Origin of the sequence: Aggregatilinea sp. (assembly GCF_036822615.1) — a bacterium.
In the GTDB taxonomy this organism is placed as follows: Bacteria; Chloroflexota; Anaerolineae; order Aggregatilineales; family Aggregatilineaceae; genus Aggregatilinea.
On record NZ_DAISHJ010000025.1, the window covers coordinates 1 to 56,344 of the forward strand.

At 62.2% G+C, this 56,344-nt stretch carries 44 protein-coding genes and 2 pseudogenes; 27 read left to right on the forward strand and 19 right to left on the reverse strand.

Going from position 1 to position 56,344, the window contains the following annotated elements:
• The 4 genes and pseudogenes from V7116_RS10050 to V7116_RS10065 form a co-directional block, all read left to right on the forward strand.
• A pseudogene (locus V7116_RS10050) lies at nt 1–795 on the forward strand (N-acetylglucosamine/diacetylchitobiose ABC transporter substrate-binding protein); the annotation flags it as partial.
• Nucleotides 796–983: 188 nt separating this feature from the next.
• Nucleotides 984–1,871: a carbohydrate ABC transporter permease gene (locus V7116_RS10055; RefSeq protein ID WP_324391785.1), complete on the forward strand. Its 888-nt coding sequence runs from the start codon at nt 984–986 to the stop codon at nt 1,869–1,871.
• 37 nt (nt 1,872–1,908) lie between these two features.
• The gene (locus tag V7116_RS10060; protein ID WP_324391786.1) at nt 1,909–2,814 is read left to right on the forward strand and encodes a carbohydrate ABC transporter permease; all 906 of its coding nucleotides are present in this window, start codon (nt 1,909–1,911) and stop codon (nt 2,812–2,814) included.
• Between the two features lie 5 nt (nt 2,815–2,819).
• Entirely contained in the window at nt 2,820–4,247 is a 1,428-nt protein-coding gene (locus V7116_RS10065; protein WP_324391787.1) for an alpha-L-fucosidase, read from the forward strand.
• Between the two features lie 39 nt (nt 4,248–4,286).
• On the opposite strand, the gene V7116_RS10070 is transcribed toward V7116_RS10065, so the two are convergent.
• From V7116_RS10070 to V7116_RS10100, 7 genes are all read right to left on the reverse strand, one after another.
• On the reverse strand, nt 4,287–6,389 hold the full coding sequence (locus V7116_RS10070) for an ADP-ribosylglycohydrolase family protein (protein ID WP_324391788.1): 2,103 nt from the start codon (nt 6,387–6,389) through the stop codon (nt 4,287–4,289).
• 23 nt (nt 6,390–6,412) lie between these two features.
• Nucleotides 6,413–8,530 carry an ADP-ribosylglycohydrolase family protein gene (locus V7116_RS10075; RefSeq protein WP_324391789.1) on the reverse strand — a complete coding sequence of 706 codons (2,118 nt, stop codon included), beginning with the start codon at nt 8,528–8,530 and terminating at the stop codon, nt 6,413–6,415.
• A 10-nt stretch (nt 8,531–8,540) separates the two neighbouring features.
• Nucleotides 8,541–9,377, reverse strand: a complete 837-nt coding sequence (locus V7116_RS10080) for a carbohydrate ABC transporter permease (RefSeq protein WP_324391790.1) — start codon at nt 9,375–9,377, stop codon at nt 8,541–8,543.
• Nucleotides 9,374–10,234, reverse strand: a complete 861-nt coding sequence (locus tag V7116_RS10085; protein ID WP_324391791.1) for a carbohydrate ABC transporter permease — start codon at nt 10,232–10,234, stop codon at nt 9,374–9,376. The genes V7116_RS10080 and V7116_RS10085 overlap by 4 nt, the downstream gene beginning before the upstream one ends.
• Nucleotides 10,235–10,357: 123 nt before the next feature.
• Nucleotides 10,358–11,701, reverse strand: a complete 1,344-nt coding sequence (locus tag V7116_RS10090; RefSeq protein ID WP_324391792.1) for an ABC transporter substrate-binding protein — start codon at nt 11,699–11,701, stop codon at nt 10,358–10,360.
• Between the two features lie 127 nt (nt 11,702–11,828).
• Nucleotides 11,829–12,776, reverse strand: coding sequence for a nucleoside hydrolase (locus tag V7116_RS10095; protein ID WP_324391793.1), 948 nt, complete (start codon nt 12,774–12,776; stop codon nt 11,829–11,831).
• Between the two features lie 26 nt (nt 12,777–12,802).
• Entirely contained in the window at nt 12,803–13,624 is an 822-nt protein-coding gene (locus V7116_RS10100) for a GntR family transcriptional regulator (RefSeq protein WP_324391794.1), read from the reverse strand.
• A 136-nt stretch (nt 13,625–13,760) separates the two neighbouring features.
• Here V7116_RS10100 and V7116_RS10105 point away from each other — a divergent pair, with 136 nt between their 5' ends.
• Genes V7116_RS10105 through V7116_RS10120 form a run of 4 tightly spaced genes read left to right on the forward strand, consistent with a single transcriptional unit; the run spans nt 13,761 to nt 17,240 of the window.
• Complete coding sequence (locus V7116_RS10105) at nt 13,761–14,699, forward strand: carbohydrate kinase family protein (protein ID WP_324391795.1); 939 nt, start codon at nt 13,761–13,763, stop codon at nt 14,697–14,699.
• Nucleotides 14,700–14,729: 30 nt separating this feature from the next.
• Nucleotides 14,730–15,860 carry an SIS domain-containing protein gene (locus V7116_RS10110; protein WP_324391796.1) on the forward strand — a complete coding sequence of 377 codons (1,131 nt, stop codon included), beginning with the start codon at nt 14,730–14,732 and terminating at the stop codon, nt 15,858–15,860.
• 49 nt (nt 15,861–15,909) lie between these two features.
• Nucleotides 15,910–16,338, forward strand: a complete 429-nt coding sequence (locus tag V7116_RS10115; RefSeq protein ID WP_324391797.1) for a secondary thiamine-phosphate synthase enzyme YjbQ — start codon at nt 15,910–15,912, stop codon at nt 16,336–16,338.
• Nucleotides 16,335–17,240 (forward strand): nucleoside phosphorylase, encoded by a 906-nt coding sequence (locus V7116_RS10120; RefSeq protein WP_324391798.1) that lies wholly within the window; start codon nt 16,335–16,337, stop codon nt 17,238–17,240. Before V7116_RS10115 ends, V7116_RS10120 begins: the two co-directional genes overlap by 4 nt.
• Before the next feature lie 135 nt (nt 17,241–17,375).
• Here V7116_RS10120 and V7116_RS10125 read toward each other — a convergent pair whose 3' ends face one another.
• From V7116_RS10125 to V7116_RS10140, 4 genes are all read right to left on the reverse strand, one after another.
• A complete protein-coding gene (locus V7116_RS10125) occupies nt 17,376–18,209 on the reverse strand; it encodes a carbohydrate ABC transporter permease (RefSeq protein WP_324391799.1) in 834 nt (277 codons plus the stop codon).
• Nucleotides 18,210–19,037, reverse strand: coding sequence for a carbohydrate ABC transporter permease (locus V7116_RS10130; RefSeq protein ID WP_324391800.1), 828 nt, complete (start codon nt 19,035–19,037; stop codon nt 18,210–18,212). It lies immediately after the preceding gene.
• 147 nt (nt 19,038–19,184) lie between these two features.
• Nucleotides 19,185–20,489 carry an ABC transporter substrate-binding protein gene (locus tag V7116_RS10135; RefSeq protein ID WP_324391801.1) on the reverse strand — a complete coding sequence of 435 codons (1,305 nt, stop codon included), beginning with the start codon at nt 20,487–20,489 and terminating at the stop codon, nt 19,185–19,187.
• Between the two features lie 207 nt (nt 20,490–20,696).
• Nucleotides 20,697–21,620: a dihydrodipicolinate synthase family protein gene (locus V7116_RS10140; RefSeq protein WP_324391802.1), complete on the reverse strand. Its 924-nt coding sequence runs from the start codon at nt 21,618–21,620 to the stop codon at nt 20,697–20,699.
• A 324-nt stretch (nt 21,621–21,944) separates the two neighbouring features.
• On the opposite strand from V7116_RS10140, the gene V7116_RS10145 reads away from it, so the two are divergent.
• Nucleotides 21,945–22,610, forward strand: coding sequence for a GntR family transcriptional regulator (locus V7116_RS10145; RefSeq protein ID WP_324391803.1), 666 nt, complete (start codon nt 21,945–21,947; stop codon nt 22,608–22,610).
• A 131-nt stretch (nt 22,611–22,741) separates the two neighbouring features.
• On the opposite strand, the gene V7116_RS10150 is transcribed toward V7116_RS10145, so the two are convergent.
• The 3 genes from V7116_RS10150 to V7116_RS10160 are packed head-to-tail and all read right to left on the reverse strand — an operon-like array spanning nt 22,742 to nt 25,149.
• On the reverse strand, nt 22,742–23,401 hold the full coding sequence (locus tag V7116_RS10150) for a DAK2 domain-containing protein (RefSeq protein WP_324391804.1): 660 nt from the start codon (nt 23,399–23,401) through the stop codon (nt 22,742–22,744).
• Nucleotides 23,401–24,417, reverse strand: coding sequence for a dihydroxyacetone kinase subunit DhaK (locus tag V7116_RS10155; RefSeq protein WP_324391805.1), 1,017 nt, complete (start codon nt 24,415–24,417; stop codon nt 23,401–23,403). The genes V7116_RS10150 and V7116_RS10155 overlap by 1 nt, the downstream gene beginning before the upstream one ends.
• Before the next feature lie 48 nt (nt 24,418–24,465).
• Nucleotides 24,466–25,149 carry a GntR family transcriptional regulator gene (locus V7116_RS10160; RefSeq protein ID WP_324391806.1) on the reverse strand — a complete coding sequence of 228 codons (684 nt, stop codon included), beginning with the start codon at nt 25,147–25,149 and terminating at the stop codon, nt 24,466–24,468.
• 292 nt (nt 25,150–25,441) lie between these two features.
• Between V7116_RS10160 and V7116_RS10165 the strand changes: the two genes are divergently transcribed.
• Nucleotides 25,442–26,725, forward strand: coding sequence for a uroporphyrinogen decarboxylase family protein (locus V7116_RS10165; RefSeq protein ID WP_324391807.1), 1,284 nt, complete (start codon nt 25,442–25,444; stop codon nt 26,723–26,725).
• A gap of 83 nt (nt 26,726–26,808) precedes the next feature.
• On the opposite strand, the gene V7116_RS10170 is transcribed toward V7116_RS10165, so the two are convergent.
• The 3 genes from V7116_RS10170 to V7116_RS10180 all read right to left on the reverse strand — a co-directional run bounded on the left by V7116_RS10170 (nt 26,809) and on the right by V7116_RS10180 (nt 29,305).
• Complete coding sequence (locus tag V7116_RS10170) at nt 26,809–27,900, reverse strand: WD40/YVTN/BNR-like repeat-containing protein (protein ID WP_324391808.1); 1,092 nt, start codon at nt 27,898–27,900, stop codon at nt 26,809–26,811.
• A gap of 15 nt (nt 27,901–27,915) precedes the next feature.
• Entirely contained in the window at nt 27,916–28,188 is a 273-nt protein-coding gene (locus tag V7116_RS10175; protein ID WP_324391809.1) for a MoaD/ThiS family protein, read from the reverse strand.
• A gap of 79 nt (nt 28,189–28,267) precedes the next feature.
• On the reverse strand, nt 28,268–29,305 hold the full coding sequence (locus V7116_RS10180; protein ID WP_324391810.1) for a hypothetical protein: 1,038 nt from the start codon (nt 29,303–29,305) through the stop codon (nt 28,268–28,270).
• A gap of 86 nt (nt 29,306–29,391) precedes the next feature.
• Between V7116_RS10180 and V7116_RS10185 the strand changes: the two genes are divergently transcribed.
• From V7116_RS10185 to V7116_RS10200, 4 genes are read left to right on the forward strand one after another with little or no spacing between them, the layout of a single operon-like run.
• Nucleotides 29,392–29,910 carry an MBL fold metallo-hydrolase gene (locus V7116_RS10185; protein ID WP_324391811.1) on the forward strand — a complete coding sequence of 173 codons (519 nt, stop codon included), beginning with the start codon at nt 29,392–29,394 and terminating at the stop codon, nt 29,908–29,910.
• The gene (locus V7116_RS10190; RefSeq protein ID WP_324391812.1) at nt 29,907–30,254 is read left to right on the forward strand and encodes an MBL fold metallo-hydrolase; all 348 of its coding nucleotides are present in this window, start codon (nt 29,907–29,909) and stop codon (nt 30,252–30,254) included. Before V7116_RS10185 ends, V7116_RS10190 begins: the two co-directional genes overlap by 4 nt.
• Nucleotides 30,255–30,285: 31 nt before the next feature.
• Nucleotides 30,286–31,059: an SIS domain-containing protein gene (locus tag V7116_RS10195; RefSeq protein ID WP_324391813.1), complete on the forward strand. Its 774-nt coding sequence runs from the start codon at nt 30,286–30,288 to the stop codon at nt 31,057–31,059.
• A gap of 4 nt (nt 31,060–31,063) precedes the next feature.
• On the forward strand, nt 31,064–32,026 hold the full coding sequence (locus V7116_RS10200) for a shikimate dehydrogenase family protein (protein WP_324391814.1): 963 nt from the start codon (nt 31,064–31,066) through the stop codon (nt 32,024–32,026).
• Nucleotides 32,027–32,033: 7 nt separating this feature from the next.
• Here V7116_RS10200 and deoC read toward each other — a convergent pair whose 3' ends face one another.
• On the reverse strand, nt 32,034–32,717 hold the full coding sequence (deoC, locus tag V7116_RS10205) for a deoxyribose-phosphate aldolase (RefSeq protein ID WP_324391815.1): 684 nt from the start codon (nt 32,715–32,717) through the stop codon (nt 32,034–32,036).
• 405 nt (nt 32,718–33,122) lie between these two features.
• On the opposite strand from deoC, the gene V7116_RS10210 reads away from it, so the two are divergent.
• From V7116_RS10210 to V7116_RS10245, 8 genes are all read left to right on the forward strand, one after another.
• Entirely contained in the window at nt 33,123–34,073 is a 951-nt protein-coding gene (locus V7116_RS10210) for a sugar ABC transporter substrate-binding protein (protein ID WP_324391816.1), read from the forward strand.
• A 118-nt stretch (nt 34,074–34,191) separates the two neighbouring features.
• Complete coding sequence (locus V7116_RS10215; RefSeq protein WP_324391817.1) at nt 34,192–35,202, forward strand: ABC transporter permease; 1,011 nt, start codon at nt 34,192–34,194, stop codon at nt 35,200–35,202.
• 4 nt (nt 35,203–35,206) lie between these two features.
• Nucleotides 35,207–35,977, forward strand: coding sequence for an ATP-binding cassette domain-containing protein (locus V7116_RS10220; protein ID WP_324391818.1), 771 nt, complete (start codon nt 35,207–35,209; stop codon nt 35,975–35,977).
• A gap of 678 nt (nt 35,978–36,655) precedes the next feature.
• On the forward strand, nt 36,656–38,023 hold the full coding sequence (locus V7116_RS10225; RefSeq protein ID WP_324391819.1) for an ABC transporter substrate-binding protein: 1,368 nt from the start codon (nt 36,656–36,658) through the stop codon (nt 38,021–38,023).
• 259 nt (nt 38,024–38,282) lie between these two features.
• Complete coding sequence (locus V7116_RS10230) at nt 38,283–39,158, forward strand: carbohydrate ABC transporter permease (RefSeq protein ID WP_324391820.1); 876 nt, start codon at nt 38,283–38,285, stop codon at nt 39,156–39,158.
• An 11-nt stretch (nt 39,159–39,169) separates the two neighbouring features.
• Nucleotides 39,170–40,018, forward strand: coding sequence for a carbohydrate ABC transporter permease (locus V7116_RS10235; RefSeq protein ID WP_324391821.1), 849 nt, complete (start codon nt 39,170–39,172; stop codon nt 40,016–40,018).
• Nucleotides 40,019–40,186: 168 nt separating this feature from the next.
• Nucleotides 40,187–41,704 carry an arabinosylfuranosidase ArfA gene (gene arfA, locus V7116_RS10240; RefSeq protein WP_324391822.1) on the forward strand — a complete coding sequence of 506 codons (1,518 nt, stop codon included), beginning with the start codon at nt 40,187–40,189 and terminating at the stop codon, nt 41,702–41,704.
• The gene (locus V7116_RS10245; protein WP_324391823.1) at nt 41,701–43,245 is read left to right on the forward strand and encodes a family 43 glycosylhydrolase; all 1,545 of its coding nucleotides are present in this window, start codon (nt 41,701–41,703) and stop codon (nt 43,243–43,245) included. Before arfA ends, V7116_RS10245 begins: the two co-directional genes overlap by 4 nt.
• Here the strand turns inward: V7116_RS10245 and V7116_RS10250 are convergent.
• Nucleotides 43,242–44,297 (reverse strand): arabinan endo-1,5-alpha-L-arabinosidase, encoded by a 1,056-nt coding sequence (locus V7116_RS10250; RefSeq protein WP_324391824.1) that lies wholly within the window; start codon nt 44,295–44,297, stop codon nt 43,242–43,244. The genes V7116_RS10245 and V7116_RS10250 overlap by 4 nt on opposite strands.
• A gap of 210 nt (nt 44,298–44,507) precedes the next feature.
• Here V7116_RS10250 and V7116_RS10255 point away from each other — a divergent pair, with 210 nt between their 5' ends.
• From V7116_RS10255 to V7116_RS10275, 5 genes and pseudogenes are all read left to right on the forward strand, one after another.
• Nucleotides 44,508–45,545, forward strand: coding sequence for a LacI family DNA-binding transcriptional regulator (locus tag V7116_RS10255; protein ID WP_324391825.1), 1,038 nt, complete (start codon nt 44,508–44,510; stop codon nt 45,543–45,545).
• Between the two features lie 435 nt (nt 45,546–45,980).
• A complete protein-coding gene (locus V7116_RS10260) occupies nt 45,981–48,617 on the forward strand; it encodes a hypothetical protein (protein ID WP_324391826.1) in 2,637 nt (878 codons plus the stop codon).
• A gap of 6 nt (nt 48,618–48,623) precedes the next feature.
• On the forward strand, nt 48,624–51,998 hold the full coding sequence (locus V7116_RS10265; RefSeq protein WP_324391827.1) for a DUF6603 domain-containing protein: 3,375 nt from the start codon (nt 48,624–48,626) through the stop codon (nt 51,996–51,998).
• A gap of 35 nt (nt 51,999–52,033) precedes the next feature.
• The gene (locus tag V7116_RS10270; RefSeq protein ID WP_324391828.1) at nt 52,034–55,690 is read left to right on the forward strand and encodes a hypothetical protein; all 3,657 of its coding nucleotides are present in this window, start codon (nt 52,034–52,036) and stop codon (nt 55,688–55,690) included.
• A 12-nt stretch (nt 55,691–55,702) separates the two neighbouring features.
• Nucleotides 55,703–56,344, forward strand: a pseudogene (locus V7116_RS10275) (hypothetical protein); the annotation flags it as partial.

A 56,344-nucleotide genomic window follows, 5' to 3' on the forward strand; every position in this document is an offset into this window, starting at 1 on the left:
CTGTGCGACACCATCAAGGAAGAAGACGGCATCGCGCCGTGGACCTACCAGGGCATTTACCCCGGCTACCTGTGGGAAGAAATCCTGGTCCCGCTGATCTACCGTGCAGGCGGCAATGACGCGTTGAAGGCCATCGACAACCTGGAGCCGAATGCGTGGATGACGCCGGAAGTCAAGCGCGCGGTCGAGTCGCTGTACATGATCTACGATCGCGGTTGGCTGCTGAAGGGCACCGTCGGCCTGGATCACACGCAGTCCCAGACCGAATTCTACAAGGGCAGCGCGGCGTTCATCCCGTGCGGAACGTGGCTCGAATCGGAAATGTCCACCATCCTGCCGCCCGACTTCGTGACGCTGGTCGCCAACGTGCCAGGGTACGCCGACAAGCCGGAATACCTCAACGGCGTCGGCACCACGGCGGGCGAGCCGTACTACGTCCCGGCGGGCGCCGAGAATCCCGAGCACGGCATGGAATTCATCCGCATCCTGATGTCGGTGGCGTCGGCGCAGCAGTTCGCGGCCAGCGGCAAGGGTACGATGGCTGTGGCCGGTGGCACGGACGGCGTGGAAATGTCGCCCTTCCTGAATCGCGGCGTCGAGCTGGGTCAGGCTGCCGATGCAGCGATCGACTTCCGCCTGTCTCAGTGGTACAAGCCGGTCGGCAGCGCGCTCGACAGCGCCATCACCGCGCTGATGAGCGGCGACACCGATCCTGACGGCTTCGTCGAGCAGGTCCAGAAGGCCGCCGACGACGTGGCGCAGGACCCGGACATCGCCAAGTTCACCCACGAGTAAGCACACATCTTGGGATACAAGGTCAGAGGATAGCGTTCACCATCTGGGCAAAGAGGTTTGTCGCTATCCTCTGCCTTTCCATAGGCCTATTATAATCGCATCGCACTATTTGACTGCCAGCGGAGCAGAACTGCTGCTCTGTGCGATGGTGCACGCCTTCCCGCTGGCCCAGCCAAGACGTAGATACCATGAAACAAGGACAGAACCGTTTTATCATTTCGTTCCTGATCGTGCCGCTCTTGCTGTACGGAACTTTCGTCCTCGCGCCCTTCGCCGGTGCGTTTGCGATGTCGTTCACCAGGTGGCGCGGACTGTCCCGCAACGTCAGCTTTGCCGGGTTGTACAACTACGACAAGCTGCTCCACGACGACGTGTTCTGGACGATCCTGGGCAACAACGCCAAGATCCTGCTCACCTTCCCCATCATCACGATGGCGATCGCCCTGTTTTTCGCGGCGCTGTTCCACCAGGAAGCGATTCGCGGCGCGACCTTTTTCCGCATCGTGTTCTTTTTCCCGCAGGTCATTTCGGTCTCGATCATCGCCATCCTGTGGAGCTACGTCTACCACCCGACGGTCGGCATCCTGAACGGCTTTTTCGAGCTGATTCATTATGAGCCGCTCCAGCGTTTTCCGTGGCTGGGCGATCCTGACACCATCCTGCCCTGCATCATCGTGATCGCCATCTGGCAGGCGGTCGGCTTTTACATGGTGCTGCTCATCGCCGGGATGCAAAGCATTCCGGGCGAACTGTACGAGGCGGCGCGCATTGACGGAGCGAACTCGTGGAAGCTGTTCTGGCGCATCACCGTGCCGCTGACCTGGGAAACGATCCGCACATCGATCATCTTCATGGCGATCGGCTCGATGGACATGTTCGCCTACGTCCAGATCCTGACGAAAGAGGGCGGCCCCTCGCACAGCGGCGACGTGCTGGCCCGTTACTTATATGACCAGGCGATTTTGCAGAGCAACTTCAGTTATGGCGCGACCATTGGCGTGGTGCTGTTGGTCATCGTGATGTCGCTGTCCGTGATTTCGATGCACCTCACACGGCGCGATCCCTTGTGGAACTGACCCGGACCGGTCTCCTCCAACCTAAAGAGTAAACCTCATGCAGCTTACCAAGACCTCCAACGCCAAGTCCGCCGTCGCCGCGCCAAAACTCAAGCTGGCGGGCAGGCGCACCCTGTTCATGACGCTGATTTACCTCCTGCTGGCGGCGTGGACGGTGGCCGTCGTGTTCCCGATGATCTGGTCAGTAGTGAACTCGTTTAAAACGGACCGCGCGATCTTCTTCGATCCGTGGGCGCTGCCGGACCAGATCCGGTTCGACAACTGGGAACGCGCCTGGACCTCGGCGCGCATCGGGGAGTTTTTCGCCAATACGCTGATCGTCGTCGTGCCTGCGCTGACGCTGACCCTGCTGTTCGCGTCGATGGTCGCCTACGTGATCGCCTGCTTTGAATTTCGCGGGCGCGGGATCGTCTTCTCGGTGTTCGTGGCGGGCATGATGTTCCCCATCTTCCTGGGGCTGGTCCCGCTGTACCTGATCACGCAGGATCTGCACCTGCGCAATTCGTTCATCGGGCTGATCCTCGTCTACATCGCGTATTCGCTGCCATTTACGGTCTTTTTCATGACCGGATTTTTCAGGGGCATCCCGCGCGACTTTCTGGAAGTGTCGGCAGTAGACGGTGCGAACCACTACCAGACGTTCTTCCGCATTATGCTGCCGATGGCGCGGCCCGGACTGGTGTCGGTGGGCATTTTCAACTTCATCAGCATGTGGAACCAGTACATCCTGCCGACGATCATGATCGACAGCGCGATGGAAGGCGAGCGGACCAAGTACGTGTTGGCACAGGGATTGTATTACCTTCAGGCCAAGCAGCAGTTTGCGAACGACTGGAGCGGCCTGTTCGCGGCGGTGACCATCGTGATGGTCCCCACCATGATCGTGTATGCGCTGTTCTTCAACCGGATTCAGGGCGGGTTCGCCGGAGCGCTCAAGGGATGACGGGCATGGATGCAGTGCTGCGGGCGGCTGCCGTACGTCCCTCGCCGCGCCAGATCGCGTGGCAGGAAACCGAGTTTTACGCCTTCATCCACTTCAACATAAACGCGTGGACGGGCCGGGAGTGGGGCACCGGGGACGAAGATCCGGCGCTGTTCAACCCGACCGGGTTCGACGCCGAGCAGTGGGCCAGCGTGATCGAAGCGGGCGGGATGCGCGGGCTGATCCTGACCGCCAAGCATCACGACGGCTTCTGTTTATGGCCCAGCGCGTTGACGGATCACTCGGTCAAAAGCAGCCCGTGGCGCGGAGGCCGGGGCGATGTCGTGCGGGACGTGTCCGAGGCGTGCCGCCGTCACGGGCTGAAGTTCGGGATCTACGTTTCGCCCTGGGACAAGCACGAAGCCTCTTACGGCGATTCGCCCCGTTACAACGCCTATTTCACGAACCAACTGCGCGAGCTGCTCACAAGTTACGGCGAGGTGTTCGCGGTCTGGTTCGACGGCGCGTGCGGCGAAGGGTCGAACAGCAAACGCCAGGAATATGACTGGGACGCTTATTACGCCGTCGTGCGCGAGCTTCAGCCTAACGCGGTGATCTCGGTCTGCGGGCCGGACACGCGCTGGTGTGGCAACGAAGCGGGCCACTGCCGTCCCAGCGAATGGAGCGTCGTGCCCGCCAGCCTGCGCGACAACGAGAAGATCGCTGAAAAGTCGCAGCAGCAGGACGACGAGGCGTTTCGCGTCCGGTTCAACAGCACGGATAACGACCTGGGCAGCCGCGCGAAAATCGCGGAGGTGGACGATCTGGTCTGGTATCCCGCCGAGGTCAACATCTCGATCCGGCCCGGCTGGTTCTATCACGCCGAGGAAGACGATCAGGTGCGCGGGCTGGACGAACTGCTCGGTATTTATTTCAACGCAGTCGGCGGCAACGCGACGTTTTTACTTAACTTTCCGCCGGACCCGCGCGGCCTGATCCACGAGCACGACGCGCAGCGCGCCCGCGAGCTGGGCACGCTGCTGCGAGAGATTTTTGAGCGGAATCTGGCGCGGGATGCCTCCGTATCCGCCGATCCGCCGGGGTCCGGCGAGCACGCGGCGGAAAATATTCTCGATGGCGGCACGGCTGCGTTCTGGACCCCAGCGGACGGGCAGGAACAGGCCGTGCTCACGATCAATCTGCCGGAGCCGCGCACGTTCAACGTCGCCATGCTTCAGGAGCACATTCGCAGCGGGCAGCGCATCGAGCGCTTCCGGCTGTCGGCGCTGATAGGCGATACGTGGCGCGTGGTCGGGGAATCGACCGTGATCGGCTACAAGCGCCTGCTGCGTTTTGCGCCGGTCACCGCGCAGCGGATCCGCATCGAGATTCTCGAATCGCGCATCCGCCCAACGCTGGCAGCCTTCGGCATTTTTTACCACCCAAAACTTTAGATGCGCGCCACACTTGGCGGCAGATACCGCGTTAAACGCCTACAGCGCCGCGACGCGGAAGCCGTCCGCGAGGATCGTACCGCGCTCGACGACGAACCCGGCTCCGCCGCGCGCGTGCCGCCCCTCAGGATCGCGCGTTTCCAGCATGCGCGCACCGTCAATCGACAGCACCAGCGCATCACCCTGCGCCTCGAACCGCAGCGCGTAGACACGATCCATCTCGTACGGAAACGGCACTGACGCCAGCGTTTCGACCACATTATCGCGCCGGGCGATGATCGACGAGGTCGTGCCGCCGGACAGGATCGCGGCGTAGTAGCGCCGGTGCCCCTTGCTGCGCAGGACCAGACCGCCCGCTTCGTGCAGGCTGAACGCGATACCGCTCTCCACGCTGTAATCGGCCCAGTCCTGCGTGCCCATGGTGACCACGCCGTTGTCTATCGTATGCGAGATGCAGTAGGTATAGGTGAAGTCGGGTGCGAACTGCCGCGCCGAACTCACCCACGCCTGCAACCAGTAGGGCGCGAGGTTCCAGATCGAGGTCATCAGCATACCCTGCTGCTCGAACGCAGCGGGCGCGCCGTCCCAGTCCAGGTCGAGGAAACCGATTCGCCCGTCCAGGCGCCGGTCCGCGACCAGCTCGATCCCCAGCCGGAAGATCGGCATGCCGCCCGTATCGGGCACGGTCCATTCGAGCGCGTTCACACCGCGCACCAGATCGAACAGATCGCCCGCCATGCGGCGGACTTCGTTATCGGAGTCGTAGTACAGCACGTAAAACCGCAGGCGCGGGTTCACACCCGCGAACGCTTTGACGTGCGCCCGCACCGTTTGTGTGGCATAGAGGGTCGGGCTGGCGATCGTGGCAAAGTTATTCGCCAATACACTGAAATCGAGGAATACGGGCGTGGACACCTGGCACGCCACCCCCTGCGCTAAAGCGCAATACTCGATCGCCAGCCCGCTTTCATCAGAGGACTCGTTCAGGTTGCCGACACGCGCCACGGGATAGGGCGCATCGCCATAGGGGCACGGGACAAAACCCTGCGTAGAGCCGGGATAGTCGAAGCTGTAGCGCGGCCCGCGTGCGGGAACCGGCTCGCCGTTCAACGCCGCCGCCGCACGCACGATGCCGTTGGTCTGCTGCACGGCGTCCGTCACGCACGAGCCGCCGTCCGCCGTCACCACGTAGAGCAGATCCGCGACCGGCGCGCGAAAATCCGCCCCGCCGCGCAGCCCCTCCAGCCCCAGCCGGATGCCGTTCAGGCAGCCGACGTTGCCCGCGTTACAGTCGGTATCCCATGCCGCCGACGCCCCGATCGTGACGCTGCGCTGGAAGTCGTCGCCGCCCAACAGCAGCGCGCTGAGCACCATCGCGTGGTTGGGGATGATGTGGCACGGGCCGGGACATACGCCGTAGCCATAACGCGGATCGAGCCACGCGCGCACGGCGCGCCAGTCGGATTCCTGCGCGCAGATCATGCGCACGTCATCGATCAATTTCTTCAGCGTGGCCAAGGTCACGTAAGGCAGCGCGCCCTCGATCAGATCATCCAGCGCGCGCACGTCGAATGCCAGCGCTTCCATCGCCGCCAGAAAACACGCCGCCTCGACCGCGATCCCGTCGTGGCTGACCGACGCCGCCGCGCGCACCAGCGCCACCGCGCGGTCGGGGTCGCCGGGCGAGGTCATCGCAAACGCGTCCATGAAAATCTGTGCGCCGATCTGCTGCGCGATGGTCGGGCCGTTCAGCGCGATCGATCCGCTGCGCGGCGCGGGGACGCCGTCCTTCAGGCGCAGGTAGGCGGTGTGCTCGGTCGAGCGCCCCAGTCCGCCCCACCACAGGATGGTCTTGTCTTCGATGATGTAATTCAGCCAGGCTTGCCCGACCTGCTGCGGGGTCAGGTCCACCGGATAGCCGTTGTCTTCCAGCGCGCGGAAAAACCCAAACGTACCGGAGAGATCGTCGTCGGCCACCACCAGCGGCGCGCCGATGCGGTCGTGCACGTAATAATCGACTTCACCGAAGACTTCCTGAATCTTTTCGTAGGACCAGCCCTCGACCGGACGGCCCAGGTAGACCCCGATCATCTTGCCCAGCACGCCCGCGTACATCTGCGCGGCGTAACGTTCGATACCCATGTATCCCGTCTCCATCGATTCCATCAAATCCGCGCGACACTGAAGCCGTCGCACAGGATGCCACCCTCGTCCACCACGAAACCCGCCCCGCCGGACGGATACTCGCCGTCCACCGCTTCCGCGACCTGCTGCCCGTCCACGAGCATCACCAGCCGGTCCCCCTGGACGCGCAGCGCCAGCGCGTGCGTCTCGTCCACGGCGTAGCCCTGCCGCCCGGCGGCCAGTACGATCATGTCCTCGTCACGGCGCTTGAGGATCACGGCCTGCCCGTCGCGGATCGCCGCCGCGTAGTAGCGCCGGTGTCCCCTGGCGCGCGCCACGAGTCCCGCCGCACGCTGCTGCAAAAACGTGATCGTCGAGGCGACCTCGTAGTCCGCCCAGTCGCGCGTGCCGGTCGTGATCACGCCGTTTTCGGTCGGATGCGAGAGTGAAAGCGTCGTGGTGTAGTCGGGCGCGAGGTTACGCGCGGAGCTGACGAAGGTGTTCATCCAGGTGGTGACGGTCGTCCAGGGCGTCAGCGAGGGCGAGAGATCCATCGAGCGGCCCATGACGAAACGCTCCGGCGCGCCGGACCAGTCCAGGCTCAGCAGCGCAATCGCCCCATCGAGCCTGCGCGCGGCGGTCAGCATGAGGCCCAGGCGATAGATCGGGTGGCCGCCCGTATCCGGCACGGTCCATTCCAGGTCGTTGATCCCGCTCGCCAGCGCAAACGGTTCGCCGGTCAGGGTAGCGATCTCGTCGTTTTCGTCGTAGTAATCGACGAAAAACGCCAGCCCCGGATTGCCCTCGTCGTACGTTTTGACCACAGCGCGCACGGTCTGCGTCGGGTACAGGGTCGGGCTGGCGATCACCTCGAAGTAGCTGGTCCCTTTGGCACCCTTCGGCTCCGGGTCTACGAACGTCTGCACCGAAACGGTCCCGCGCGTGCCGGGCGCAAGCCCTTCGTAGAGGATCATCAGCCCCGCGTCGCCAGAGGTGTGCGCCGCATTTTCGACGCGCGTCACCGCCTGCCCCAGGATGGGTGCCGGGTGGATGGCGAAGCCCTGCGTCGATCCCGCATACTCGAAGGCGTAGCGCGCAGAAGGCAGCTCGACTGCCTCCCCGCGCAGCGCTGCCGCCGCGTTCACAATCTTGCGCGTCTCGATCACGGCATCCGTGAAGCACTCGCCGCCATCGGCGCTAACCACCAGCATCCGATCCCCCACGGGCTTGCGCAGATCCGCCCCGGCATCCAGGGCAGGCAATCCCAGCCGGATCGCGTTCAAGCAGCCGACATTGCCCGCGTTGCAGTCCGTGTCCCAGCCCGCCGACGCCGCGATCATGATGCTGCGCTGGAAGTCGTCGCCGCCCATCATCAGCGCCATCAGCACCGCGAGGTGATTGGTCGCCATCGGACAGTTGCCGGGGTAGCGCTCGTAGCCGTGATGCTGCGCGATCCAGTCGCGCGCGGCGCGCCAGTCGTCCGTTTTGGCGCAGACGTCGATCATGTCGCCCGCCATGCGCAGCAGACGCGCATCGGACGTCATGCTGAGTCCCTGCTCGATCAGCACATCCAGGCGCGGCTCGTCAAAGGCCAGCGCTTCCATCGCGGCCAGCACGCACGCCGCCTCGACCGCCAGTCCATCGTGGCTGACCGACGCGGCTTCGCGCGCCATCGCAACGGCCCGCTCCGGGTCGCCGGGGTTGACCATTGCCCACGTATCGACGAAGATCTCCGCGCCGATCTGCTCCGCCATCGACTGCCCGTTGAGCGCGATCGATCCGCTCTGCGGCGCGGGAATGCCCGCCTTCAGGCGCAAAAACGCGGTGTGCTCGGTGGAACGGCTCAGACCGCCCCACCACAGGATCGTCTTGTCCTCGATGACGTAGTTCAGCCACGTTTCGCCCACCTGCCGCGCAGTGATGGCGGCGGGATAGGCGTTATCGGCCAGGGCGCGGTAAAACACAAACGTGCCGGAGATGTCATCGTCGGGCACGATCAGCGGCATGCCAATGTTCTCGTTGACGTAAAAATCCACCGTGCCGAAGCGCGACCGGATCGCGTCGTAGGTCCAGCCTTCGACGGCACGCCCCAGATACACTCCGATGATCTTGCCCAACACGCCCGCGTAAATCTGCTCTCGATACTGCGCAACCGGCATCCTTCGTCCTTTACCCTTTCAACGCCCCACTGACCAGCCCGTCGATGAAGTAACGCTGCACCGCGACGAAAAACACGATCACCGGGCCGATCATGATCACGGCGGCGGCCATCATCAGCCCCTGATCGACGGTATAGGTGCCGTTCATCGACAGGAAGCCCAGCGTCGCGGTGAAGTTCGACTGTCCCTGCAAAAACGTCGAGGTGATCAGGTACTCGTTCCATGACTGCAAGCCCACGATCACCGCGACCGTGATCAGCCCCGGCGACACCAGCGGCAGCATCACGCGCAGCAGGAGCTGCATCGTGCCTGCGCCGTCGATCATGGCGGCTTCTTCCAGCTCGACTGGCACGTTCAGGAAAAACGACCGCATCAGGAACACGGCCAGCGGCAGGTTCAGCGCGGCCAGCACCACGCCCACCGCGTAGACGCTGCCCAGCAGATGCAGCCGGGCGAAAACGTAGTACAGGGGAAACATGAATAACTGTATGGGCACGGTCATGGCGACCATGAAATAAATCATGATCAGCGGCCACGTCCTGATCTTTTTGCCCGCCAGCACGTACCCGGCCAGCGACGAACATACCAGCACGGTCAGGATCGCCGTGCCGGACAGCTTGATGCTGTTGATGAAGCCCTGCTGGAAATGCCCGAACTCCCACGCTTCGGAATAATTCTCCCAGTCGAGCGCCTGCGGCAGCGCCAGCGGATTCTTGACGACCTCACGGTGCGTCTTGAGGCTGTTGACCGCCACCAGCGACAGCGGAAACAGCGCCGTCAGCGCGAACAGGATCAGGATCAGGTGTGCCGTCGTGTTCCCGATCCCCTGTGACAGCCGGTATCTCATGCCGCAATATCCTTTCGACTGAGCCAGACGTACAGGAAGGAGGCGGACAGGCCGAACAGACTCATCACCAGCCCCACCGCCGACGCCTTACCGAACTGGAACGTCAGAAAAGCAAACGTATAGGCGTAGGTGCTCAGCATCTCCGTCGCGTGGGCGGGGCCGCCGCCTGTCAGCAGGTAGACGTAGTCGAACGTCAGGAAGGAAAAGATGATGATCATGACGAACATCAACTGCACGGTGGGCCGGATCGACGGCAGGTAAATGTGGCGGAACAACTGCCAGCCGTTCGCGCCCTCCACCCGCGCCGCTTCGACCAATTCCTGCGGCGTCTGGCGCAGCGCAGCGAGGTAGACGATTGTCAGGAAGCCCCAATAGTGCCAGATATCGACCGTGGCGACGGTGTAGAGCGCCGTATCGAGGTTGCCCAACGGCGAGCGGATCGGAAAGCCGTAGTCGCGCAGGTAGCCCACGACGCCCGTCAGCGGGTTCAGCATGATGTTCAGCCACAGGATTGCGTTGGTGACGGGGGCCAGCACGTAGGGGAACAAAAAGATGATCTGGTACGCAGTCCGGCCTCGTTTGCGCCGCAGCAGCAGGACTGCCGTCAGCATCCCGATGAACACCGGGATGGTCAGAAACAGCACCGTCCAGCGAAAGTTATTGGTCAGCGCCTGCCAGAATACTTTATCGTCAAAAATAGCTCGATAGTTGCCAAACCCGATCCAGTTCATGTGCGGCGAGACGCCGTTCCAGTCCGTGAATGACACGTAGACGGTCAACAGGCCTGGAACGGCGATAATCGACAGGCTGAGGAGCAGCGCAGGCATCACCAACAGATGGTAGCGAAGCGACTTCATACGCAAGATCCTTTATGCACGACAGAGATGCCTGACCGAACGGCTGTGTGCCGGACGTCCCCAGCCCGGCACACAGCGCTCTCCGTTCGTTACCGGTCGGGCGCCGCGCAGCGCCCGATCGTCCTATTCACCCGGGGCGGGGATAGGCGGAACCATCTGTTTCTCAAGCTCCTCAGCAAACACCTCGTCGATGCGCGTCAGGAACTCATCGACCGAAGCCGTATCGAGCCAGACCGTATCGACGTTGATGAACTCCTGCTGAGTCGCGGGCGGGAAGAACGTCGCGGAGAAGTAGCCGAAGTGGCCTTCGTTGACGGCGTTGATCATGTCCTGAATGGCGATGATATACTCACGCGAGAGGCCCGTGAAGTCGTCGGGGTTCACGTCCAGTTCCTTCACCGGCACGCCCCAGTACCCCGGCCAGCGCGCGGTCATCTGAACCAGGAAGTCCTGAGTCATCATGCGGTCGATGATGGCCGCAGCAGCCTCCTTATGGTCGGAATTACCGTTGATCGACAGAGACGCGGTGGTCCCCAGGGTGTAGAGCGGGTACGGCAGATCGCCGATGGACGGGAACGGGATGAAGCCCAGATCGTCCACGTTGCCGCTCTCTTCGTTGAAGAACTGTGTCGCAAACTGGAAGACGAGCGTCGGGCCGATGAAGAACGGCGATTCGTGCGCGGCCAGAAGCTGCACGGCGTCGTTGAAGTTAAGGTTGATGTAGTCTTCCCCGGCCAGATAGCCCTTCTGGTACCACTCCGCCGACTTTGCGATCGCGGCGGCGATTTCGGGCGAGTTCCACGAACGTGCACCGGTCAGCGCCTCATAGACGGCTTCCGGCCCGGCCATGTGGGTCAGGAACAGCGAGGTGTAGTTTTCGTTAACGGGCCGCCAGCCCTTGTTGCCGGTGACGGAAGCGTAGAGACCCTCTTCCATCGCGGCATCCATGATCGCTTCCAGTTCCTCGATCGTGGTCGGCGGCTCCCAGCCATATTCCTCAAGGACGGCCTTGTTATAGAAGATACCGAGCGTGTTCAGCGAGTTAGGCAGCGCGTACAGCTCGCCGTTGACTGTGCCCGATTCGTAAATCGGGGCCAGAATACGATCTTGCCAGCCGTACTGCTCGGAATACTTGTCCATCGATTCCAGCTTACCGGCGGCGGCATAGGGCGCGACGAACGACGGGCCAGACCCGTAGACGATATCCGGACCTTCACCGGCGGCTAACGCCACAGCGATATCGTTGTCTACGGTGTTGCGGAACTCGAGCACCAGCTCGTATTCATCTTGCGACGCGTTATAGGGTTCGACGAGCACTTCGTTCATGGTCACTTGATGCTCCGGGGGAGCGCCCCAGAACCACATCGTGACCGTTTCGCGCTGGCGCGCCTGGGCGGTCGCGCCGCCGGCCAGCGTGCTCAACAGCAGCACGGCGACCAGCACCAATGTTATTTTTTTCGTCTTCATCGGGCATTCTCCTTATGGCGGGCTGTCGGGGGAAACGGGAAACAAGCACGCACAATCGTCCTGCGAAAACGTCTCCTTTCTGGTGGGACCATCAGGTTCACCGCCGTTTCTCTTACCGGCTCCAGCGTTACTGGCAAAGCGTCGTCACGACAAGGTTGCGGAAGGCGTCAAAATCAGCCCCGCGCGCCGCATTGATCGCAGGAAGATGAGTCCAACGGAAGTTGCTGCGAATATCGGTGACGGTTTCACCGCGCGTCAGTTCGCCCTGTGTTTCGATGTCCACGTGAATCGTGGTGAAGTCGAACAACTCCGGGTAGAGGGCCGCCGCGATCGCGGTTGAGTCGATCAGCGCGGTATAGGTTCCAAAGCCGCGCCCCGTGGTAAAAGCGATGATGCCCAGCGCGAACTTCGCTTCGGGTGTCGTCGCTGCTTTCAGGTGGTCGATCTCCGGCTCTAGCAGGTTGATGTCGTGGTGGGTCGCCACATCCAGCCCCAGCGCCGACAGCGCAAACCCGGCATGGAACACCAGCTTGGCCGCTTCGGGATCGACGTAGATGTTCCACTCGCTGACGGGGTTATCGCCCGTGGCGTTGAGCGCCGCGCTGCGATCGAAGCCGAACGCGCCGCCGATGATGATGAGCTGTGAGACTTTCTTGGGCAGATCGGGGTCCTGCATCAGCGCCAGCGCGACGTTGGTCAGCGGTCCGGTGGCGATCAGGGTAATGTCGCCCGCACAGCGGTTGACCGTTTCTACGATGACGTTCGGCGCGTAAGGGATGCTGGCGGGCAGGTCCGGCTCCGGCAGGTTGGTATTTCCAAGCCCGTCCGCGCCATGCGAGAATGGGTCGGACGGAAAGGGGCGGATCAGCGGCTTCAGCGGCCCCTGTCCCATCGGGATCGGGTCCGCGCCCAGCAGCGCCAGCACCTTCCGCGCGTTGCGATAGCAGCGATCCGCCGTCAGATTGCCGGTGACGGTCGTGATGGCCTCAATCGCCATTCCCCCAGACTTGACGGCGAGGATCAGGGCCAGCGCATCGTCGATTCCGGGATCGCAGTCGATCAGCACTCGTTTCATGAGCAGCCCTCCTGGCTGGGCGGCGGTCAATCTTCAGGCATCGGCACAGAGTCACTGGTCAGGCCAATCCGCATGCCATAGCGCTGATCGGTCGATTCATGCGCGAACGGCGAGCGGAAATTGAAGCGGATGCGGTCTCCCAGCCACTCGGTGATCGAGTATTCGAGTGGGGTCCCATCCGCCAGATACGACACGGATTGCAGCAAGATCATGGGGGTATCGAGTCCCCCATCCAGTTCCAGCAGGGCCAGCGTCTCGCGCGTGCCGCGCACCGCTTCCAGCCAGTTATCGGCATAGGCGGGCACCAGCCCGTACCGCTCGCGCAGCGTCTTGGACAGCGATTCGTCCACCAATCGCTGCTCCGTGATGCCGGGGCAGAGCGAATGATCGAACCAGGAGCGGTTGAGGGCGGCGGGCTGGTCGCCAATGAGCAAGATGCGCTTCAAATAGGCGATGGACGTCGAGGGCGTCACGCGCAAACTTTCCTGCACCTGCGGCGTCGGCCCTGGAAAAGTGTGCGTCTCGACGATCTGCGACGACGTCACCAGACCCCGGCTGTGCAGCCGCCCGGCCATGATGTGCGGCAGGCTCTGGTCGTGCACGAGCGGGATCGGCTTCTGGCTGATGAACGTGCCGCTGCCCTGCCGTCGTTCCAAAATGCCGTCCTTCGCCAGCTCCGCAAGCGCCTGGCGCATCGTCACGCGGCTGACGCCGTACTGTTTGGCGAGTGCCGTCTCGGACGGGATGTTTTCCCCGGCTTTCCACTCCTGTTGCGCGATACGCCCCTGAATATCGAGCGCAATCTGGTAGTAGGCCGGGACGGGCGACTCTCGATCGATCTTCCCCATGCTGCTCCACCCTGTTTTTTTGATGAAGACGTTTAAGTTCAGAGCAAAAACGGCATCTTTACATCCACACCAACTTGTTTTATTGTATAGACGTCTATTCGAGATGTCAATTGGTCAGCCTGCATAGGAAATCGTTATGCAACCAGTTCAGTATGTGTCGGTTGCCAATATCATTAGCGACGACCTTATTCTGTCCGATGGTGAGCGCCGCCTGGGGCTGTTAGGCGGCGCGGGGACGTATGCGGCGGCGGGCATGCGCCTGTGGTCCGATGCCGTGGGCATCGTTTCCGGCGTAGGTGAAGACTTCGATGCACTGCTGGGCGGCTGGTTCCGCCAGAACGGGATCGACACGCGGGGCCTGGACGTACGCGCCCCACAAACGCCCCACTCCACCATCAATTACGCCTCCGACGACGACCGCGTCGAAGATCCGCAGTTTGGACCGGAACACTTCAAGCGCATGGAGCCGACCCTGGCCGATCTGCCGCCCGTGTACCACAAAGCGCGCGGGCTGTACCTGTTCCGCGACGCCAATCCCGCGTACTGGGACCTTGTGTATGCCTTCCAAGCCACCGCGACGCGCCGCCCGATCATCGTATGGGAGCTGCACACGGGCGCGGCGGACGCGCGGCAGTGGGATGCAGCGGCGGCGATCCTGGCACGGATCGACCTCGTGTCGCTCAACATCGCTGAAGCCCGCGCACTGTGCGGCCTCGCGGAACCGCGCGACATTGTGCGAAAATTGCTCGCCACGGGCGTGAGCGCCGTCGCGCTGCGCCTCGGCGCGGAGGGCACGATCGCCGCCGACCAGCATGTGATGTGGCGCATCCCGATCTATCCGGTCGAGGTGATGGACGTCACCGGCGCAGGGAACGCCTTCACGGGCGGTTTCCTCGTCGGCTACTGCATGTCTGGCGGCGATGTCCGGCGCGCGGGGTGCTGGGGCGCGGCTGCGGCGTCGTTCATGCTGGAACAGTTCGGGCCGCCGCGCTGCATTGACGCCGCACTGGAGCACGAAGCCCGGCGGCGCGCCGATCGGCTGGAACCCATCCGGCTCAACCAGACCACCCTTTAGCGGATTCAACACGAACAGGACAAAGTAGGCATGCCTTCATCCAACTCCTCCAACCCCATGCGCGATCAGGTATTCAGTCTGCCGGAGCTGATTCGTGAACAGGTGTGGACACTCGAAAGCCGCACGCGCAAGATCATCACCACGCCGGAAATGTTCGCCGCCCGGGACGTCGTGCTGACCGGCAGCGGCGATTCGTACATCAGCGCGATGGCGGCAGAGGCGGCGTTCACGGAGTTGGCCGGGGTGCGCGCCCAGGCGCTCAGCGCGATGCAAGCCTCGCGCTACCACGCCCGCCGCTTCGACTGGCAGTATCCTTCCAACCCGCTGGTGCTGGCCGTGAGCAATTCCGGTGAGGTGGCACGCGTAGTCGAGGCCGTGCAGCATTACAACGACTGCGGCGCGCTGACCGTCGCCGTGACGGGTAATCCCGGCAGCCGTCTCGGCCAGGCCGCCCATCGGGCGGTGGAGGTCACGATCCCGCCGTTCGCGTCCGCGCCGGGCGTGCGGTCCTATTACGGCTCGCTGCTGGCGCTTTACCTGCTCGCCATCCGCATGGCCGAGGTGCGCGGACAGGTCACCGCCGACGAAGCGATGGATCTGCGCCGCGAACTGGAAGCCGCAGCGGGCGCCATCGAGGCCACGATCGCGCAGATGGATCAGCCGCTCCAACGGCTCGCGCACGAATGGGCGTCCCTACCCGCCTTCGAGCTACTGGGCAGTGGGCCGGATCGCGCCACCGCCGCCTATGGGGTCGCCAAGCTGCTCGAAGCGGTCGGAGTGCACGCCACCCACCAGGATGTCGAGGAATGGGTTCACCAGGAGTATTTTGTGGCGGACGCGGAGCATACCGGCACGATCCTGATCTGCGCGGCAGATTCGCCCGCGCTCAGCCGTGCGGTGGAGGTCGAGCACTACCTGCAGACGCTCAAGCGCCCCTACCTCGTGCTGAGCGGCAGCCCGGCGGCAGCGGCGTTCGGGCAGGTTCTGGCCCACACCCAGACGATCCGCCCGGTGTTCGCCCCGCTGCTCGACAGCGCTCCCCTGGCGTTGTTCGCAGCGTACCTTTCCGCTGAAACCGGCGCAGCCTATGGGCGCGGAGCCAGCGGACAGTGGGCCGACTGCCACGACGGCGCGACGACGCGCAACAGCCTGATTCTTTGATCCGCACGAGTGGATTTTTGCAGCACGGACGCGAAAGGGCACAGCTTCTATGTTCACGGAACGGCTCAAAACCGAGCGTAACGGCGTGGTGGACATCACCGAGGGGGTGCGGCGCGCCGTAGCGTCCTCGCAGGTGCAGGAAGGCATCGCCGTCGTGATGGTCCCGCACACGACTGCCGCCGTGACGATTATCTCGTTTCCCGATCCGCTGGGGCTGGAAGACGTCAACGACGAAATCAGCCGCCTGATCCCAACGCGCATCGACTTCAAGCACCAGCACGATACGCCCCAGGACGCCGCCGGACACGTCAAATCGGTGCTGGTCGGCGCGTCGCTGTCACTGATCGTGTCGGGCGGGGATCTGGTGCTGGGACATTCGCAGGCGATTTACTTCTTCGAGTTCGACGGGCCGCGCCAGCGACAGTACAACGTCCAGGTCGTCGGCCTAACTCGCTTCAACGAGGTTGCAACACTATGAAAGAATCGATCAAGAAGCTCTACGACCGCTACGACTTCGCGCCCAACGTGCCGCTAAAGGGCCTGCTCATCGATGGCAAACCGGCCCTGACCGGCATCGATCCGGCGCGGATCGGAGACTACGTGATCCTCACCGTGCGCGATCCGCTGTGCGACTACGTGGACGATCCCGCCGCGCAAATCGCGCAGCACCTCGAAAACGCGGAACTGGTCGCGCGTACGGGCATGTTCACCACCTACACCGGCACATTCGAAGGCGCGCGAATCAGCATCGTTAGCGGCGGCAGCGGATCGCCGGAAGCCGAGCTGGTCCTGCACGAGTTCCTCGAAAACACCGACGCCACTACCTACGTGCGCGTGGGCGGGTCCGGCGGCATGCACGAATCGGTGCGGCCCGGTGACGTGGTGATCAGCCGGGGCGTCGTGCGCGACGAGGGCATGACGCAAGCGTACATTTCGCCGTCATACCCCGCCGCCGCCAGCTATGAAGTCGTGATGGCGTTCGTGCAGGCCGCGTACGATCTCGGCGTATCGTTTCACGTGGGCATTACGCGCTCCAGCGACAGCGACTTCTGCGGCGTGGGGCGGCCTTCGGTCGGCGGGTATATGCAGCCGCGCCATCTCGAAGTGATCGATTACTACCGGCGCGCGGGCGTGCTCAACGGCGACCGCGAGTCGGCGGCAGTCGTCACCCTTGCAACGCTGTTCGGCAAGCGCGGCGGCTCGATTTGTTCCGTGGCGGACAACATCGTCACGGGTGAGACGTTCACCGCCGGGGCCGGGCACGACACCGCGATCCGCGTCGCGCTGAAGGGCTTCAGCCTGCTGCGCCAGATGGATCTCGAAAAGCAGCGCGCCGGGCAAGATTTCTGGACGCCATCACTGCGCGGCGCGGGTGCGTAGGGCGCACCGGGCGGCACACACCACGACGACAACCGGGCAAATACGCTCCTCGGTTTTCTGTTCGACGCAAAAAACCTGTGAGAACACTGCACTCACAGGTTTTTTGTTTGCTGCTGCCGGTTACCGATACTTGAACTAGCCTTTTTCTGCTCCGGCAGTCAGCCCGGCAGTCAGATACTTCTGCGCGAACAACCCGATCACGAACACGGGCACAATCGTGATGATGGCGATGGCCGACAGGCCGCCCCAATTGACGCCGTATTCGCCGTAAGCGATTTCGGAAATTGCCACCGGCAGCGTCTTGGACTCGACCGACTTGGTGAAGACCAGCGGAATCAGGAACGAGTTCCAGATCGTCAGGAAGGTGATCGTCACGGTGCTGGCGATCGCAGGCCAGGAAATCGGCAGGATGACGCGCACCAACACCCCTATCGACGAACAACCGTCGATGGTTGCCGCCTCCGTTATCGACACGGGCACATCGTCGAAAAACGTCTTGAGCAGCCACGTCGCCAAGGGGAACGCCATCGCAGCCAGCATCAAGATCAGCCCCGTTTTCGAATCGTACAGATTGTACGTCTGCATCAGGAAGTACAGGGGGATGATGACCGCAATTTCGGGCACCATACGCGCGATAATGATGAAGATCATCATCGCGTTTTTCGCTTTATAGGTGAAAAACTTGGAATACGAATAGCCCGACGCAATGCCCAGGACCATGACCAGCGCCGTTCCCACCACGCCGACGATCAAACTGTTGCGGGCATAATACCGGTAATCAGTCTCGAACATCCGAGAGTAGTTATCGAACGTAACGTGCTGGGGAAAAACGTGCGGCGGGAAACTGACGATCTCCGTCTCGGCTTTGAACGATGTGAGCAAAACCCAGATAATCGGCAGCAGCGTATACAGCACGAGCAGTGTCGCCGCGAAATAGATAAGCCCCAGGCGCAGTGTTTTCCTTGACATTTACGCCTCCCGTCGCAGAATGAGGCGGATATAGCCGATGCTCATGACGAATGCGAGCAGGAAAATAATCGTCGTCGCGGCGGAACCGAACCCCATGCGAAAGCCGAGCATCGACTTCTTATAGGCGTAGGTGGCCAGCACTTCCGTCGAGTTGGCGGGTCCACCCCGCGTAATGATCCACACCGCGTCGAAGAAACGCAGGGCGATCATGGTGCGCATCAGCAGCGCGACCGCAGCGGACGGCTTGAGCAGCGGCAGCGTGATATGCCAGAAGCTGCGCACCGAGCCTGCGCCGTCGATGCGCGCCGCTTCGTACAGGGATTCGGGGATGTTTTGCAGCCCGGCCAGCAGCACCAGCATCACGAACGGGGTGGACTGCCACACGTCAATAAAGATCAGAGTGGGCAGCGCCAGATTGGTCGATGTGAACCACTCGATCGGTTTCGAGATCAGGCCCACCTCCGTCAGCGCGTAGTTCACGATGCCATAGGTCCCGTTCAGCAGCCAGGACCAGACGAATGCCGTCACGACCGGGGCCATCATCCAGGGCAGCAGCGTAACGCCGCGCAGCAGGTTGCGCCCCTTAAAATCGAGCTGGAGCAGCAGCGCAATCATCATGCCGAGCGCAAACTCCAGCGAGATCGAAGTGACCACGAAGATAATTGTGTGCTTGAAGGCTTCGATAAACAGCGGATCGGCGAAGAGTTTTTCGTAATTCGCCCAGCCGATTAGCGTTGGCGGATCAAAGGTGGACAGGTTGTACTTATAAAAGCTCAGGTAAAAGCCGCGTCCGATAGGGTATCCGAGGATGACCAGTAACAGCAGCAAGCCTGGAAAAGCGTACACATAAGGTGCAAATCGACGTAACATATTTAATGTACCAATCCCAAGCCAAGTGGCTTTGTCAGGTATAGTGTGGGAGAGGAGCGCAGCGCCCCTCTCCACACAATCACGCCGTGGCGTTCCGAAGAGAAGCTACTCCGCCAGCAGGTCCGAAATCGACTCCGCCGCCGTATTCAGCGCGTCTTCCGGGGACATGGCCCCCGCCATCGCCTGGTCGATGTACTCGCCCAGGATCTGAGAGGTTTCACCACCGCGAGGCAGAATGACGGTTTCAGCGCTTGATTCCGCCACGTCGAACACGAACTGGGAGAATTCACGATGACGCTCGGGCACGAGATCGGCCAGGTCCGGCGCGTCATACACGGACGAGCGAGCAGGCCAGTCGAGCATCTGGCTGTATTCGAACAGGCCCGACTCGGTATTGGTCAGGTACTGGATGAGATCCCAGGCGGTTTCCTTGTTTTCCGACATCGCCGGAATACCGAAACCCCAGCGGTTGAAGGTCGTCATGGATGAGCCGCCTTCGGGCGCGGGCTCAAGCGCGTACCCCACCACGTCTTCGAGGTCCGTACCCACCGTCATACCGTACATGTAGGGCCAGTGATTCGTCATGGCGAACTTGCCCGCCAGGAACCCTTCGTGCACTTCGTTGTTGTCGTACGAGATCACGTCAGGCGGCATCACTTCGTACAGATTCTTCAGATCGACCATGAACTGCAGGGCTTCAACCCCTTCGGGGCTGTTGAAGGCGGGATTGCCATCTTCGTCAAAGATCTGGCCGCCCTTCTGGAACAGGAAGTCGAAGAAGGTATAGGTATTGAACACCTGGCCGGCCAGACCCAGCGACACGAACCCCCACTGATCGATGTTCCCATCCCCGTCCAGGTCCTTGGTGAGCGCCTGAGCATATTCTACCAGCTCATCCCAGGTCTGCGGCGGCTCGGTGAAACCGGCTTCTTCCAACAGGTCGGTGCGGTAGTACAGCAGGCGAACATCGAGGCTGTACGGCATGATGTAGGGGTGGCCGTTGTAGTCGGTCAGCGCGATGTCGATGAAGTCCGCACGGGCTTCGTCGGAAATCGCTACAGCCGGATCGGCGCTGCCATCCAGCGGTGTCAGCATGGGGGCAAGCTGGTCGAGATAGAAGTCCCAGAACATCACCATATCGAGCTTGGGGCTTTGGGTATTGGCGGCCAGAATATAGTCGGCCACGTAGGTTTGCGTGTTTTCTTCGATGATCTCGACTTCGACACCCGTTTCTTCCGCCCACTGCTGCACGAGCGGTTCGACCGTCTTGTAGTCACTGGTGTTCAACACCAGCGCGATGGTAATTTTATCGGCCTGCTGAGCCTTAGCCGTCGTGAGTGATGCCGTGGGCTGAATCACAAGCGCCAACGTGATGAGCAGCACGAGCCCAAGGGTGATTCGCTTTGTCAAGCCAAACGGTGTTCTCATTTTTTCTCCCATTCCGGCCAGTCAAACAGCCGGCCTATCCTAAGATTCCTTACATGCGAACAACAATCACTATCTGGTTACCGGGTGAGATGGGTGTGACGCGTTCCTCTTCGACTCTCTACTCGAAGCGCCTCCTTTGGGCCAGCGAACCATCTGGCGACACGGCAACTGCCCTGCAGACTACCGTGTCTATTCGGCGGATACCTGCTCTGGATAAACCTGGGCGACGTACTTACGGAGCACAGCGCGCTCCTCGGGGGTCATTTCCACGGCGGGCAGACGCGGCATACCAATATCTTCGCCCAACATCCGCATCATTTCCTTGAACACGGTCAGCCAGTGGGGAGCCGCGTTCGGGCCGGTGCGCTCGTACATGAAGTAGTAGCCCAGCGGCGCGATGCGTGCCCAGATGCTCCGCGCGAGCGTCAGGTCGGCCTTGTTATGCACGGCGTCGAATAGCTCGACCGCCAGATCCGGCACGACGTTGGGGAAGCCGGACAGCCAGCCGTCGCCACCCGCGGCGAAGGCCTCAAGCGGCGCGTAGTCGTGCCCGTAGAGCGCGGTGATCTTGTCGCCGCAGAGGTACTTGAGGTAATTCACGCGCATCGGGTCGCCGTGGGCGGCCTTGATCGAGTTCACAACGCCTTCTTCAACCAGGACGCGCACCTGTTCCGGCGACAGCTCAAACCCGGCAAACCAGGGGTTGTTGTAGACCATGATCGGCTGCCCGATGGCGTGAGACACTGCGCGCAGATGATCCATCGCCGAGGGAATGGTCGGGCCATAGTAGAACGGCAGCAGCACCATCACGCCATCTGCGCCCGCTTCCATCGCTGAAGTCGCCAGCTTGATGGCAAGTTTGGTCGAATAGTGGATGATGCCCGCATAGACCGGCACGCGACCCGCCGCCTGCTCGATGGTGGCCTTGATCACCTGCAGGCGTTCCTCGTCCGTCATCGCCGCGCCTTCACCGGTGCTGCCCGTCGGCGACAGGCCGTGAACGCCCTTGCCAATCAGCCATTCCGCAAACGAGCGGGTCGCGTCCAGATCGACACTGCCATCGTCGGTAAAGGCCGTAAGCATTGCTGGGATGATACCTTTTGGAAAACTCATTTCGCCCTCGTGGTAACTGATAGAAACAGGAAATAAGGGGGCAGACTACATCAACCTGCATGTATCTGCCTTTATGCGAAGTTTCACAGGCAATGCGTTGCATCCAACATGTTGGTTACATTAAACCACGAAAGCAGGTGCGAGTCAACGTGTTCGCGGAAGCCAAGTTAAAGCCCCGAACCGATCGACCGCTGCTGCTGGCAGGGTTTCAGGATCGATCCTAAATGCAATATGTTGTATGTCGCAAACAACACGACTATAATATTATGGGAGCCACCACCGGAACTAATATACTATCCAAATAAGTGCACTGGAAAAACTACCATGCCAACATCACACGGCAAAATCACCTACGTTTCACTAGCCGACGAATGTTATAACCGGATCCGGGCGGACATTCTGAACAATATTCTCCCGTGGGGAGAACAGCTTGACGTCGCGCAGATCGCGCAGGACTTCGGCGTCAGCCGCTCGCCGGTCAACAAGGCGATCGAACGTCTGGCGCACGAGGGATTGGTCGAGATCCAGCCCAACAAGGGCAGCTATATCCGCACCCCGACCATCCGCGACATCGACGAAGTGACCGAGATTCGATCCGCGATCGAAAAGCTGGCGTGTGAGCTGGCCTACACGAAAAATCGAGAGCAATTGATTGCCGCGCTGGAAAAGAACGAGCGGGTTCTGGCCCCCTACCAGGGTGACCAGCAAGACGTTCCGTTTGAGGTCTTCCGTGAGTACGACCGCGAATTCCACGCGACTTTCGCGCGCCTGGCGGACAATTCGCGGCTGATGGAAATCTTCGCAATGATCCGCAACCAGGTGGAGCTGTTCCGCACGAAAACTTACCTGGAGCCTCAAACGCAAAAGGCAGTCGAGCGCCACCATGAAGTGCTGGGCTGCCTGAAAGATGACCGGCTGGACGACGCGATCAGCGCCCTGCTCGAACACGTCGAAGAGGTGCGCCTCGACACGATCTCGTCGCTGTCGTAACGCACCCCATCGTTTGAACGCCTCCCTACAGCCGCCTCCTGGCATCCGTCGAGGCGGCTGTAGGGGAAGACACGATCCTCACCGCCCCGGATGCGCGAATACCTTCCCAGCTGTACGGGCGCAGCCCGTGTCTAAGCTGAGGTGGAGCCGGGTTCGCTTGGTTCGACTTGCAGCACTGCTTCGAGCACCTGGACAAACAGCACTGTGCCGGGATCGGGCTGGTTCTCGGTACGCTCGCCGACCCAGGCTGCCCGGCCAATCTTGCTCCGACTCGCGATCACGGCATCCCGGCCCTGCCGCGCGGCGTGCAGCATACTCACTGCGGCGTCGGACAGAGCATCGCCGCCGTCGATCGCGGCGTTAAAAGCTTCGGCTGCGGGGTGAAGCGCATCCACAATCGTCTTATCGCCCGGCTTCGCCTTTCCACGCTCCTGAACGCCCACATCAGCGGCGCGCAGCATACGGGCAAGCGCAGGACCGTCCAGGCTGGTTGCGCCCTGGACCTCTTTTCCGGCCCGCATCAAAGCGGTTGCGATCAGCGTCCCCAGGCTGCTCGACGCGGCGCGATTCACCGCGCCGCCCATCTTGATGAAATAAGTTCCCAGGTCGTCGCCCGGCGAATTGCTCTCCTGGTACGCTTTGATCCCCGCCGCGCACTTTGCGACGGTGATCCCCGTATCGCCATCTCCGAGCGCGGCATCCAGGCGGTTGAGCGTGTCGCGCAGATCGACCATTCGATCCGTGGCGCGATCGATGGCCGCGACAATGTCCGGTGTTTCGATTGCGGCCATTACCACACTCCGCCCGGATATTGTACGAAGAACGGCGACTGTGCCGGAAGATCGAGCAGCTCGGCCATCTCGCCATCCAGCCGGAAAAGCGTCAGCGACGCCCCCGCCATTTCCATGCTCGTCGCATATTCTCCAACGTAGGCCCGGTGGATCTTGATGCCCCGCTCGGCGAGCATATCGTGCGTCTTGCGGTAGAGAATGTACAGTTCTTCGGGCGGCGTCGCTCCAAGCCCGTTGACCATCACGGCCACGCGCTCTCCGGCGTGTAGCGGCATATCGTCCAGCACGGCCAGCGTCATGCGCTCTGCGATCTGATCCGCCGTCTGGAGCTTCTCGCGCTTCATGCCGGGTTCGCCGTGAATCCCCATCCCGATTTCCATCTCGTCGTCCGCCAGCGTAAACGTCGGGCGACCGGCAGCGGGCACCGTGCAGGGCGACAGTGCGACGCCAATCGTGCGGATGTTGTCCAGCGCCTTGCGCGTCGCCGCCTCGACCTCGTCCAGCGATCCGCCAACATAGGCTTTTGCGCCCGCGATCTTGAACGCGAAGACCATTCCGGCCACGCCCCGGCGGCGATCGGCTTCGTCGGGTGGCGCAGATGCGACGTCATCCTTCACCAGGACGGTGCGCACCTCGATCCCGTCCAGGTCGGCCAGCTCGGCGGCCATATCGAAGTTCATGACATCGCCGCCATAGTTGCCGTAGATAAACAGGACGCCCCTGCCGCCGTGAATGCGCTTCACGACTTCAAGCATCTGGTCGGAACTGGGCGACGCAAAAACGTCCCCGACCGCGCATCCATCCAGCAGCCCTTTGCCCACATAGCCCAGAAACACGGGAAGATGGCCGGACCCGCCGCCTGTCGCCAGCGCCACTTTGCCTTCGATGGGCGCATCCGCCTGTACGATGCAGTGGGGATCGTTCCCCGCAAACGCCAGCAGATCGGGATGGGCCTTGAGCAGTCCATCCAGCATTTCCGGCACGAACAGATCGGGAGCATTAAGTATCTTTTTCACGTGCGTTTCTCTTTCTCTAGACGCGTAAGAAAGTAAGTGACTACCAAATCACTGGGACTGGATCACGACCGTCTCGATGGCAAATTCGCCCACTTCGTAAATGTGCTGCCGCAGCACACGAACCGCGTCGGCCAACTGATCGTGGTGCAAGTGCTCGACAATCGTCCGGTGCCTCGTGATCGACTGTTTGGCCTTGTCGCGCGAGTAGGTGCGAATGCGGAACAGCTCGACCTGATTGCGGTTCACGTCGATGATATTGAGCAAGCGCGAATTGTCCGCGGCAAGCGCAAACGTCCAGTGGAAATCCCGGTCGTAGGCGAGGAATACGTCCTCCGGAATCTCCTCACCGCGCTCCTCGAACACGGCAATCGTGCGATCCTGTTCCGCCAACCGTTCGAGCAGCCTATCCTTTTGTTTCTCATAGGCCAGCTCCACATTGAGCGCCTCGACCGCAAAGCGGATCTCGGTCACTTCGACGATGTCTTTTCGGGTTGGCGCGCGCACGTAGCTGCCCTTGTTGGGAATGATCTCGATCAGCCCTTCGTGCGCCAGACGTTCGATCGCTTTCACGATAGGGGAGCGGCTGACGCCGTATTCCGCCGCGAGCGTCGTAACGTCGACCCGTTCACCCCAGCGCATCCGGCCATCGAGAATATCGGACTGGATCCGCGCGTAGCACTCGTCGGTGAACGATACAAATGTGATTTTGCCGTTATTTTGAGACAGAGACATGAAACCGCCCGCAGACTACTGAACAAACGAGAGTGGGATGATGTGTGTTTTGCGTGCACCTGAAAGCTCGGCCCCGAGCTAATAAATGCATTCTACTACAACCAATATGTTGCATGCAACATGGGAGCAGATTAATCCTGAACTCGTGGTTCTTCTTGTTCGCTGCGGCGTTCGTGCGGCGGAGCGCCGGGGGTTATACTGACATGCAGCAGCACGTCACGACTTTTTGTGGTTTTTACGCCCTCGCCCGCTGGTCACTTAATGAGCGTGGTTCATAAAAGGATGTGGTCTTATGTTAACCTCACGCGAGCGCGTCGAACGGGCGCTCAACCATCAGGAAGCGGACTGCGTGCCGCTCGATCTGGGCAGCAGCGGGACGACCGGCATGCAGGTCAACTCGGTTTACCAGCTTCGTCAGGCGTTGGGTCTGGACGCGCCGGGCACGCCGGTCAAGGTCACCGAGCCGTTCCAGATGCTCGGTGAGATCAAGCCGGACCTGCTCGACGCTCTAGGCGCGGACGTGGTCGGCGTCAGCTCGCCCAAAAACTTCTTCGGCTTCAAAAACGAGAACTGGAAAGCGTGGACGACCTTCGACGGCACGCCGGTGCTGGTTCCCGACGCGTTCAACACGGAGCCGGAACCGAATGGGGACATCGTGCAGTATCCCGAAGGCGACCGCTCCGTCCCGCCCGGCGCGCGCATGCCCGCCGGAGGCTGGTACTTCGACGCGATCATCCGCCAGCCGCCGATCGACGACGAGAACCTGAACGTCGAGAACAACCTGGAGGAGTTCGGGCCGATCAGCGACGAGGATCTGGCCTACTTCGAGGCGGAGATCACGCGGCTGTACGAGAGCACGGACAAGGCGATTCTGGCGAACTTCGGCGGGACGGGCTTCGGGGACATCGCGCTGGTGCCTGCGCCCTGGCTCAAGCACCCGAAGGGCATCCGCGACGTCGCGGAGTGGTACATGAGCACCGCCCTGCGCCGCGATTACATCTACGACGTCTTCGACCGCCAGTGCGAGATCGCGCTCGACAATCTGGCGAAGCTCTACGAGGTCGTCGGCAACCGCATCACCGCCGCCTACATCACCGGGACGGACTTCGGCGCGCAGAACGGCCCGTTCATCTCGCCCAAATCCTACCGGGATCTATACATGCCGTTCCACCAGCGCGTGAACGACTGGGTGCACCAGAACACCACGTGGAAGACGTTCATCCACTCGTGCGGATCGGTGCGCGCGCTGTACCCGGACTTCATCAAGGCCGGGTTCGACATCCACAACCCGGTGCAGACGAGCGCCGCCAGGATGGATCCCATTGAACTCAAGGCCGAATTTGGCGATCGCATCACGTTTTGGGGCGGCGGCATCGACACGCAGCATACCCTGCCCTTCGGCACGCCGGACGAGGTGCGCCAGGAAGTACACGAGCGCTTCAAGATCTTCGCGCCAGGCGGCGGCTTCGTCTTCAACTCGATCCACAACGTGCAGGCACGCGTGCCCGCCGAAAATCTGCTGGCACTATACAACGCCGTGCGCGAGTTCCGGGCCTACCCGATTCGCCAGACGTGAGTGCCCCTTCATTTCCCGGATAGCAAAAGGGGGCGTCGATATCGACGCCCCCTCGCTATTTCTTCAGCCGTCCCTGTTACTGGTTATTGCCTGGGAAGGAAACGCACGGAACTGACCGGCGGGAAGTTGCTGCCCAGGCAGCGCCACGACTCGCCGCGATCGTCGGAGAGGTAGAGGTTGCCGGTCGTGGTCCCAAAGGCCAACCGGTCGCCCTGCTTATCCAGCGCATGCCGGAAAACGAGGTCGTAACACTGCTCTTGCGGCAGCCCGTCGCGGAAGGCCGTCCACGTTTTGCCGCCGTCGTCCGTGCGGCTCACACACAGCGCCCCGCCGACCGCGATCCGGCACTCGTCCGCGACCGCCGGGATCACCCAGGCCGTATCGGGCGCGTCGTCGTCTACCGCGATCGCAAAGCCGAAGTTGACCGGGCCGCCGGGCTGCGAGACGTTCTCCCAGCGGCGACCTCCGTTCGTGCTGCGGAACACACCGCAGTGATTCTGCTGCCATAACACGTCGGGGTGCTTAGGGCTGGACACTACAAAGTGCGGATCTTGCCCGGCGACGGCGGTCGGATTGGGCAAGAAGTCCGCCGTGCAGCCCTCGTTGCGCGGCTCCCAGCTCTTGCCGCCATCGGTGGATTCGTACACGCCGCCCACGCTGATGCCGATGATGATGTGCTGGCTGTCGCGCGGGTCCACGATGATCGAGCACAGTCCCGCATAGTCACGCCCGCCGCCAAACCAGTAATCCTTGCGTGTCGGATGGTTCCACAGGCCTTCGACCAGCTCAAAGGTTTGCCCGCCGTCGTCGCTCTGGAACAGGCCGCCGGGTTCGGTCCCGATGTAAAGGCGATCCGGCTGGTCCGCGCCGCCGGGGGCCACCAACCACAAGTAGCTGACGGTCGCGGGCACGCCTTCCGAGATCTCCTCGCCCAGCGGGTACTTCGGCGCGGGGATCTCCTCCCACGTCTGCCCAAAATCCCGCGAGCGGTGCAGCTTCTGGCCCCAATGCCCGTGATCCAGGCAGGCCCACATCGTGTTGTGGCGCGGATCGAGCATCGCGTGCGACACGGGGATGCCCGCGAATGCCTCGCACGTCAGAGCGGGGCGCGCCCCGCTCACGTCGAGCATCAACAGCCCTTTGTGCGTTCCAAGCAGCAGTGTGTCCGAAGTCATCGTCAGCGTGCTCCTTTATCCGCCCGAAAGCGCCTGGAAGATATAGACCCGATTCAGCTCGCTGACCGGATCTTGCAGCGTGGTGCGATCGGTAATGACGTCCTCGTCGATGAAGATATTGACGTGCTTGCGCAGCGCTCCCTGGTCGTCCAGCACGTAGTCTGCCAACCCCGGATAGCGCTCGTCCAGCACGGCAACCACTTCCGCGACGGTGTGGCCTTCTACGGTAGTCTCTTGCAGGGTGGGGAAATAGCGCTGCAAATGGCTGGTGAATTTCACGCGAGGCATAGCGCCTCCTTTTTTCTAATTTTGGCCATAATTATAGAACATAAGTTCTTGCGGAGTCAAGCAGGCCGCCAAAACGAATTTACGTGCCCGTAAGCTCGGCGCGCACGATCTTCGTGCCGTCCACCAGCGCCTTGAGCTTGGCGCGCGACGCCCAGCGGGCGGTCTGGCTGAAGCCGCAGTCGGGCGTGAGCGTCACTTTTTCCGCCGGAGCGACTTCCAACACGCGCCGGATGCGCTCGGCCACATCGGCGGGCGTCTCGACGTAATAATTCTTGACGTCCACCACGCCCGCCGCCAGTTCCTTTTCGCTGGCAAACTCGCTCCACAGGTCAAGCTCGGCCATTTCGCGGTTGGCGAACTCCAGCGCAAGCTGGTCGGCGCGCACGTCGAGAATGTACGGGAACAGCGGGCGATAGGTGCGCTTGGCGACCGGACGCCCGACGAAATTCCCGAAGCACAGGTGCAGCCCGATTTTGGCGTTCACACCGTCCACCGCGGTGTTGAACAGCTTCACGAATTCCTCCGGCGCGCCTGCCCCCGAGTGCACCGCGTAGGACGGCTCGTCGAGCTGGATGAACGTCACGCCCGCCTGGACGAGCGCCTTCAGCTCGCGGTTGATGATCTCCGCCAACGCGTACGCCACGTCGATGCGGTCCGTGTAGACGCTGCCCGGTCTGATACGCCCCGCCAGCGTGAACGGCCCCGGACACGGCACCTTCAGCGGCGTCGCGGTGCGCGTGCGCGCATATTCAAACTCCTGCACCAGCCCCAGGCCCGCAGGCGCTTCGACCGGCGCAGAGGCTTCGTAGCCCTCGCGCTGGTCGTGCCCTACCACCCCGACCTTGCGGCGCGGCGGCAGCTCGATCAGCCCGGTCATATGGCCGTAAAACTCGGCGGTGAAGAACCCGACCCGGCGCATCTCGCCGTCGGTGATGATGTCCACGCCCGCGTCGTCCTGGTCGCGCAGGGCCAGATCGACGGCGTCGTTCTGCGTTTCGAGCATATCCTCCGGCCCGTATTCCCCGCGCTGCGCGGCAGCCAGCGCCGTGTGCAGCCACGCGGGCCACGCGTAAGATCCGATCACACTGGTGGGCAAAAGTGGCAGATTGGTCGTCATGAGGCGCTGCTCCTGAAAGAATACTTTTGCAAGTTTAAGCTACCTGTCATAATGGAAGATAGTGTAGCATAAATCGGGGAGTGACCATGATTCAGCCCGTGCAGAGCGGCCAGGCGCTGCTTGACGACATCGACGCGGCGCGTCCCGGCGCAGGAGAAGCGGCGATCTGGTGGCTGGGCCAGAGCGGTTACGCCATCAAAACCGCGTCGGCGCTGTTTTACATCGACCTGTACCTGTCGGAACACCTCACCGCCAAGTACGCCGCAACGGAAAAACCGCACATCCGCATGACGGCGGCCCCGCTGCGCGGCGCGGACATTTCCAACGCCGCGTGGCTATTTGCCAGCCACAAGCACAGCGATCACCTCGATCCGGGCACGATGCCGGACCTGTTCGCAGCGTCGCCCGGCGCGCGGCTGGTGCTGCCCGCCGCGCTGGTCGACTACGCCGCAGACACGCTCGGCCTGGACCGGGCGCGGCTGATCCCCACGCGCGGCGAGGAGACGATCCAGGTCGGGCCGCTCACGGTGCACAGCCTGCCCTCGGCCCACCCCACCTTCGAGCACGATCCCGCAACCGGCTACCCGTTTTCCTGGGCTACGTGATCGAGGTGGACGGCCTGACGCTGTACCACAGCGGCGACACGCTCGCTTACGACGGGCTGGCCGAACGCCTGAAGCCGTTCGCGCCGGACATCCTGTTTCTGCCCATCAACGGCACGAGCGAGCGGCTGGCGCAGCTTAAAGTGCCACCCAACATGAACGCCGAAGAAGCCGTATCGCTGGCGCAAGCCGTATCGCCCCGGCTGGTGATCCCGCATCACTACGACATGTTCACCTTCAACACGGTGGACGTGAGCGAGTTCACCCGCCGCGCGGACGCTGCCGGTCTGCCCTACGCCGTGCTGCGCTGCGGCGAGCGGTTCGAGTGGCGGCGCGACGCAGTTTGACCTACCCTGCACACAATGGAAAGGATGACCGATGGACCCAGCCCTGGCCTACCTGGATGCGGCGGAGGCGATCCTCAAGCGCATCCGCGAACACGAAATGGAGCACATCGAGCGCGCGGCAGAGATCTGCGCGCACACGATCGCCAATGACGGGCTGGTGCATATGTTCGCCACCGGCCACTCGCGTATGATGATTGAGGAAATGTACCCGCGTCACGGCAGCTTCCCCGGCTTTCACCCGATCGTGGAACTGTCGCTCACGTACCACAATCAGGTGGTGGGCGCGAACGGGCAGCGGCAGGCGATGTTTCTCGAACACGTCGAGGGCTTCGCGCCGGTCATCCTGCGCAACTTCGTGCTCCAGCCGCCGGACAGCTTCCTGATTTTCTCCAACAGCGGCGTGAACGAAGTCGTCGTGGAGATGGCGCTCGAAGCGAAAAAACGCGATCTGTCCGTCATCGCCGTGATCTCCAAAGACCACAGCCGCTTGCAGGCGCCCAAGCACAGCTCCGGCAAAAAGCTGATCGACCTCGCGGACGTCACGATCGACAACTGCACACCCGCCGGGGATGCAATGGTCCGCGTCGAAGGGCTGGACGATCCGGTCGGCCCCGGCTCGACGATCGGCGGGGCGGCGGTGACGAACGCGCTGAAGTGCGCCATCGCGCAGCGGCTCGTGGCGCTTGGCAAGCCCCCGCTCGTGCTGACCAGCAGCGTGTTCGCCGGGGCGGAAAAGTCGCAGCAGGGTTTCGAGGACTCGTACGACGACTACCAGCGGCGGCTCAAGCGCGTGTATGGAGGCTGATCCCATGCCTGACGCCCCCGAATTCGATGTGGTGCCGCGCGACGTGCCCACCGCCTACTTTTTCGGCGTCACGACCGGGCGCTCGCTCAGCCGCCGGATGTTCCCGCGCTGGGCCGAGATCCTGGGGCTAGGGAACGCGGAGCTGGTCGGGCTGGACCTGCCGATCAACGGGCCAGCCGAGGTGTACCGCCGGGCGATCTACCAGATCAAGTGCGATCCCCTGTCGCTGGGCGCGGTCATCACCACGCACAAGCTCAACACGCTGAACGCCGCCCGCGACCTGTTCGACGTGCTGACGCCTGAAGCGCAGCTCACGCAGGAAGTCGCATCGGTGTACAAGCGCGACGGCAAGCTGGTCGGGCACGCGGTCGATCCGATCACGTCGGGCCTGTCCATACAGCAGTTCATCCCGGCGGGCACCTGGAACCGGAGCAAGGCGCACATCCTGTGTTTGGGCGCGGGCGGATCGGCAACCGCCATCAGCGTCTACCTTACCCGCACGCTGCCGCCGGAAGACCGGCCCGCACGCGTGATTTTTGTCGATCACAGCGGAGTGCGCCTGAGCCACCTGCGCGATCTGATCGGGGCGCATATGCCTGCGTCCGGCATTGAATTTGAGTTCATAGAAAACAGCGATCCCGCCGCCAACGACCGCCTCATGGCCGCGCTGCCGCCGGGATCGATGGTGATCAACGCCACCGGCATGGGCAAAGATACGCCCGGCTCGCCCATCACGGACGCGGGCGTGTTTCCGCAGGACGGCTTCGCCTGGGAATTGAACTACCGGGGCGAGCTTGATTTTTTGCATCAGGCGGAACGGCAGCGCGCCGCGCGCAGCCTGACCGTGGTCGATGGCTGGTATTACTTCCTGGCGGGCTGGTCGATGATCATCGGCCAGATCTTCGACATCGACATCACGCCGGCGCTGTTCAACGAACTGCGCGCCGCCGACGAAGCGCTGCGATAAGCCGGACTCACAGCCCCAGGCGCGCCTTCGCCTCGTCCAGAATGCCTGCCGTACGCGTCGCGCCACAGCGCGTGACGCCCAGCGCGCGCACTTCCAGCAGGCGATCCAGCGTGCGCACGCCGCCCGCCGCCTTGACCTGCACGCTTGCAGGGACGTGCGCGCGCATCAGTTTCAGATCCTCGTCGGTCGCGCCGCCGGAACCGTACCCCGTGGACGTCTTCACCCAGTCCACGCCGATCTCGCCGCAGATCTTGCACAGCATCAGCTTCTGATCGTCGTTCAAATAACAGTTCTCGAAGATGACCTTGACCTTTTGCCCGGCGGCGTGTGTCACCTCGGTCACGGCGCGAATGTCCTGGGCGACGTAATCCCAGTTCCCGCTGAGCACCTGGCTGATGTTGACCACCATGTCCAGTTCTTCGCCGCCATCCGCGAGGGCCTGCTCCGCCTCGGCCACCTTGATCGCGGTCGTGTGGCCGCCGTGCGGGAACCCGATCGTCGTGCTGGCCCGCACGTCGCTGCCGCGCAGCAGATCCGCGCAGCGCTTGAGGTAGTACGGCAGGATGCACACGCTGGCCGCGTCGTAGTCCAGCGCCAGCCGGATGCCTTCTTCGAGCGCGTCCTGCGTCAGCGTCGGGTTAAGCAGCGAATGGTCGATCATCTTGGCGATGTCTTGATAGGTGTAATCCATTCTTTTCTCCCTATGGGTAGTCACAAATGCCTGATTTCTCTCGCGCCGCCAGCCGGTTCTGAGCGCCCGGTTTGACCGTGCATCAATATGCACCTACAATGAGGGAAAATCTAATTTCGATTGGTATATTACCGACGTGCTGATCTTCCGGCGCGTATAAGCCAAACCAGGCCAAGCAAACGAAGAAACTTAAACGGTTCGTCCCATGATGCTCAACCCGGCCAAATCGACTGCAATTTCAGTGTAAGCCCGATTCTGTCTGGCGGCGAAGGCGTCGCGTCAGCGCACCGCCCCGCTGCTTTCACGATCAGAAAGGAGGCGTTCGCGGCCTACAGAGCCTCTTCCCGTCCTACGAGCCAAAGCTCACTATTCGTACGGGTATTTAATATTGAATGAGGGATTACCATGATTAAAAAGTTCGGTCTGCTTCTACTAACTTTGAGTCTGGTCCTCGCATTTGCAGCACCCTATACCGCCTCGGCACAAGATGACACCAAGGTCTTTTACTGGATCTCGCACGGTTCTCCGGCGGACCCGGTGTGGACATACTTCCTGGATGGTGCTGAACAGTGGTCTGCCGATACGGGCATCGAGGTTCGCACCTCGTTCCACAGCGGCGACGTTCCTTCGCACCAGGAAGCCTTCCGCGCGGCGATTGCCGCGGGCGCGGCAGGTATCGTCACCAGCACGCCCGATCCGGGCTCGCTGAATGAAGTGATTGCCGAAGCGCACGCGGCTGGCATTCCGGTCATCATTATTAACACCGAAGATGCGGACAGTGGCCGCGACGCCTACGTCGGCGGCGATAACATTGAGATCGGGCGCCGTTGGGCGCAGTATCTCGTCGATAACGGCTTCGTCAGCGAAGGCAGCTTCGTGTGGATGCCGGTTGAAGTCCCCGGCGCGACCTATCAGGCGCTGGAAACCGAAGGCATCGCCAGCGTGTTCGATCCGCTTGGGATCGAGTACGAAGTCACCGACGCGACCCTTGACCAGGCGGAGATCATCACCCGCATGTCGGACTACCTGACCGCGAACCAGGACAAGATCGACGCGATCATCGGCCTGGGCGACCTCGTGACGGGCAGCATCGCGCGCGTCTTCGATCAGGTGGGCGTAGCCCCGGGTGACATCCCCGTGGTCGGTTGGGGCAACTCGCCCGAGACGGCCCAGGAAGTGCTCGATGGGTACGTGAACGCGGCGATGTGGCAGGATCCGCAGGCGACCAGCTACATGGGCCTGTCCCTGGCACTGATGGCCTCCAGCGGCATCCCGCCGGGGTTCGACATCATCGTCGGGACCCTCTACGAAGCCGATTCGGCTGAAATCTACCTCAACATCATGCAGGGCGGCTAACCCTCCCTGGTTGTGGCAGATGTGACACCATAGCAGCGTGAACGATATGAGACTGGCGGCGTACCGCCAGTCTCATACCCCTTGTTCGCCACTTCAAAAAAACTTAGGGAAGGACTCGATGTCATCGATCTCTCTCGGCGAAAAAAGTATTTCCCGGCCCGATGCAAGAAGGATTATTTCCATCCCCGAGTTTGGGCCGCTGATTCTGCTGCTTGCTGAAATTATTATCTTCTCCGTGATGGAGCCGCGCTTCTACTCGTCGGGCAACATCAGCAACATGCTCGCCTTCATCCCCGAGCTGGGCATGATCGCGCTGGGCATGACCATGCTGATGACGTCGGGCGAATTCGACCTGTCGGTCGGCGCGGTATTTGGTATCGCGCCAATCGTGATGTGGACCCTGTTCAACGAAGGGACGACCTCACTCGAGGTCGGCTTCGTGATCGCCATCGTGATTTCAGCGCTGATCGGGTTTGCCAACGGCTGGTTCGTCACCCGGTTGAGGATCACCTCGTTCCTCGTCACGCTCGGCATGCAATTCGTCGTGCGCGGCAGCGCCCTCTACATCACGGATGGCTTTCCGCAGCGCACCTGGAACGCCGAATCGCGCTTGATGAACGTCATCGTCGGTGACATTTACATCAATGAGTTCCGCATTTTCGCGTCGCTGATCTGGTTCATTGCCTTTGCCATCCTGCTCAATTATGTGCTAACCCAGGCCAAAGTAGGCAACTGGATTCAGGCAGCAGGTGGCAACCCAAGCTCGGCGCGCGCGCGCGGCGTGCCCGTGGGACGCACGAAGGTGTGGCTGTTCGTGCTAACGGCGATCATGTCCGGTTATGCAGGCATCACCAGCTCGATTCGTGTGTCGGCGGCCAACCCGAACAGCGGCGCCGGCTATGAGCTGGAAGTCATCGCCATGGTGGTGATCGGGGGCACGCTGCTCTCCGGCGGCAGGGGCACGATTATCGGCACGGTCCTCGGCGTGCTTATTCTGCGCGTCATGCGTAACGGCATCGTCTTCGTAGGCGTGCCGGGACTGGCCTACAACATCTTCATCGGCGCGATTATCCTCATCATGATGTCCGTGCACTCGTTCGTAGAGCGGAATTTGCAGCCAGGGGAGTAGTGCAGTGACTGCTGAACTCGTCCGAATGGAACATATCAGCAAGATGTTTGGCCGGGTACAGGCCCTCGAAGACGTCTCTTTGACCATCCGCGAGCGCGAGATCGTCGGCCTTGTGGGAGATAATGGCGCGGGCAAATCCACGCTGATCAAGATCCTGTCCGGCGCGCTTAAAGCCAGCGGCGGCGAGATCTTTTTTAAGGACAATCCGGTCAAGCTCAGCGACACCTGGGACGCGATCGAGCTAGGCATCGAAACAATTTACCAGGACTCCGCGCTGGTCCCGCAGCTCTCGATCATCCGCAACCTGTTCCTGGGCCGCGAGCCGGTCACCGGGCCGCGCTTCCTCAACCGCATGGACAAGGGGCGCATGGAGCGTGAGACACGCAAGCTGCTCAAAGAAGTGGGCCTCACCAAAGAACTCGACCCCAACACGCCGATCACAGCGCTGTCGGGCGGCGAACGCCAGTCGATCGCCATCGCGCGGGCGATGTTCTTTCAGGCGGATCTCATTATCCTGGACGAACCGACAAACAACCTGGGTGTGGAAGAAACGCAGGGGGTGCTGCGCTTCATTCGAAACGCGCGCGACGCGGGCGTGTCCTGCATCTTCATCACGCACAATATTTATCACGTCTTCCAGGTCGTCGACCGGATCGTGATCCTGCGGCGGGGCAAAAAGATCTGCGAGGTCAACCCGAAAAAGACGACGATCGAGGAAGTCGAAAAAGTGATCACGGGCATCACGGACACCGTGCCGGAATCAGCGCTGGCCTAGCCGCGCCCGGCGGAACATCCGCCCGGCATTTGTCGAACACCGAACAAGCCTGAGCATATGAAGCTCAGGCTTGTTTTTTTCTGCCCCATCATATCCCCGATCCCGCCCCGGTACGCGCCCCTCGTTTCCACGCGACGCGCTGACTCCACTCCATGCAAACTGCTTGACATCTTCTCGTAGTTATGATGTAATACGAATGCGTGTATACGAATGCATAAAATTTAGCGTTACTTAGCTTTAGTGTGCCCGGTCAAGCCGTAGGTAGGCCGGGGAATAGTTACTGAACTGGATGCCCCAATCGAACCACCCTGCTCCCAACATCCTGAGTATCGCGCTGCTGTTTGGCGATATGAGTGTGTCAGTATCTCTTGCGACTCGTCCGAGCCATTAGCCTAAGCGTCTACAACCCTGAGTTTTACTGCGTTATCTGGCGTTTCTGTTCATAGAAGTCTCTGTCCAGCTAATCAGCAGTTACGGGATTTGTTCCGGCAAGTGAACGGCATGGAAGGAGGTGGTGCTGCCAGGAAGCGCTGAATGGTTGAGGGAACTGGCTGTGGTGCTTGTCCATGTCATTCCCCTCAAGAAGTTCAACTATAAAACAGCTTCCCATACTTCCCGGTTTAGGTCAGCAACCCATAAACAAGATCTGTCTCACTTATTGCGAACAAGGAGCAAATAATGTTCAAACGCTTAGCTTTGATTAGTGTGGCAGTTGCCATCATGCTCTCGATGGCAGTATTCTCGCTTTCGGTCCCCGGCACCACCCAGGCCCAAAGCGACCCAACCGCAACCCCAGCGCCGACTGCCACACCGATCGTGGCCGAGATTGGCAGCGGTGGCACGCACATTTCGTTCTGGAACGGCCTGACCGGTTCAGACGGTGTCACCCTCAACGAAATGCTGGCCAAGTTCGCTGAAGAAAACCCCGACGTTTCGGTTACGGTCGAAATGATCATCTGGAACACCCTGTATCAAAAACTGCAAACCGCGTTCGTCGCGGGCGATCCGCCGGACGTGTTCCTGCTGCACGCGTCGGAAATCCCGATGTTCGGCAGCTTCGGCGTGCTCCGTGACCTGGGCGACCAGTACACCTCTGGCGGCGGTTGGCTGCCCGATGACGACCTGTCGGCAACGACCATGGACGGCATGATCTATGACGGCGTCATCTATGGCATCCCGCTGGACAACCACGGGCGCGGCCTGTGGATCAACACCGACATGTTCGATGCCGCCGGCATCAGCACCGATCCGGCGACCGCTCCGACCACCTACGAAGGCTGGGTCGAACTCTTCCAGAAGCTGACCCTCGACGGCAACGGCAACAACGCGCTGTCGCCCGATTTCGATCCTGAAAACGTGGTGCAGTGGGGCTACACGGTTGGCGAGTGGCAGAACGTCAACTTCATCGCCGCGCTCGCGCAGCATGGCGGCAGCTTCCTGAGTGAAGACGGCAAGACGGTCACCGTCAATTCCGAAGCGGGCATCCAGGCGCTTCAGGAAGCCGTCGATCTGGTTTACAAGTACTACGTTTCGCCGCCTTCGACGGGCTTCGACACGTGGCAGGGCTTCGGGGCCGGTACGGTTGCCGTTCTCCCCACGGGAACCTGGTTCCGTAATCAGGCGCTGCTGTTCAGCGACATCAACAGCACGGCCTGGCCCAACTGGCAGTTTGGCGAGACAAAGGCCACCTGGTTCGGCGCGCATACCTTCATGATCCCCACGAACACCGAGGGTGAGAAGCTCGACGCCGTGCTCAAGATGATCCAGTGGGTCAGCGACAATCAGGTCGAATGGGCCGCCTCCGGCCAGGTTCCGGCACGCCTGTCGGCACAGGCCGAACTCGATCCTGAGAACTATCCTTCCAACATTCTGTTGGGGCAGACCTTCTCAGAGTACGGTGTTCAGGACCCCAAGAGCACCGTGACGCAGGAAATGCTCACCTACCTCGATGCAGAACTGAGCGCCGCGCTCAACGGCCTCAAGTCGCCGGAGGACGCGCTGAACGACGCTGCCGAGCGCATGCAGGAAGCGCTGGACCGCGGCTAAGCCGATCCGTAACTGAAGCAAACGCGTGTGGGGTGGATCAGCGATCTGCCCCACACCGTTCCTGAGACGAAAGCACGACGCACGTCGTTGGTCCGCACCACCTGTTACCGGCTGAAAATTACGCAAACACACCGCCATCTCTTTCGCGTCAGGGCGATGGTCAAGAGACTTTCTGAGGCATTTGTGTATGAAAACAAATGAGCGTGCGCTTCAAACCAATGCGCGACCGGCCAGTAGAGGGTTTTCTTCGCGCTTATCTGTGAGCCTGAAGACCCGCGAGGTGATCGCTGCGTATACCTTTCTGGCCCCCTTCCTGGGCTTTTTCTCCGTATTTTTCATTCGCGCGGTAGTCAAGGCAGTTCAATACAGTTTCTACGACTGGCGGCTCCTGCGGCCCAAAATTCCTTATATTGGTTTGGATAACTATATTGAACTTTTTAAGGACGATGTCTGGTGGACCGCGCTTGGCAACACAGTCGAGTTCACCCTCATTACCGTAGTCGGGATCACCATCGTATCGCTGGCCGCAGCGCTCGCCGTCACCCAGCCGATCCGTGGGCGAGGATTTTTCCGCGTGCTGCTCTACATGCCCTCGCTGTTTTCGGTGGGCGCGGTTGGCCTCATCTGGGTCTGGCTGCTCAGCGGCCAGTTTGGGGTCATTAACTACGCTCTGAGCTTCTTCGGCATCAAACCGATTAACTGGCTGGGGGAAGCGAATCTGGTGCTGCCTGCCCTCAGCCTGACCACGATCTGGTGGACCTTCGGCTTTCCGATGCTGATCTTCATCGCCGGGCTAGAGGGCATCCCGGACCATTTATACGAAGCCGCCAGAATTGACGGCGCAAACGGTCGCCAGCTTCTTTTCCGCATCACGCTGCCGCTGCTGCGCCCCACTATTTTGTTCGTAACGGTCACCTCGGTCATTTCCCACTTCCAGGTTTACGGGCAGCCCTACATCATGACCAGCGGCGGCCCAGGACGTGAATCGTATACGGTCATTTACTACCTGTACCAGATGGCGTGGGTCGCGTTCCGTATGGGCTATGGCGCTGCTGTAGCCGTCACGATCGCGGTCATCATGGCCGTGATCACGTCCGTCCAGTTCCTCGTCATCGGACGTCGCATCGAATACTAGAGGGGTAGATCATGGACTTTATTAGAAGAAGTTCCTTCTATAAGCACTTCGGGGTCTATGCCTTTTTGATCGTGCTGTCGGCATTTGTGCTGTTCCCCATGGCGATCGCGGTTTCGCAGTCCTTCATGACCAACCAGGAAGTGAATCGCTGGCCGCCCAAGATCATCCCCACCGAGCCGACGTTCGAGAGCTACCACAACGTGCTGACGTGGCAGGACCTGCGGCTGGACCTGTGGCTGCGCAACAGCCTGATCGCAGCGACCGGCTACACGATCGCGGTGCTGGTTCTCTGCGCGCCTGCGGCCTACGCGTTTGCGCGGCTGAAGTTCCCCGGCAACAAGGTGCTGTTTGCATTCGTGCTGGCGACGATCATGCTGCCTTCGCAGGTCACGCTGATTCCCAACTACCTGCTGATGCGCGATCTGGACTGGCTGGATACTTTCAACGCGCTGATCTTCCCCGGGGCCGCCAATGTCTTTGGGGTCTTTCTGCTGCGCCAGTTCTTCATGCAGATCCCACAGGAGCTGGAAGAAGCCGCCGTGCTCGATGGCGCGGGGTATTTCGGGCGCTTCTGGCACGTGATCTTGCCGCTTTCCACGAATGCGCTGACCGCCCTGGGAATTTTCGTCTTTTTGTTCCACTATAACGACCTGTTCTGGCCGCTCATCGTCACCAACACGCTGGAAACACGCACGCTGCCGGTTGGGCTGTCGATCCTGAACCAGTCCTACGCCGGACAGTACCGCCCCATGATCCTGGCCGGAGCCGTGCTGTCAACGATCCCGATCCTCATCGTCTACATCATCTTCCAGCGCCGGATCATCAAGGGCGTGACACTGACAGGAATGGGAGGTCGCTAAGAGAGCGTTTCGGGATACCGAACCCACTCACGAACACTGCCGTATGAAGAATCGAATATCTGAAGGGCAGGCGCGAACAAACGTCGATGGTAAAGTTATGCCTGCTGCAAACCAGCCGTAAAATGCCTGACCTTTTCAACCAGCACACTCAACACGAGGTAAACCTGAATGGCAATCTCTCAATCACCCACAGCCCACATCTTTATTGACACCAATCGTGTCATTAGCCCCATCTCGCCGCTGCTTTTCAGCGGGTTCGCCGAACACATGGGCCGTTCCATCTACGAAGGGATCTACGATCCCGCGTCGCCGCACGCTGACGAGCGCGGTCTGCGCAAAGATGTGATGGCCGCGATGCGCGAACTCAACTTCCGCGCGCTCCGTTATCCCGGTGGCAACTTCCTGAGCGGATATCGCTGGCTGGACGGCGTCGGCCCGCGCGACCAGCGTCCCCGCCGCCGCGACCTCGCCTGGCAGTCGATCGAAACCAACCAATTCGGCACGAACGAGTTCATGGACTTCTGCAAATCCATCAACACCGAGCCGATGCTCGCCGCTAATATGGGAACCGGCACGATCCAGGACGCCGCCAACCTCGTTGAATATTGCAACGCGCCGGTCGGCACGCAGTACGCGGACCTGCGCGCATCGCATGGCTACCACGAGCCGTACGGGGTGAAGTATTGGTGCCTGGGGAACGAAATGGACGGCCCCTGGCAGATCGGACACCTCGATGCCGAGGATTACGGCAAAAAAGCGCGCGAAGCCGCCAAGCTCATGCGCTGGCACGACCCATCCATCAACCTCGTACTGTGCGGCTCCTCCTCCTCCGGCATGCCCACCTACCCCGAATGGGACCGCGTCGCGCTGGAACTGTGCTGGGATCAGGTCGATTACCACTCGCTCCACTACTACGCGGGCAACCGTGAGGACGACACGGGCAGTTTCCTGGCGCTCAGCGCGGAGTTCGAGGCGTTCCTCGATACATTGATCGGCACGCTGCGCTACGTGAAGGCCAAGAACCGCTCCAAGCACGACGTCTACCTGTCGTGGGACGAGTGGAACGTATGGTACAAGGCCAGTGGAAGCAGCGACATGCAGGGCGGTTGGGCCGAAGCGCCGCACCTGATCGAAGAAGTCTACAACCTGGAAGATGCGCTGGTCGTCGCCCAGTGGATGAACGTGTTCCTGCGCAAGTCCGACATGCTGAAGATCGCCTGTCTCGCGCAGGCCGTGAACGTGATCGCGCCCATCCTCACCACCCGCGACGGGCTGCTAAAGCAGACCATTTACTACCCGTTCATGCTGTTCAGCCGCCTTGCATCCGGCGCGGCGCTCGACGTTGCGGTGAAAGCGCCCATGTACTCGACGGCGCTGTTCGGAGATATGCCGCTGCTGGACGTGTCGGCCTCGTACGACGAAGCCAGCCAGACGAGCGCGATCTTCATCGTCAACCGCAGCCAGACCGACAGCCTGCCTGTCGAACTCAACTGGCAGGACGGCGCGCCGCAGAGCATTACCTCGGTTTACCAGCTTGCCGGAACCGATCCGAAGGCCGCCAACAGCTTCGAACAGCCTGACATCATCAAGGCCGTTCAAATTGGCGCGCCCGCCATCGTAGACAAATGCGCGGAGCTGGTGCTGCCGCCGCTGTCGTTCACCGCGATCGAGGCGCGCATGGGATGAGGATTCAACCACCGCTCAGATTCCTGCTGGTCGTGGCCGTTCTGTGCATGACCATAGGCGTAACCTACGGGCAATCTGACGAGGGGCAGCCAGGGTCGCTCCGTAATCCGCTCAACGCGAACGGCGGGGCCGATCCCTGGCTGGAATACTATGATGGCAACTACTACCTTGCCGCGACGACGTGGGCATCGGAACTGACGATGCGCAAGTCACCCACGCTGGCCGGGCTGAAAACCGCGGAGCCGGTGCGGATCTACTTCGAAACCGATCCGTCGCGCTGCTGCAACATGTGGGCCCCGGAGTTCCGCCTGCTGGAAGGCGCTGACGGGCCGCACTGGTATTTTTACTATACCGCCGGGACGTGGGGAACCTACGACAACCAGCATACGCACGTGCTGGAAAGCGCCGGGACCGATCCGATGGGCCCCTACACCTACAAGGGCCGGATCTACGATCCGCAAAACGACACCTGGGCCATCGACGGTAGCGTGTTGGAGCTGGATGGATCGCTGTATTTCCTTTTCTCGGCGTTCCAAAACGGGCTGCAATCGCTGTTCATCGCGCCGATGAGCAATCCGTGGACGATCAGCGGCGAACGCAGCCTGCTCTCCCAGCCGGAATACCCGTGGGAGGCGCAGGGATCGTGGGTCAACGAGGGGCCGGTCGCGCTGCAGCACGAGGACAAAACGTTCGTGGTCTATTCGGCCAGCGCGTGCTGGGGGCCGGACTATAAGCTGGGGATGCTCGCGTACGCGGGCGGCGATCCACTGAGCACGGACTCGTGGGTCAAAGACCCCGATCCGGTCTTCCAGCGCTCGGACGAAAACGGCGTGTTCGCGCCTGGGCATAACGGATTCTTCCAATCCCCGGATGGCACGGAAGACTGGATCGTCTACCACGCCAACGATTCGGAGGACGGAGCCTGTGACGGGCGGCGGACGACGCGCGTCCAGAAGTTCACCTGGAACGACGACGGAACCCCGAACTTCGGCGTGCCTGTTTTGACCAGCGAGGAGATCGCCGCGCCGTCCGGCGATGCGGGCATCGATCCGCTGCCCAGCGTCGAAATGCCGGTGATCTCACGGTTCAAGACGTACGGCGACGAAGCGTATCTCCGCCACGTGAACTTCGTCGCCCGGCTCGACTATGCCGTGACGCCCATTGCGGATTCGCAGTTCGTCGTCAGGCCGGGGCTGGCCGATCCCGATGCGATCTCGATCGAGTCGGTAAACTTTCCCGGTTTCTTCGTGCGGCAGCAGCAAAACTCGATCGTGCTGACGCCCGACGACGGCACGGACAGTTTCGCGGGGGATGCGACGTGGTGGATCACGCCGGGCATCGCGGACGACGACTGGATCTCGTTCGAGTCCTACAGCCAGCCCGGCAAAGTGATCGGCAGACTGTTCGGCGTGGTGGCGCTGGTCGATCGGGCGAGCATCACGACGGACGGCGCGCGCAAAGATGCAACATTCCTTGAGGTAAGCGGGGGGATTAGGCAAGGCTGGATGGGACGGAGTGTCCCATCCAGCCCCCTGCGCTAAACGTCATCACGAAGGGAGGGCCAACCATTCGCGTCCCAGGTGAGCGGAGCGATCCGCAGCGTAGGCGTTCCCTGGTATTCCGCGTCGTAGGCGTGGTAGACGATGTATTCAACGCCGTCTTCCTGCAAAATCGCGTTATGACCGGGGCCGCGCCAGCGATCGGTGGGGAAAGTAACCTGAGTGCCGCCGCCATCAATCATATCGGTCCCGTCACGATCCACATAGGGACCCGTCACCACCGTCGAACGCCCAACTGCCACATGGTAGGTACTCTCCACACCCCGGCAGCAAAAATCAAACGAGACAAACAGGTAGTAGAACCCGCCGCGACGAATAATAAACGGCGCTTCTACTGACCCGGAGTTGACCGTACGCCGCGCCAACGAATAGAGAGTAGGATCGTCGTCCGACGGCTTGCCGGTGATGGCATCGAGACGGCGCATCTTGATCCCGGACCAGAAGCTACCGAAGGCCAGCCACGGCACGCCATCCTCATCCAGCACGAGGTTGGGATCGATGCAGTTGTAGTTATCGGTAGAGACGGATTCGACGACCAGCCCTTCATCGACCCATTCAAATGCGTCGTCCTCGGAATCGAGAGTGGCATTGGTCAGCAAACCGATCACCGAGCGGTTGCTGCCAAAGGTGGAAACGGAATAGTACAGATGATAGCGGTCATTGTAGTAAGAAATGTCAGGCGCCCAACTGTCGTTTTGGCCGGGGATCTTCTCCCGCGCCCAGTCGGGGACGCCGATCATCACGATCGCCGGGAACGCAGGAGACCAGTGAGCCAAATCGGTCGACTTGCGAACGGGAATGCCGTTGCCGGTGCAGAAGATGTAGTACGTGTCCTCAGCCTTGATAATCGACGGATCGTGCACTCCGGTGATTGCGCCGGTCAGTTCGAGCATGGGGGCATCTCCTTCCGGCGTGGGGGTGGGCGTCAGTGCCAGACTTCGCCCCTGTGCCGACCCTGCGGCGCCCAGTCCAAGACCAGCGCCAAGTAATAGGCTTGAACCAAGAATCTGACGGCGAGTGAAGCGTTTGGACATACTGCTGCTCCTTAAAATAAACCATCTTTAAGTGGGATTAGGGATGTATTCGAGTTTATGAAATCGTATGCACTCAGTATATGCGCGCTTTTGAACCTTGTCGAATGGCTTATAATGCGCAGTATCAGAAGTAGACTGGATTCGTATAGCTGTATATAATTCTGCCGCTTACCCCATCTAGATCGACTAGCACTTTCAAGGACACACAGCATGTCCAGGCCAAACCACCCTGCGAAGTCCCCTACCATGCGCGACGTGGCGCGGCTGGCTGGTGTCTCCCAGCCGACGGTGTCACGCGTCCTCAACGACACCGCCACGACCGTTTCCATCAGCGAAGAAACCCGTCAAAAAGTTCTCGATGCGGTCAAAGCGCTGGGGTATCACCCCAACATGACGGCGCGCAGCCTGCGGACGCAAAAATCCCAGATGATCGCGCTGATGATTGCCGATATTTCTAACGGGTTTTATCACCCGATGGCGCGCGCAGTGCAGGATGTGGCCCGCAAGCACAACTATGACGTGATCATCGCCAACAGCGATCACCGCTATGACAACGAAAAACACTTTCTCGAAGCGGTCATCCGGCGCCCGGTGGACGGCGTAATCATGGTGGTATTCCGTCTCACCGACGAAGAAATCGACCGTTTCATCACGATCGCCCAGACGCCGATTGTCGTGCTTGGCGTGCAGATTGAGCATCCCGAGGTCGATGTTGTCTGGGCCGATGACGAAAAAGCAACCTTCGAGGCCGTGACGTGGCTCATCGAAGAACGCGGCTATTCGCAGGTCGGCTTTTTGGGCGTGCCCGATGACTACCCGCCGGGGCCGCGCCGCTGGAACGGGTACAAACGCGCGATGGAACACGCCGGGCTGCCGATCTTCTCCGACTACCTCTACTTCCAGGGTGATTTCACGCTTGAGAGCGGACGCAAGGCCGCCCGCGAACTCATGACGCGGCAGGACTGGCCGCCGGTCATGTTTGCCCTCAACGATCTGATGGCGATTGGCTTCATCCTTGAGCTGCAAGACGCCGGGTACAACATCCCCGACGATATCGCCGTGATGGGATTCGACGACATCCCAGAAGCCTCGATCATCCGGCCTCACCTGACCACCATCGCCCAGACGCCGGTCGACATCGGGCAAAAGCTGGTAAATACGCTGTTCGACCGCATCGAAGGCAACCGGAACGGTCCCAAGCGTATCCTTGAGGCCCCGTGCATCCTGACTCCCCGCCAATCGGCGTAATGCCCGCCTGAGTAAAGCAGCCGTACGAGCAATGATGACCGCATGCGGCTGGCACGCAGCGCTGCATTACGTCCACATCGAACGTCGCCGTCTTTAAACCGGCCCGTCGCAGCCCCTCAATTGGCTCAAAACCGCCACATACCGGCTCGTCCTTCACAGCAGGACGAGCCGTCCACTTTTACATCCCCCGCACGTACACCGAGGCGCTCCGGCGCAGCAACTCAAGCTGAGGCGCAATCTGTACGGCAATTCACAATATTGACAGGCCAGTATCAAACGCATACGATGTTTTCATCAAACAGGTCTTGTTTTTTGTTTTGTTAACCGCTGTCTTATCGTACACCCACCTCCAACTGTTCGTCTGGTTGTCGCGGGAGACTTGAAACGCAGTGCTCGCCGTGGTGACATCATCGCACTTCATCGAAGGGGTACCCTATGCCTCCTCTGCCACGTGTCCTCGCTGGTCCTATCGTCCGCCGCGTGGAGCCAACGAGCTGCGCCTTCTGGCTCGCCCTGAGCGAGCCAGCCTCAGTCACCGCCCACGTGTGGGAAGCCACCCGCATGTCGGGCACAGCGGCGGGAACGGTTGAAGGCGGGGAAGCCCCGTTCGCCAGCTCGCAAGCCACCGACCTCATGAAGTGCGGCGATCACCTGTACATCGGCGTGATCCAGGTTCAGCTTGCCGAAATTGACCCCGAAACCGGTGTGCCGCGCCTGGACGACACCGGCAATCCCATCGTCACCGGACGCCCGGCGTTCACGCCCGGCATGACCTACTCTTACGACCTGGTGATGACCGGCACATTCGGCACGAAGGGGCTGCGCGACGAGGGTCTGCTGAGCGATCATCCTGCCGACGGCGACGTACCGCGCCAGCTGGCGCTGGGCTACATCACCAACCGCCTGCCATCGTTCGTGGCGCTGCCCGGCGCGGTCAACCAGCTCCAGCTGGCACACGGAAGCTGCCGCAAATCGAACGGCGCGGGCTTCGACGCGCTGGCATGGCTGGACGACGTGCTCGAAGACAGCTATGCCAACATCGACGGCGAGCGTCCGCAGCAGTTGTACCTGACCGGCGACCAGATCTACGCTGATGACGTGGGCGCGTGCCTGCTGCCGATGCTCAACGAGCTTGCGGCGGATCTGATCGGCCCGCGCCAGAGTATCGGCGTCAACACCTTCAACGACGACGGCTCGCTGAGCCTGACCAAAGAAACCGACACCACGATCACCAACTTCCCCGCGCTGCGGCGGCGCAAGCTGATCCGCAAGCACGCGCGCATGTCCACCACCTCGTGCGACAACCACCTGCTCTCGTTTGGCGAGTTCGCGGCGATGTATCTCGCGGCGTGGAGTCCGCGTGTGTGGCGCGCGATGGCGACCAACGACCAGTTGTTCCGCACCGTGGATGGGGGCGTCGAGGCCGAGATCAAGGACGCGCTGACCGACTGGGAAGACTGCTTTGACAACGCGGGCGGCGATCCGCTGACGAAGTGGCGCGAGGCCAAAGAGGGAGGCGTGAACCGCGAGCGCGACCGGGTGACCGAGTGGCGCGACAGCGTGCCGAAGGTCGCGCGGGCGCTGGCGAACATCTCCACGCTGATGATCTTCGACGATCACGAAATCACCGACGACTGGAACCTGAACAAACGCTGGCGCAACCGCGTGCTGCGTACGGCACTGGGGCAGGAAATCCTCGTAAACGGCATGATGGCCTACGGGCTGTTCCAGGGCTGGGGCAACGATCCGGTCGAGTTCAACCGGATCCTGGTGGATGGCGCCAACAAGAAAGATGGCCGCAACAAGGAATTTTTGAAGTACGCGCGCATCTGGATCAGCCAGAGCAGCACCACGCCGGAACCCGATCCCGACGAGGAAAACAGCGCATATTCGCACCTCACCAAGCTGCTCGCCCTGACGGACGCCACGGGTGACGATCTGGTCAAGTGGCACTTCGAGGTGCCGGGGCCGCGCCACCTGACGGTGGTCATGGATTCACGCACGCGGCGCAAGTTTCGCGGGGAGGGCATCGCGCCGCCCAGCCTGCTGGGGGATTCGCTCAAGAAGCAGATCCCCGAAGGGCCGTTCAAGAACGCGCGCGAAGTGCTGATCCTGGTCGCGCCCGCGCCGGTGCTGGGCCCGAACGTCATGGACCAGCTTGCCGCGCCGATCTACGAGGCCGTGGGCGACTTCAAGTACGGATTCGAGTACGTGCAGCGCGAGGCGGACAACCCGTGCACGCCGGGCGGCAAAGTGACCGGCGTCGAGGATGCGGACGCAGAGGGTTGGGCCGCCAACGAGCCTGCCCGCGAAGAACTGCTGCGGCGCATCGCGCCCTTCGGCAAGGTCGTCATCCTCTCCGGCGACGTGCACTACGGGTGCAGCCTGGCGATGGACTTCTGGATCAAGGATAAGCCCGCGCCCGCGCGCATCATCCAGCTCACGTCCAGCGCGCTGCACAACAGCTTCGACAGCCGCGTCGAGGCGATCCTGCGCAGCAACGCGCTGTTGCAAGCCTACCAGCGCGGCGTCAACCCGGAGCGGCTCGCCTGGGAGAAAAAATCCCCGATCACGCTGCCGCCCGGTGCGACGATCTCGCCGGGGCGACGCTCGCGCATGCGCCGCGAACCGTCGCTGCTGCCCAGCCGGAGCTGGCCGACCGGCACGACCATCCCGCCGGACAAGCAGCCGGACTGGCGCTGGCGGATCGCCTTGGTGCGTGACGAGCGGCCCAATACGGCGATGCCGCTCGACGTGCAGCAGCCCATGCTCGACCCCAGCAAAGAAATCGACCCTGCCACCGCATCGACGCACCTGCCCGCCTACCGCGCCATCGCCGCGCGCCACCAGATCGCCGTACAGACGGGGCGCTTCCTGAACGTGCGCCAGATGGTCTTCACGACCAACATCGGGCTGGTGGAGTTTTCGGGCACGGGCGCGGGGATGCAGGTCAAACACACGCTGCTCTCCCGCGCAAGCGAGATCACCGACGAGGGCGAGCCGAACACCATTCACACCATCCCCCTGGCGCCCACCAGCGACCCGGCGCCCACCCTGCAAAGCGGGAGCTAGACGGCCATGTCCGACTTCTTCACCGACGTCAAGAACTGGTTCAAAGAACTCGCGGAGTGGGTGCAGGAAAACCTGGGCGATCCGTACATCATTGAGGCTATCCGCGACGATCTGGGACTGGCCCCCGACCGCGACGTGCCCGAATCGCAGCGTGACCAGATCAAGCACTTCGCTGACGGGCTGGACCCCGATAAAAAAGGCTTCGCGGAGACGGTCGAAGACCTGAAGATCATCATCGAGGCGTTCGTGCAGTTGGGCGAACAGCTCACCGACGACGAGAGCACGGTCACCGGCTGGGACGTCGCGTACCTGTTAGGCAAGCTGCTGGCCTCCGAGCTGATCCGCACGCGCGAGCCGATCGTGTACTTCGTCGGCAAGACGACGCTGTTCGTCACCGACGACCCCGAAAAGCTGACCGAGCTGGACCCGGCGCTGCTGGTGCGGCTCGGGCGCGGTGAGCCGGTCGCCGCCGACTACGGCGAGATCGTGGTGCAGCGCATCTCAGCGGGCGCGGCGCTGCTGATCGCCGTGCTGGAATATATCCTCGACAAGTACGTCGGGCCGGACCTGCTCGATGCGTATTACGGATGGGACCCCGCGCCCGACTCGACCACGCCGCGCTCGGACCTCGTCTCTGCGCGCACATTGAGCATGATCTTCTCCCTGCCAGACGTGGCCGATGTCACGCCCAAGATCGCGCTGACGATGACCGGTGTGCCACCGGAGCACAGCGGGCCGGGCATGTTCCTGTCGATCGGCGGCAGCGGTGCGTTCGAGAAAACCATCGACCAGACGACGCTCACCATCGAAGCCGGGGCCGCCAGCGCGCTGGATATGTTCATCCCGTTCAGCGGCGACGCGCACGACTTCGAGCTGGGCAGTAGCGCGGCGGGCTTCCTGAAGTTCAGCATGCTGCACGCCGGGCGTGACGAACCGGCCTTCCGCATCGGTGACGCGGACAAGACGCGCCTCGACATCGGCAAGATCGGGTTGGGCGTGAACCTCATGTCCGACCGCGCCGGGCTGCGCCTGTTTATGAAGGACGCCGAGCTGGTCATCAAGCTGGGCGACGGCGACGGCTTCTTGCAGCAGCTTCCCGCCGGAGAGATCAAGCTGGGCTTCAATTTCGGCATCCTGGCCGACACAGCGGGCGGATTCCGCGTCGAAGGCGGCACGTCCGTGCGCGCGACGATCCCGGTCGAAAAGTCGCTGGGCGGCGTCCTCAACATCCACACCATCGATCTGGCGCTCGGCGCGGGCAGTGCGGGCTACGACGCCGCGCTCGAAATGTCCACCACGCTCGGCCTGACGCTTGGCCCGTTCCGCGCCAGCGTGGACCGCATCGGCTTCAAGTTCGAGTTCGCGTTTCACGAGGGCAACCTGGGCTTCATGGACGTGGCGCTGGGCTTCAAGCCGCCCAACGGCATCGGCATGGTGCTGGACGTCGGCATCGTGCGCGGCGGCGGCTACCTGTTCCTCGACCACGAACGCGGCGAATACGCCGGGGCGCTGGAACTGAAGATCGGCGCGTGGGGCATCAAGGCCATCGGCCTGCTGACCACCAAAATGCCCGACGGCAGCGAGGGCTGGGCCTTCGTCCTGCTTATTTACGCCGACCTGCCGCGTTTCCATATCGCGTTTGGCATCTTCTTCGACGGCATCGGCGGCATGATCGGCCTGCACCACTCGGTCGATATCAATGCGCTGCAAGAGGATCTGCCCAACGGCGCCCTGGACGACATCCTGTTCCCGGCCAACCCTGTGGCCGATGCGCCGCGCATCATCAACCGCCTGCGCGTGATCTTCCCCATCAAGCGCAACGCGTTCACGGTCGGGCTGATGTTCCGCCTGAGCTGGGGTACGCCGCGCGTGGGCGAGATCAAGCTGGGGTTGATTCTGGCCTTCGACAACGCGTTGGGCGGCGACGAAGACATCAGCCTGAGCAAGATCCTGCTGCTCGGCCAGCTTCGCATCGGCATGCCGGAAACGCAGCGCGGCGACGTGGTGCGCATCATTGTCGATTTCATGGGCTACCTGGACTTCGACAACAAGCGCTTCGGCTTCTACGCACGCCTGCGCAACTCGCGGCTGGTCAGCGTGCTGGAACTGACCGGCTCGCTGGTGCTGATGATCGACTACGGCGACAATCCGACCTTCGTCGTGGCCGCCGGGGGCTTCCATCCCGGTTTCAAGGATCTGCCCGACGGTCTGCCGTCCAAGCTGGATCGCCTGGGCATCAAGTTCAAGATCGCCAGCATCGTCGAGGTGACGATCAACTGCTACGTCGCGGTCACGTCGGCCACGGTCCAGTTCGGTGCGGAAGTGAAAGTCAAAGTCGATCTCGATCCGGTCGAGATCAGCGGCTACCTGGGCTTCGACGCGCTGATCTACTACAAGCCGGACTTCCGCTTCGAAGTCGGCTTCCGCGCGGGCATGGCGATCAAGGTCTTCGGCGAGACGCTGCTGGGCGTGGACGTCGAAGGCACGCTCTACGGCCCCGGTCACTGGCGCATCAAGGGGTCGGCCAAGTTCAAGATCCTGTTCTGGTCGTTCAACCCCAAGTTCGACGAGGAATGGGGCGACAAGCCCGCCGTGCCAGACGTGAGCACGAACGTTGCGGCGCTGATGGCCGCCGACTACAGCAACGCGGACAACTGGAGCGCCGCGCTGCCCGCCGGGTCCGATACGCTGGTGACGCTCAGCGCGCTGCCGGGCGATACAGCCGTCATCGCGCACCCACTGGGCACGCTGCGCGTCAGCCAGAAGACCGCGCCGCTGGGCCTGATGCTCGACAAGTACGGCGAGACGCGCATCGACGGCCCCAACCGCTTCGATCTCACGTCGGTGACCGTGGGTGAACGGACCATCACGGAGCCCGTCTACACGCAGGAACACCTGTCACGCGCGCAATACCTCAACCTGAGCGACGAGCAAAAACTGTCTGAACCGTCGTTCGAGAATTTCGACGTGGGTATCGCGGTCGGCACGGAGGATTACGCCGTGTCGCCCGTCGTCGCTAACGGCGACCTGAGCTACGAGACGAAATATCTGACGCCCGGCGAAGAAGGCGAAGACGGCATCCTGATCCACGCCACGCTGCTGCACATCTACGTGACGATGGACGTGCTGTACGCCCACGCCGTGATGGGCGCGGCGGCGCAGTCTCAGCTGCGGCTGCACGACAAGCTGCGCGGCGACGTGAACAAGGCCGTGCACGTCGAGCAGCCTCCGCTGACGGTCGTCAACCAGAACGATCTGGGCGTGGTCGATGGCGTCGCCGTGAATGGGCGCGCCGCGAGTAATACGTCGCTGGTGGAGCAGGCCGTCAAGACCAGCGGTGTGCGCAAGGCGCAAATCGTCGAAGCGTACGAGCTATCCTGAGCCGCACGCGCGGCGCAGCGAGATAAGGGCAGCGTATGGCGAACCAGGCACAATACCGCTTTTTACCCTGGACCCGGCGCGGATTGGTAGCCGAGGTGCAGGATCCCGACACGGGCGGAGCGCTGCCAGGGCGCGCGAAGATCTCGGTCGGCGTCACGGTGACCAACGTCCCCGGCACGAACGGGATCGATATGGCGCTGTATGGCCCCGGCGACATCCTGGGCATCGACACGCGGCTGATCGTGCGCGCCTCCCCGCGTCCCGGCAGCACGAACGTCGAGCCGAACTATCTGCCCGCCATCGAGTTCGACCCGCCCGACTTCCCCTGGATGTTCAGCCCTGCGAAGGCCACTGGCAACCAGCGGCTGCGCCCGTGGCTGGTGCTGCTGGTGCTCGACCGCGCCAACGTCAAGCTGCCCAAAGCGGACCGGCTGCGCCCGCTGCCTACGATCACGATTCCCGCCGAGGTCGCCGCGCAGGAGCTGCCCGATCTGGGCGAATCCTGGGCCTGGGCGCACACCCAGGTCATGACCGAAGACACGCTGCCCGCCAACCAACTGCCCGGCGAGCTGGCGAACGAGCCTGACCTAAACGTCTCGCGGTTGGTCTGCCCGCGCCGTCTCGTGCCCAATCACCAGTATTTCGCCTGCCTCGTGCCCGCCTTCGACGCGGGCGTGCTGCGCGGCATGGGCGGCACGCCCGATCCGCTCAAGCCGCTCGCGCCCGCCTGGGGTCCGGCGCCGGGCGAGGTGCAGCTTCCGGTGTATTTCCACTGGGAATTCGCCACCGGGCCGCTGGGCGATTTCGAATCGCTGGCGCGCAAGCTCAAGCCGTTCGCCTGCCCGGATTCGGTCGGCGTGATCCCGATGTACATTGGCGACGGCAACCCGCTGATGCCGGAAATCGCGCCCGATCAGGACGCCGGGAATACGCTGATGGATGGGGCGCTGCGCGCGCCCGCCCGCGAATCCGGCGTGCTGAGCGACATTGACACGGCGATTCAGGATGGGCTGGCAATCGCGCTCAACATGCCCTCGAAACAGTTCGAAGACGGCCCGGCGGACGCCACGCCGATCCTGGGACCGCCCATTTACGGGCAGTGGCACGTCAAGCAGCACACCATCGCGCCGAGTAATCCGGCCTGGATGCACGAGCTGAACCTGGACCCGCGCAGCCGCGTCGCCGCCGGGCTGGGCGCGGAGGTCGTGCGCAAGTTCCAGGAAGATTTCATGCAAAAGGCATGGGAGCAGGTCGGTGAGGTCATCCGCGCGAACATGTGGCTGAACTGGGGCCGCCTGAGTTTGGAAGCGAATCGGCGGCTCTATACGCGGCACTTCCGCAGCCTGCCCGCCGATCGCCTGCTGCAAATAACGGGGGCGCTGCACACGCGCACGCTGGTCACCAACGCCACCGTCCGCATGGCCGTGCGCCGCAGCAGCCTGCCGAACGCCGTATCCGACCCCGCGATGCGCCGCCTCGTCAGCCCGCAGCGCCCGATGGTGAAGACGGTGGTGCGGCGGCTGACGGCGGAAAACCGGCTGTCCGGCTCGTTCAAGGTAGAGGGCCGCTCGACGCTCATGCAGTCGTTGGCGCGCGGGCGGGTGGACGTCGATCCGACGCGCTTCATGCCGGACGGGCTGGTCCAGTCGGTCACGTTCAACGAAATCGAGCTGACTCCCGGCGCGCAGGTGTTCGACCTGAACACGATCGGCCTGGACGTACAGATTCCGGCGGAGCGCTTACAGAGCTATCGCACGCAAATGAGCGCGATCGGCGGCGTCAACTTCGAAGCCCAGCCGCCGCAGGTCACGGTGCGCAGCGATCTGCGCCAGACGGGCCTGATCACGCGCACGCACGTCGCCAACATCACCTCGCTGGAACTTGCCACGAACGGGGAAGCGCTGGAAACGGCCAACTCGTACAGCATGATCGACATGGTACTGCAAACGGCGGTCAAGACGCCCGGCGCGATGGGCATCCTCATCACGCTCAACCCACAGCGCCCGCCGAGCTTCAACGCGCTGGAAATTCACAACGATGGCACGGTAGTGACCCACACCTCCCCCGGCACGTCAGTCGTCGTGGGGCACATCGACACGACCCTGAACACGGGCGGTGTAGGGAACGTGACGAACATCCTGACCGATCTGCCGATCGGCACGCTGAACCTCAGCGGGAACATCCGCCCGCACATCACCCGGGGCGCAAGCGGCGAGGTGCTGCTGCGCGACTCCGCGTTTGGCGCCGAACACACGCCGCGCGGCGTGCTGTTCAGCCCTGGCGGCACGCATGCGGTTATTCCGGTCAAACCGGGCACGCTGAACACGCCGCTGGTGACGCCGGTCACGCGCCCGCCCGGCGTGTTACGTCCGCCTGGGGGCGGTACGCCAGCCGTGGATCTCAGCGGGCACGCGCCGGGCATCGGGACGCATCTCCCTACTGGCGAAGGGCCCGTGATCGACATCGGCGGGCACGGACCGGGCGGGATACATCGTCCGCCCATCGACGAGGGACCGGTCATCGGGCATCCGCCGATCGACGTGGGCGAAATCCCGCCGATCGTCGTCGCGCCGCCCGCGCCGACCAACACCGTGCCGATGCCGGTTGTGGATGTGACCGCCATCACGCAGTACGAAGTCGTGCTGCACGATCTGGTAAAAAACAGCGAACTCAACCAGCCGTTCGACGGCGGGACGATCGTGTCCTTCGACCTGAACCGCGTCGCGCAGACGCTGGTCCAGCGCATCGATCCGGTGGTGATGGTCCCCAAACGCGTCACGGAAATGGTCAAGGTCGGCGGCAGGCGGCTGGACGCCGTCGCAGATCTGGGCGTGCACGTGGCCCCCACCCTGGACCGGATCATGGTCGCGCCGGAGTTCCCGGCGGCAGCCTACCGCTATCTGGCGCTGTACGACCAGGAGCGCTTCGTGCCGGGCATCGGCATCATCCCGCCCAACTCGATCACGCTGCTGGAAACCAATCCACGCTTTATCGAGGGCTTCATGGTCGGGCTGAACGTCGAGATGAACCGCGAATACCTGTGGCGCGCGCTGCCCACCGACCAGCGGGCGACGTCGTGGCGCTTCTTCTGGGACTGGATCGACCGCAAGCCCGATATCGAGCCGATCCACACGTGGTCCACCGCCACGAACCTGGGCGAAAATACGCGCGGCGCAGGCGAAGGCGGCCAGCTCGTGCTGCTGGTGCGCGGCGAGCTGGTCCGGCGCTATCCGAACGCGGTGATGCTCGCCTGGAAGGCCACGCCGGACGGGGCGCGCCTGATGGACGTGCCCGAAAACGCGACGCAGGCCCAGCGCGACCAGATCATCAAGCGCCCGGTTTTCCCCGGCAAGCTGGACCCGGACATCATCTTCGCCGGGTTCGATCTGGTGGACGACGATCTCGAAAAGGACGGCGGCTGGTTCTTCATCGTGCAGGAGCAGCCGACCGAGCCGCGCTTCGGCCTGGACGAGCCGGACGGCCCGCCCGATACGCTGACGCGCTGGTCGGACGTGAGCTGGGATCACGCCAACGTCACGCCCGGCAGCTTCCTGCGTCTGGAAGGGAACCCATTGGCGCACCCACCCTTCGCCAGCAGCCTGACCTTCGGCTCGAACGCGGCGCACATGGCGGCGATCATGCTCCAGCAGCCGATGCGTATTGCCGTCCACGGACGCTACTTGGTGCAATGAACGGAGCCGCACATGCCCTTCAACCCTGACCAGCACCGCGTCACCCTCACCAATGCCCGCGTCGAACGGGCCACGACCGAGGCGCAGCTTCAGGCCAACGACGCGCAGATCCGCGCGCTGCAAGCCGATCTGAACGCGCGCATCCGCGCGGGCGCGAGCGAAGCCGCCATAGCGGAAGCGACCGCCGCGTTCGAACAGGCCCAGGAAACACGCCGCCAGCTTTTGAATCGCGTTCACGATCTGAACGGCCAGATTACGGGCGTGGTCGATGGCGTGATCGTAGACCTCAAGCCGGAAACGCTGTTCACCGCGCTCGACGGGCGCACGCCGCTGGCGCTGCTGCCCGCACGCATCGAGACGCGCTTTTTCGACAGCGCGCGCGAGCTGCGCATCCGCATTTATCCCGACCAGATTCACGTCGATACACACATCCCCGAGCTGACGCCGACCGAAATCGAGCTGGGACAGTGGTATTGGGGCGTGCGGGCGGGCGGCGACGCCGACCAGACGCACGGAGCGTGGATGGAGTTGGGGCGGCGCATGGACGCGCCCCGCGCCGCGTGGGTGGTGCGCAGCCTGACGCCGAGCAATTTAGCCGAGGACGGCACGCTGCCGCCAGGCGCGGAACCGGCCTTCCCTGAGGTCGCGCAGCGG

Excerpts from the sequence above, each read along its gene's own strand:
- V7116_RS10150 (WP_324391804.1), bottom strand. The coding sequence starts at position 23,401 with ATGGCCGCAATCGAAACACCGGACATTGTCGCGGCCATCGATCGCGCC.
- V7116_RS10110 (WP_324391796.1), top strand. The coding sequence starts at position 14,730 with ATGCCTTCATCCAACTCCTCCAACCCCATGCGCGATCAGGTATTCAGT.
- V7116_RS10095 (WP_324391793.1), bottom strand. The coding sequence starts at position 12,776 with ATGAAACGAGTGCTGATCGACTGCGATCCCGGAATCGACGATGCGCTG.
- V7116_RS10165 (WP_324391807.1), top strand. The coding sequence starts at position 25,442 with ATGTTAACCTCACGCGAGCGCGTCGAACGGGCGCTCAACCATCAGGAA.
- V7116_RS10070 (WP_324391788.1), bottom strand. The coding sequence starts at position 6,389 with ATGGGTATCGAACGTTACGCCGCGCAGATGTACGCGGGCGTGCTGGGC.
- V7116_RS10195 (WP_324391813.1), top strand. The coding sequence starts at position 30,286 with ATGGACCCAGCCCTGGCCTACCTGGATGCGGCGGAGGCGATCCTCAAG.
- V7116_RS10210 (WP_324391816.1), top strand. The coding sequence starts at position 33,123 with ATGATTAAAAAGTTCGGTCTGCTTCTACTAACTTTGAGTCTGGTCCTC.
- V7116_RS10270 (WP_324391828.1), top strand. The coding sequence starts at position 52,034 with ATGGCGAACCAGGCACAATACCGCTTTTTACCCTGGACCCGGCGCGGA.
- V7116_RS10180 (WP_324391810.1), bottom strand. The coding sequence starts at position 29,305 with ATGACGACCAATCTGCCACTTTTGCCCACCAGTGTGATCGGATCTTAC.
- V7116_RS10260 (WP_324391826.1), top strand. The coding sequence starts at position 45,981 with ATGCCTCCTCTGCCACGTGTCCTCGCTGGTCCTATCGTCCGCCGCGTG.
- V7116_RS10255 (WP_324391825.1), top strand. The coding sequence starts at position 44,508 with ATGTCCAGGCCAAACCACCCTGCGAAGTCCCCTACCATGCGCGACGTG.
- V7116_RS10140 (WP_324391802.1), bottom strand. The coding sequence starts at position 21,620 with ATGAGTTTTCCAAAAGGTATCATCCCAGCAATGCTTACGGCCTTTACC.
- V7116_RS10235 (WP_324391821.1), top strand. The coding sequence starts at position 39,170 with ATGGACTTTATTAGAAGAAGTTCCTTCTATAAGCACTTCGGGGTCTAT.
- V7116_RS10225 (WP_324391819.1), top strand. The coding sequence starts at position 36,656 with ATGTTCAAACGCTTAGCTTTGATTAGTGTGGCAGTTGCCATCATGCTC.
- arfA (WP_324391822.1), top strand. The coding sequence starts at position 40,187 with ATGGCAATCTCTCAATCACCCACAGCCCACATCTTTATTGACACCAAT.
- V7116_RS10245 (WP_324391823.1), top strand. The coding sequence starts at position 41,701 with ATGAGGATTCAACCACCGCTCAGATTCCTGCTGGTCGTGGCCGTTCTG.
- V7116_RS10185 (WP_324391811.1), top strand. The coding sequence starts at position 29,392 with ATGATTCAGCCCGTGCAGAGCGGCCAGGCGCTGCTTGACGACATCGAC.
- V7116_RS10090 (WP_324391792.1), bottom strand. The coding sequence starts at position 11,701 with ATGAAGACGAAAAAAATAACATTGGTGCTGGTCGCCGTGCTGCTGTTG.
- deoC (WP_324391815.1), bottom strand. The coding sequence starts at position 32,717 with ATGGATTACACCTATCAAGACATCGCCAAGATGATCGACCATTCGCTG.
- V7116_RS10055 (WP_324391785.1), top strand. The coding sequence starts at position 984 with ATGAAACAAGGACAGAACCGTTTTATCATTTCGTTCCTGATCGTGCCG.
- V7116_RS10075 (WP_324391789.1), bottom strand. The coding sequence starts at position 8,530 with ATGCCGGTTGCGCAGTATCGAGAGCAGATTTACGCGGGCGTGTTGGGC.
- V7116_RS10085 (WP_324391791.1), bottom strand. The coding sequence starts at position 10,234 with ATGAAGTCGCTTCGCTACCATCTGTTGGTGATGCCTGCGCTGCTCCTC.
- V7116_RS10105 (WP_324391795.1), top strand. The coding sequence starts at position 13,761 with ATGCAACCAGTTCAGTATGTGTCGGTTGCCAATATCATTAGCGACGAC.
- V7116_RS10125 (WP_324391799.1), bottom strand. The coding sequence starts at position 18,209 with ATGTCAAGGAAAACACTGCGCCTGGGGCTTATCTATTTCGCGGCGACA.
- V7116_RS10120 (WP_324391798.1), top strand. The coding sequence starts at position 16,335 with ATGAAAGAATCGATCAAGAAGCTCTACGACCGCTACGACTTCGCGCCC.
- V7116_RS10200 (WP_324391814.1), top strand. The coding sequence starts at position 31,064 with ATGCCTGACGCCCCCGAATTCGATGTGGTGCCGCGCGACGTGCCCACC.
- V7116_RS10175 (WP_324391809.1), bottom strand. The coding sequence starts at position 28,188 with ATGCCTCGCGTGAAATTCACCAGCCATTTGCAGCGCTATTTCCCCACC.
- V7116_RS10100 (WP_324391794.1), bottom strand. The coding sequence starts at position 13,624 with ATGGGGAAGATCGATCGAGAGTCGCCCGTCCCGGCCTACTACCAGATT.
- V7116_RS10145 (WP_324391803.1), top strand. The coding sequence starts at position 21,945 with ATGCCAACATCACACGGCAAAATCACCTACGTTTCACTAGCCGACGAA.
- V7116_RS10060 (WP_324391786.1), top strand. The coding sequence starts at position 1,909 with ATGCAGCTTACCAAGACCTCCAACGCCAAGTCCGCCGTCGCCGCGCCA.
- V7116_RS10170 (WP_324391808.1), bottom strand. The coding sequence starts at position 27,900 with ATGACTTCGGACACACTGCTGCTTGGAACGCACAAAGGGCTGTTGATG.
- V7116_RS10250 (WP_324391824.1), bottom strand. The coding sequence starts at position 44,297 with ATGTCCAAACGCTTCACTCGCCGTCAGATTCTTGGTTCAAGCCTATTA.
- V7116_RS10080 (WP_324391790.1), bottom strand. The coding sequence starts at position 9,377 with ATGAGATACCGGCTGTCACAGGGGATCGGGAACACGACGGCACACCTG.
- V7116_RS10265 (WP_324391827.1), top strand. The coding sequence starts at position 48,624 with ATGTCCGACTTCTTCACCGACGTCAAGAACTGGTTCAAAGAACTCGCG.
- V7116_RS10160 (WP_324391806.1), bottom strand. The coding sequence starts at position 25,149 with ATGTCTCTGTCTCAAAATAACGGCAAAATCACATTTGTATCGTTCACC.
- V7116_RS10115 (WP_324391797.1), top strand. The coding sequence starts at position 15,910 with ATGTTCACGGAACGGCTCAAAACCGAGCGTAACGGCGTGGTGGACATC.
- V7116_RS10065 (WP_324391787.1), top strand. The coding sequence starts at position 2,820 with ATGGATGCAGTGCTGCGGGCGGCTGCCGTACGTCCCTCGCCGCGCCAG.
- V7116_RS10215 (WP_324391817.1), top strand. The coding sequence starts at position 34,192 with ATGTCATCGATCTCTCTCGGCGAAAAAAGTATTTCCCGGCCCGATGCA.